This window comes from Clostridium sp. D53t1_180928_C8 (genome assembly GCF_015667795.1).
GTDB lineage: Bacteria > Bacillota > Clostridia > Clostridiales > Clostridiaceae > Clostridium.
Genome location: NZ_JADPEL010000016.1, coordinates 1 through 57,671 on the forward strand (window position 1 = coordinate 1; position 57,671 = coordinate 57,671).

Annotated in this window: 52 protein-coding genes, 1 riboswitch and 1 other annotated feature (1 of these 54 running past the window's edge); of the genes, 10 read left to right on the plus strand and 42 right to left on the minus strand. The window is 27.2% G+C overall.

Features of this window, described 5'->3' with window-relative positions; genetic code table 11:
* Window positions 1-429 precede the first annotated feature (429 nt).
* From I4V51_RS11400 to I4V51_RS11415, 4 genes are all read right to left on the minus strand, one after another.
* Window positions 430-1,665, minus strand: a complete 1,236-nt coding sequence (locus I4V51_RS11400; protein WP_195988559.1) for a hypothetical protein — start codon at window positions 1,663-1,665, stop codon at window positions 430-432.
* A gap of 103 nt (window positions 1,666-1,768) precedes the next feature.
* Window positions 1,769-2,275, minus strand: a complete 507-nt coding sequence (locus tag I4V51_RS11405) for a GNAT family N-acetyltransferase (RefSeq protein WP_195988560.1) — start codon at window positions 2,273-2,275, stop codon at window positions 1,769-1,771.
* A 210-nt stretch (window positions 2,276-2,485) separates the two neighbouring features.
* The gene (locus I4V51_RS11410) at window positions 2,486-3,517 is read right to left on the minus strand and encodes a hypothetical protein (RefSeq protein ID WP_195988561.1); all 1,032 of its coding nucleotides are present in this window, start codon (window positions 3,515-3,517) and stop codon (window positions 2,486-2,488) included.
* 205 nt (window positions 3,518-3,722) lie between these two features.
* Complete coding sequence (locus I4V51_RS11415; RefSeq protein ID WP_243281490.1) at window positions 3,723-3,974, minus strand: hypothetical protein; 252 nt, start codon at window positions 3,972-3,974, stop codon at window positions 3,723-3,725.
* Between the two features lie 273 nt (window positions 3,975-4,247).
* Here I4V51_RS11415 and I4V51_RS11420 point away from each other — a divergent pair, with 273 nt between their 5' ends.
* A complete protein-coding gene (locus tag I4V51_RS11420; protein WP_195988562.1) occupies window positions 4,248-5,186 on the plus strand; it encodes an L-lactate dehydrogenase in 939 nt (312 codons plus the stop codon).
* A 97-nt stretch (window positions 5,187-5,283) separates the two neighbouring features.
* Here I4V51_RS11420 and I4V51_RS11425 read toward each other — a convergent pair whose 3' ends face one another.
* The 9 genes from I4V51_RS11425 to I4V51_RS11465 all read right to left on the minus strand — a co-directional run bounded on the left by I4V51_RS11425 (window position 5,284) and on the right by I4V51_RS11465 (window position 15,371).
* Window positions 5,284-7,095, minus strand: coding sequence for an SH3 domain-containing protein (locus I4V51_RS11425; protein ID WP_195988563.1), 1,812 nt, complete (start codon window positions 7,093-7,095; stop codon window positions 5,284-5,286).
* A gap of 292 nt (window positions 7,096-7,387) precedes the next feature.
* On the minus strand, window positions 7,388-8,845 hold the full coding sequence (locus I4V51_RS11430) for a nicotinate phosphoribosyltransferase (RefSeq protein WP_195988564.1): 1,458 nt from the start codon (window positions 8,843-8,845) through the stop codon (window positions 7,388-7,390).
* A 194-nt stretch (window positions 8,846-9,039) separates the two neighbouring features.
* Window positions 9,040-9,591 carry a GNAT family N-acetyltransferase gene (locus I4V51_RS11435; protein ID WP_195988565.1) on the minus strand — a complete coding sequence of 184 codons (552 nt, stop codon included), beginning with the start codon at window positions 9,589-9,591 and terminating at the stop codon, window positions 9,040-9,042.
* A 69-nt stretch (window positions 9,592-9,660) separates the two neighbouring features.
* On the minus strand, window positions 9,661-10,140 hold the full coding sequence (locus I4V51_RS11440) for a hypothetical protein (protein WP_195988566.1): 480 nt from the start codon (window positions 10,138-10,140) through the stop codon (window positions 9,661-9,663).
* Window positions 10,141-10,221: 81 nt separating this feature from the next.
* Entirely contained in the window at window positions 10,222-11,166 is a 945-nt protein-coding gene (locus I4V51_RS11445) for a hypothetical protein (RefSeq protein WP_195988567.1), read from the minus strand.
* Between the two features lie 152 nt (window positions 11,167-11,318).
* The gene (locus tag I4V51_RS11450) at window positions 11,319-11,966 is read right to left on the minus strand and encodes a manganese efflux pump MntP family protein (RefSeq protein WP_195988568.1); all 648 of its coding nucleotides are present in this window, start codon (window positions 11,964-11,966) and stop codon (window positions 11,319-11,321) included.
* A gap of 330 nt (window positions 11,967-12,296) precedes the next feature.
* Window positions 12,297-12,548, minus strand: coding sequence for a hypothetical protein (locus I4V51_RS11455; RefSeq protein ID WP_195988569.1), 252 nt, complete (start codon window positions 12,546-12,548; stop codon window positions 12,297-12,299).
* Between the two features lie 163 nt (window positions 12,549-12,711).
* Window positions 12,712-14,721 carry an amylo-alpha-1,6-glucosidase gene (locus I4V51_RS11460; RefSeq protein ID WP_195988570.1) on the minus strand — a complete coding sequence of 670 codons (2,010 nt, stop codon included), beginning with the start codon at window positions 14,719-14,721 and terminating at the stop codon, window positions 12,712-12,714.
* Between the two features lie 221 nt (window positions 14,722-14,942).
* Complete coding sequence (locus I4V51_RS11465; protein ID WP_195988571.1) at window positions 14,943-15,371, minus strand: DUF3783 domain-containing protein; 429 nt, start codon at window positions 15,369-15,371, stop codon at window positions 14,943-14,945.
* Between the two features lie 200 nt (window positions 15,372-15,571).
* Here I4V51_RS11465 and I4V51_RS11470 point away from each other — a divergent pair, with 200 nt between their 5' ends.
* Together I4V51_RS11470 and I4V51_RS11475 are read left to right on the plus strand one after the other, a co-directional pair.
* On the plus strand, window positions 15,572-16,936 hold the full coding sequence (locus tag I4V51_RS11470; RefSeq protein WP_195988572.1) for a putative DNA modification/repair radical SAM protein: 1,365 nt from the start codon (window positions 15,572-15,574) through the stop codon (window positions 16,934-16,936).
* A gap of 2 nt (window positions 16,937-16,938) precedes the next feature.
* On the plus strand, window positions 16,939-17,676 hold the full coding sequence (locus I4V51_RS11475; protein WP_195988573.1) for a TIGR03915 family putative DNA repair protein: 738 nt from the start codon (window positions 16,939-16,941) through the stop codon (window positions 17,674-17,676).
* 21 nt (window positions 17,677-17,697) lie between these two features.
* Here I4V51_RS11475 and I4V51_RS11480 read toward each other — a convergent pair whose 3' ends face one another.
* Entirely contained in the window at window positions 17,698-18,735 is a 1,038-nt protein-coding gene (locus I4V51_RS11480) for a J domain-containing protein (protein ID WP_195988574.1), read from the minus strand.
* A gap of 165 nt (window positions 18,736-18,900) precedes the next feature.
* Here I4V51_RS11480 and I4V51_RS11485 point away from each other — a divergent pair, with 165 nt between their 5' ends.
* Window positions 18,901-19,362: a YopX family protein gene (locus I4V51_RS11485; protein WP_195988575.1), complete on the plus strand. Its 462-nt coding sequence runs from the start codon at window positions 18,901-18,903 to the stop codon at window positions 19,360-19,362.
* Window positions 19,363-19,439: 77 nt separating this feature from the next.
* Here the strand turns inward: I4V51_RS11485 and I4V51_RS11490 are convergent, their stop codons facing one another.
* From I4V51_RS11490 to thiD, 20 genes are all read right to left on the minus strand, one after another.
* Window positions 19,440-21,104 carry a ribonuclease J gene (locus I4V51_RS11490; RefSeq protein ID WP_195988576.1) on the minus strand — a complete coding sequence of 555 codons (1,665 nt, stop codon included), beginning with the start codon at window positions 21,102-21,104 and terminating at the stop codon, window positions 19,440-19,442.
* Window positions 21,105-21,615: 511 nt separating this feature from the next.
* A complete protein-coding gene (gshAB, locus tag I4V51_RS11495) occupies window positions 21,616-23,913 on the minus strand; it encodes a bifunctional glutamate--cysteine ligase GshA/glutathione synthetase GshB (RefSeq protein WP_195988577.1) in 2,298 nt (765 codons plus the stop codon).
* A complete protein-coding gene (locus I4V51_RS11500) occupies window positions 23,903-25,225 on the minus strand; it encodes an MATE family efflux transporter (RefSeq protein WP_195988578.1) in 1,323 nt (440 codons plus the stop codon). The genes gshAB and I4V51_RS11500 overlap by 11 nt, the downstream gene beginning before the upstream one ends.
* A 218-nt stretch (window positions 25,226-25,443) precedes the next feature.
* The gene (locus I4V51_RS11505; RefSeq protein ID WP_195988579.1) at window positions 25,444-25,764 is read right to left on the minus strand and encodes a metalloregulator ArsR/SmtB family transcription factor; all 321 of its coding nucleotides are present in this window, start codon (window positions 25,762-25,764) and stop codon (window positions 25,444-25,446) included.
* Window positions 25,765-25,793: 29 nt separating this feature from the next.
* Window positions 25,794-26,513: a lysophospholipid acyltransferase family protein gene (locus I4V51_RS11510; protein ID WP_195988580.1), complete on the minus strand. Its 720-nt coding sequence runs from the start codon at window positions 26,511-26,513 to the stop codon at window positions 25,794-25,796.
* A 270-nt stretch (window positions 26,514-26,783) separates the two neighbouring features.
* A complete protein-coding gene (locus I4V51_RS11515; RefSeq protein ID WP_195988581.1) occupies window positions 26,784-28,271 on the minus strand; it encodes an L-fucose/L-arabinose isomerase family protein in 1,488 nt (495 codons plus the stop codon).
* A 168-nt stretch (window positions 28,272-28,439) separates the two neighbouring features.
* A complete protein-coding gene (locus I4V51_RS11520) occupies window positions 28,440-29,063 on the minus strand; it encodes a DUF4867 family protein (RefSeq protein ID WP_195988582.1) in 624 nt (207 codons plus the stop codon).
* A gap of 149 nt (window positions 29,064-29,212) precedes the next feature.
* Window positions 29,213-31,198, minus strand: coding sequence for a transketolase (gene tkt, locus I4V51_RS11525; protein ID WP_195988583.1), 1,986 nt, complete (start codon window positions 31,196-31,198; stop codon window positions 29,213-29,215).
* Window positions 31,199-31,299: 101 nt separating this feature from the next.
* Window positions 31,300-31,947 (minus strand): fructose-6-phosphate aldolase, encoded by a 648-nt coding sequence (gene fsa / locus I4V51_RS11530; RefSeq protein ID WP_195988584.1) that lies wholly within the window; start codon window positions 31,945-31,947, stop codon window positions 31,300-31,302.
* Between the two features lie 145 nt (window positions 31,948-32,092).
* Window positions 32,093-33,235, minus strand: a complete 1,143-nt coding sequence (locus I4V51_RS11535; protein WP_195988585.1) for an ROK family transcriptional regulator — start codon at window positions 33,233-33,235, stop codon at window positions 32,093-32,095.
* A gap of 37 nt (window positions 33,236-33,272) precedes the next feature.
* The gene (gene xylB, locus I4V51_RS11540; protein ID WP_195988586.1) at window positions 33,273-34,775 is read right to left on the minus strand and encodes a xylulokinase; all 1,503 of its coding nucleotides are present in this window, start codon (window positions 34,773-34,775) and stop codon (window positions 33,273-33,275) included.
* Between the two features lie 267 nt (window positions 34,776-35,042).
* Window positions 35,043-38,534, minus strand: a complete 3,492-nt coding sequence (locus tag I4V51_RS11545; RefSeq protein ID WP_195988587.1) for an SbcC/MukB-like Walker B domain-containing protein — start codon at window positions 38,532-38,534, stop codon at window positions 35,043-35,045.
* Entirely contained in the window at window positions 38,521-39,744 is a 1,224-nt protein-coding gene (locus I4V51_RS11550; RefSeq protein WP_195988588.1) for an exonuclease SbcCD subunit D, read from the minus strand. The genes I4V51_RS11545 and I4V51_RS11550 overlap by 14 nt, the downstream gene beginning before the upstream one ends.
* Window positions 39,745-39,912: 168 nt before the next feature.
* Complete coding sequence (locus tag I4V51_RS11555; protein ID WP_195988589.1) at window positions 39,913-40,104, minus strand: hypothetical protein; 192 nt, start codon at window positions 40,102-40,104, stop codon at window positions 39,913-39,915.
* Window positions 40,105-40,296: 192 nt separating this feature from the next.
* Complete coding sequence (gene thiW / locus I4V51_RS11560; protein WP_195988590.1) at window positions 40,297-40,800, minus strand: energy coupling factor transporter S component ThiW; 504 nt, start codon at window positions 40,798-40,800, stop codon at window positions 40,297-40,299.
* A gap of 12 nt (window positions 40,801-40,812) precedes the next feature.
* Window positions 40,813-41,433 (minus strand): thiamine phosphate synthase, encoded by a 621-nt coding sequence (gene thiE, locus I4V51_RS11565; protein WP_195988591.1) that lies wholly within the window; start codon window positions 41,431-41,433, stop codon window positions 40,813-40,815.
* A gap of 10 nt (window positions 41,434-41,443) precedes the next feature.
* Complete coding sequence (gene thiT / locus I4V51_RS11570; protein ID WP_195988592.1) at window positions 41,444-42,049, minus strand: energy-coupled thiamine transporter ThiT; 606 nt, start codon at window positions 42,047-42,049, stop codon at window positions 41,444-41,446.
* 20 nt (window positions 42,050-42,069) lie between these two features.
* Window positions 42,070-42,723, minus strand: coding sequence for a thiaminase II (gene tenA, locus I4V51_RS11575; RefSeq protein WP_195988593.1), 654 nt, complete (start codon window positions 42,721-42,723; stop codon window positions 42,070-42,072).
* A gap of 1 nt (window position 42,724) precedes the next feature.
* On the minus strand, window positions 42,725-43,534 hold the full coding sequence (thiM, locus tag I4V51_RS11580; RefSeq protein ID WP_195988594.1) for a hydroxyethylthiazole kinase: 810 nt from the start codon (window positions 43,532-43,534) through the stop codon (window positions 42,725-42,727).
* A gap of 142 nt (window positions 43,535-43,676) precedes the next feature.
* Complete coding sequence (gene thiD / locus I4V51_RS11585; RefSeq protein WP_195988595.1) at window positions 43,677-44,474, minus strand: bifunctional hydroxymethylpyrimidine kinase/phosphomethylpyrimidine kinase; 798 nt, start codon at window positions 44,472-44,474, stop codon at window positions 43,677-43,679.
* A gap of 153 nt (window positions 44,475-44,627) precedes the next feature.
* A riboswitch (TPP riboswitch) is annotated at window positions 44,628-44,727 on the minus strand.
* A 159-nt stretch (window positions 44,728-44,886) separates the two neighbouring features.
* On the opposite strand from thiD, the gene I4V51_RS11590 reads away from it, so the two are divergent.
* A complete protein-coding gene (locus I4V51_RS11590) occupies window positions 44,887-45,615 on the plus strand; it encodes an HAD-IB family hydrolase (RefSeq protein ID WP_195988596.1) in 729 nt (242 codons plus the stop codon).
* Window positions 45,616-45,681: 66 nt separating this feature from the next.
* On the opposite strand, the gene I4V51_RS11595 is transcribed toward I4V51_RS11590, so the two are convergent.
* Entirely contained in the window at window positions 45,682-46,641 is a 960-nt protein-coding gene (locus tag I4V51_RS11595) for a DUF2232 domain-containing protein (RefSeq protein WP_195988597.1), read from the minus strand.
* A gap of 344 nt (window positions 46,642-46,985) precedes the next feature.
* Here I4V51_RS11595 and I4V51_RS11600 point away from each other — a divergent pair, with 344 nt between their 5' ends.
* Both I4V51_RS11600 and I4V51_RS11605 read left to right on the plus strand, forming a co-directional pair.
* Window positions 46,986-47,735, plus strand: coding sequence for a 3'-5' exonuclease (locus tag I4V51_RS11600; protein WP_195988598.1), 750 nt, complete (start codon window positions 46,986-46,988; stop codon window positions 47,733-47,735).
* Window positions 47,736-47,779: 44 nt separating this feature from the next.
* Complete coding sequence (locus tag I4V51_RS11605; RefSeq protein ID WP_195988599.1) at window positions 47,780-48,703, plus strand: NERD domain-containing protein; 924 nt, start codon at window positions 47,780-47,782, stop codon at window positions 48,701-48,703.
* 67 nt (window positions 48,704-48,770) lie between these two features.
* On the opposite strand, the gene I4V51_RS11610 is transcribed toward I4V51_RS11605, so the two are convergent.
* The 3 genes from I4V51_RS11610 to I4V51_RS11620 form a co-directional block, all read right to left on the minus strand.
* Window positions 48,771-48,923 carry a hypothetical protein gene (locus I4V51_RS11610; protein WP_195988600.1) on the minus strand — a complete coding sequence of 51 codons (153 nt, stop codon included), beginning with the start codon at window positions 48,921-48,923 and terminating at the stop codon, window positions 48,771-48,773.
* Window positions 48,924-48,946: 23 nt separating this feature from the next.
* Complete coding sequence (locus tag I4V51_RS11615) at window positions 48,947-50,719, minus strand: M3 family oligoendopeptidase (RefSeq protein ID WP_195988601.1); 1,773 nt, start codon at window positions 50,717-50,719, stop codon at window positions 48,947-48,949.
* A gap of 135 nt (window positions 50,720-50,854) precedes the next feature.
* A complete protein-coding gene (locus I4V51_RS11620; protein ID WP_195988602.1) occupies window positions 50,855-51,562 on the minus strand; it encodes a hypothetical protein in 708 nt (235 codons plus the stop codon).
* Window positions 51,563-51,781: 219 nt separating this feature from the next.
* Window positions 51,782-52,060 (plus strand) — a binding site (T-box leader).
* 51 nt (window positions 52,061-52,111) lie between these two features.
* On the opposite strand from I4V51_RS11620, the gene asnA reads away from it, so the two are divergent.
* The 3 genes from asnA (at window position 52,112) to speE (ending at window position 54,716) form a co-directional block, all read left to right on the plus strand.
* Window positions 52,112-53,137 carry an aspartate--ammonia ligase gene (gene asnA / locus I4V51_RS11625; RefSeq protein WP_195988603.1) on the plus strand — a complete coding sequence of 342 codons (1,026 nt, stop codon included), beginning with the start codon at window positions 52,112-52,114 and terminating at the stop codon, window positions 53,135-53,137.
* A 312-nt stretch (window positions 53,138-53,449) separates the two neighbouring features.
* Window positions 53,450-53,863, plus strand: coding sequence for an adenosylmethionine decarboxylase (gene speD / locus I4V51_RS11630; protein WP_347708661.1), 414 nt, complete (start codon window positions 53,450-53,452; stop codon window positions 53,861-53,863).
* A 10-nt stretch (window positions 53,864-53,873) separates the two neighbouring features.
* Window positions 53,874-54,716: a polyamine aminopropyltransferase gene (gene speE / locus I4V51_RS11635; protein ID WP_195988623.1), complete on the plus strand. Its 843-nt coding sequence runs from the start codon at window positions 53,874-53,876 to the stop codon at window positions 54,714-54,716.
* 95 nt (window positions 54,717-54,811) lie between these two features.
* Here speE and mnmA read toward each other — a convergent pair whose 3' ends face one another.
* The 4 genes in view from mnmA to I4V51_RS11655 are tightly spaced (at most 17 nt apart) and all read right to left on the minus strand, a layout consistent with a single transcriptional unit that may run on beyond the window.
* Window positions 54,812-55,900: a tRNA 2-thiouridine(34) synthase MnmA gene (gene mnmA, locus I4V51_RS11640; protein ID WP_195988605.1), complete on the minus strand. Its 1,089-nt coding sequence runs from the start codon at window positions 55,898-55,900 to the stop codon at window positions 54,812-54,814.
* Between the two features lie 17 nt (window positions 55,901-55,917).
* Window positions 55,918-56,361, minus strand: coding sequence for a Fe-S cluster assembly scaffold protein NifU (gene nifU / locus I4V51_RS11645; RefSeq protein WP_195988606.1), 444 nt, complete (start codon window positions 56,359-56,361; stop codon window positions 55,918-55,920).
* Between the two features lie 2 nt (window positions 56,362-56,363).
* Window positions 56,364-57,548, minus strand: coding sequence for a cysteine desulfurase NifS (gene nifS / locus I4V51_RS11650; protein ID WP_195988607.1), 1,185 nt, complete (start codon window positions 57,546-57,548; stop codon window positions 56,364-56,366).
* Window positions 57,549-57,551: 3 nt separating this feature from the next.
* Window positions 57,552-57,671, minus strand: the 3' end of a protein-coding gene (locus tag I4V51_RS11655) for an Rrf2 family transcriptional regulator (RefSeq protein WP_195988608.1). The gene runs 330 nt beyond the window's last position; 120 of the gene's 450 nt are visible here — the last part of the coding sequence; its start codon lies off the right edge, out of view — the gene reads right to left on this strand; it ends in the stop codon at window positions 57,552-57,554.

Sequence of the window (57,671 nt, forward strand, 5' to 3'; positions counted from 1 at the left end):
TATTCTTTAGCTACTACATATACTTCATTGATACTTAATAATTTTAATACTATATATAAATCTTTATTTAATTTCCCCATAAAATTTTGAACTAACTCAACATAATTTTTTTCATGATATGAATCTACAAACTGTAAATTTTTCTCCATACTAATCACCTCTATAAATATTATAATTCATTAATTTGTCAATTCTGTTACAACATCCTTAATTTACCCTTAAATTATTCTTAAATATTATTATTAAATATTATTATTATTTAATAATAATATTTTAATTGTATCTTGTCCTTATACTGTGTATAACATTGCATTAAAAAGTTTTCACAATTTTATTATACAGTATTAATTAACTTTTGTAAACATTTACTCATTTTTTTATACAAATATATTGCCTAATTAATATATTAATTAGGCAACTATTGTTTTATTATCTTTTTTTTAATCTTAATGTAAATTTTTCTTTAACTCTTGTCCAGATACTTAAATCATCTTCATCTATATCGTCATCTTCATCTATATAATCATTACCTTTCTCAGGAGTTTCTTTATAATCACTAAACACTCTCTTTTCTTCTTCCCTTATATTAAAATTTGTATGTTCATTTTTATAACAAATTTTATTCTCATGTTTTAAATTATTAATTTCTTCATCAGTAACCTTTTTAATATTAAGACCTAATACATATATAGAGCTTTCTAACATATATAGCTTTTCAGTAGTATTACAATATAAACCTTCAACTAACCTATACTCCATATTTTCTTTTTCTTTAACCCATGCCATTATTGTTATGTTCTCTTGTCCATATTTTAAATCTTTAACAGAATATACTTCTTCAAACGTCATATATGCAATATTAATAATTTTATCTATTATTCTTACTCTTATAATCGTATCTAAGCCTTTAAACAATTTATTATCACTTTTCATTTTATTTGCAATAGTTTCTTTTATGCCTTTATATATAGGATACTCTTTTTCTTTTATTAATCTTTTCAATAGCGCTACTTCACTATCTTCTGAATTATAGTATTCTTCTATTGATTCATATTTATTAAGTAATCCTTCTAATTTATTATAGAAATACCCTAAATATAATAATATTATTTTTTCTTCATTTGTAAAATTAACTTCTACATAGTTTTTATTATCTAATATTGAATTTAAAATATCTAAAACCTTATAATTATTATTTTCTATAAATGCACTCTTAAGATTTTCAATTAAAGTTATATCATCTTCAATTATTTTTTCACTTTCAACAATATCTATTGCTAACTCTTGATTTAAATTCTCATCTTTATTATCTTCATAATTTGTTACTTCTGCTATAAGTTTACTTATTGCTTTGTTTACAAACTCATCATCTTCTGCTTCAACAATCTCAATAGAAATACTACTTTCTTCTTTTTTTAAATTGACTTTATTTTCAGAATCAGAATCAATCTTTGTTTCAACTTTGCAATTATCTTCACTTTTAATAGAATTACTAATATTTTTTCTTAATTCATTTAAATCTAATTTTATCTTCTCTATTTCATCATTGGCTAATTTTAATTTTGCCTTTTGATTTTCTATTTCAATTTCCTTTTCTTCAATTATTTTCAATAATTCTCTTCCACTTGTTATTTTTTCATTTAATTTACTTTTCTCTCTCTCCATCTCTTATCCTACTATCTTTTAAAGTTTATATTTTTATAGTTATATTATACCACTAAATTCTACTATAAAGTTACAAAATAGTTACACATTCGCACATTTATTTCTATATAATTTTCTCAAAAGCTATTCTTTCATTTCCGTCCTCTAGATATATTATCCCACAATATTTAAATCCACTTTTTTCAAGTAATCTCTGCATTGAAATATTATCCTTATGAGTATCTATTTTTATACTATTTATATTCTTCTCTTTACATTTTTCTTCTACTAATTTAATTATATTAACTGCAGTTCCTTTCCCTTTAATTTTTTCACTAACTGCAATTCTATGTATAACGGCATATTCTCCTATATCCCTTAGCCATTTTCCATCATAAATATTTTTATAACTTTTATCTTCCTCAAAAGAAAGCATTGCTGTTGCTACTATTTTATTTTGCTCTTCTAATACATAGCTACTATTACTTTTTATATCATTATATATTGTATCACTATTTGGATATCCATTTTGCCATTGGTCTATTCCATTTCTTTTGAAGTATTCTTGTGCCTCATTTATTATTTCCATTACATCCTTTATGTCATTTATTGTTGTCTTTCTAAATATCATATTTACTCCCCAATCAAACTATTATTTTTTATGTGATAGTTAGTCACTGTAATACTCCCACCTATTTTTAGATATGAGATAAAAACTAGCATACCACTAGATAACGACTTCTAAGCTTAAAGTGTAGCTAAAGCTCTATGTGAAATTTTGAATTTAATTTATTTTATTATATAACAAAAGAGGGATAAAAGTATCCCCCTTAAAGTAATTTTAAAACACAAAATTTTTCAAACTATTATTGATTCCTTGTAATATATTAGGTACTATTTTAACTATATTAGGTAAAAACAATGAAACTACAAATCCTATTCCACAAGCAATAAATATATTATAATTAATTAATTCTTGACCTGTATAAATTTGATATCCATGAATAGCTGCAATAGCAATAACTCCAATTATTATAATTTTTGCTACTACCCATGATGATATGCTTATTATTCTACATATAAAAATCAGCATTGATAATATAGCTATTATTGGTAATGAAATTATCTTTAATGGAATTAACAGTATATTTAAAATCCCATTAGAAGCTTTTTTTTCTTTAACTATAACCCTTTTATTAGAATTTCTATTTGTTGTACGTCTGCTGTCTCTGTCTCTGTCTCTGTCTCTGTCTCTGTCTCTGTCTCTGTCTCTGTCATTATATTCTTTATCACTTTTGCTTACATTATTTTTTTTAGATGAATTGTTTTTTCTTTGATTACTGCTCTTCTTATTTTTAGAGTTATTTTTTTGTCTTATCTTTTTTATAATTTTTTCATCAAAATCTTCTTCATCATATTCTTCATTATCAAAAAGTCTATCGCAATCCTCAAAATCTTCTTTTGATTTAAATATAACTTTTTCCTCTTCCAATTTATTATATTGAATTAAAGATTCTCTTAATATTTCTTCCCTGCTCATTAAAACTGTAGCTGCATAACTGTCTTCTATGTTTTCAGAATCATATTTAATGACTTCTTCTGTTTCTGTAATATCGGCTGATTTCTCTTTAATTTTATTATTTTTAAATAAAGCACTTACTTCTTCATCAAATATTTCTTCTTGTTGGTCTTTTACTATAGCTTCTTTATAAATTAATGCATCATATGCTTCTTTAAACAAATCTAGGAATTTATCTAATCTTTTTTCATCTTTTACTTCTAATTTAAATAATTTAACTTGTTTTTCATATGCTTGTCTAATTTCTTCTTGTGTAGCATTTTCTTTAATGCCTAAAACTTTATAGTAATTCATCTATTAGCCTCCCATACTTGCTTATTTATGAGATTTTTATTATTTATTATATAAATCCCATATTTTTTGTATATTACTGATTATATCAATTTTATTCTCAAGCCACAAATAGTACATATATCCAAAATTTAAGGCACAAAAAAAGAAGTAGTCCCCCTACTCCTTTTTTTAGCATTCTATGACATATATTTTTTATAGTTTGCTATTAACTAAATACTACTATAAATAATACAACTGCTATAAGGTATAAAGCTAAGACTATACCACACATTATTAATTGTGCTTGAAAATATGTTTTCTTACTTCTATTTACATTTGATCCAAAGGCCCAAACAAACATTAATACTATATTAACTATTGGAATAAGCATTAATAAAAATGTTCCTATCCATTTTCCTACCGTCATATGCTCATCATCATATTTATTTATTCTTATATTATTATAATTATTTTCCAAACTGAATCCCCCTTTTGTATATCTTCATCGTCTTATGTCATATTATGTACTTCATTCTTATATATTAACATTTTATTTTTATTTTGTTAATGCTTTATTAACAATTTCCCGACATTATATGCAATTTTGTCATATTAAAGTAAAATATGGTTGATTTTCGTTTTTAGTAAGTCTATAATGTAATTATTAGTTAATAATAATTATTTCCTATGTATATAATATATTTTTTTAAAATAGAAAATACTATATATATTAATTAAACGAGGTGAAATTATGAGTAAAATATCAATAATTGGAGCAGGTGCAATAGGTGCTACAACTGCATTTGCATTATTACAAAAAGGAATAGCACGAGAAATTGTAATTAATGATATAAATCAAGAAAAGGCTCTAGGAGAAGTATTAGATTTAATGCACGGTAGCTCTTTATGCAGACCTTGTAATGTTACTTTAGGTACTTTAGAAGATACTAAAGATTCAGATATAATAATAATAACTGCTGGTTCACCACAAAAACCTGGTGAAACTAGATTAGATTTAGTAGATAAAAATTATGCTATATTTAAAAGTTTTATCCCAAAACTTGCTGAATTAAGTCCAAATTCAATTCTACTAGTAGTATCTAACCCTGTAGATGTTCTTTCATATATGACATATAAGCTTTCTGGATTCCCAAAAGAAAGAGTAATAGGTTCTGGTACAGTCTTAGATACAGCAAGACTTAGAAGCTTGCTTGGAAAATACTTTGGAATTGATGGAAGAAATGTAGAAGGATATGTTCTTGGTGAACATGGTGATAGTGAATTCGTAACATGGTCATCATTAATGATTGGAAGTATACCAGTAAAAAGCTTCTCTGAACAAAATTCTATATCTTGGGATAAAGAAACTGAAAATGTTATAGCTGAAGACGTTAAAAACTGTGCTTATGAAGTTATTAAGAGAAAAGGTGCTACTGCATTCGCCGTTGCTATAGCTCTTGAAAGAATTGTTGAAGCTATAATTAGAGATGAAAGAAGTATATTAACTGTTTCTACTTTATTAAATGACTACTATGGTGTTAATGATGCTTATTTAAGCGTTCCTACTATTCTCGGAAGAAATGGAGTAGAAAAAGTATTAAATATTCAATTATCTCCTAATGAAGAAGATAAATTTGTTTCATCAGCTAATTTAATGAAAGAATATATAGATAGAATTAATAATAAATAAAATCAATAAAAACTGTATCATAATTTTGATACAGTTTTTATTAATTTAAGCTTAATTATATATTAAAACAATTTATTTTAATCTACAAAAATAAATCCTATAAAACTCTTCTTGCTCTCCCAATAGAACCCCATGGAACATCCACTATTCTTATTGTTTTTCCTGAGTTTGGTGATTCAATCCATTGACCATTTCCTACATACATACCAACATGTCCTAAATTGCTATAGAATAATAAATCTCCTGGTTGTACACTGTCTAATGATACTTCTACCCCACTATTTATTTGATCATAAGTGGTTCTTCCGATACTTATATTAGCCTTACTAAATCCCCATTGCATAAATCCAGAACAGTCAAACATTCTTAAACCACTATCAACATATTGATATAAAGTGTCATACTTTCCAGCTGCAGCGTAATCTGGGAATCTATTTTTTAATGATTGTATTGATGAATTAGTAATTAACTCTCCAGATCCACCATATGCATATGGTGATCCAATATGTGATTTTAATTCTGAAAGTACAATATTATATGCATTAGAAACAGATTCACTACTATTATTATTGTTATTATTTCCATTATTAGTATCGTTCCCATTAGATATCCTTATATAATCTGAACTTACATATCCTGTTGATCCCTTAAAATTAATCTTATACCAATTTCCTTCTTTTCCTGTTATATTAACTTTTTCATTATTTAATAAATACCCTAATACTAATGAATTTGAAGAAGGCTGCTGTCTTACTCTTAAGTTAGAAGAAATATTTGTAACAATTCCTATTTCATTCATTGCTTCTGATGAACTATTATTATCATTTGATGTATTATTTCCACTATTTGATTCTGAAGATGGTTTATTGTCTGTTATATAATCCTTATGAACATAAGCATATGCTGAATTATATTTAATTTTATACCAACTTCCTGTTTCTCCAATTATATTTACAGAATTACCTGAATATAAGGTTCCTAAAATTGTAGAACTAGTAGACGCTTCCTGACGAACTCTAAGACCTCCACTACTCACATTATAAACATATCCTGTTTTATTAACTTCTGTTTCTGAAGAACTATTATTATCATTTGATGTATCATTTCCACTATTTGATTCTGAAGATGGTTTATTGTCTGTTATATAATCCTTATGAACATACGCATATGATGAATTATATTTAATTTTATACCAACTTCCTGTTTCTCCAATTATATTTACAGAATTACCTGAATATAAAGTTCCTAAAACTGTAGAACTAGTAGATGCTTCCTGACGAACTCTAAGACCTCCACTACTCACATTATAAACATATCCCATTTTATTAACTTCTGTTTCTGAAGAACTATTATTCTCTGAACTATTTCCATCATTACTCGAAGCGCCATTAACAGTTATATAATCTTTACTTACATACCCGTATCCATCATTGTATTGTATTTTATACCATGATCCTTCTGTTCCAACTATACTTACTTCAGTATTATTAGTAATGTAACCTAATATTGATGAGTTTGTAGAAGCTCCACTTCTTACCCTTAAATTTGTAGATACATTATATACCTTACCTTTTGTTGATACTGCTGAAGATGCCGTAACTTCCTTTACATAATCTCCATGAACATAACCAGTAATTCCATTGTACTTAATTTGATACCAGCTTCCGCTTTTAGAAATAATATCAAATGTACTTCCATTCCTAATAGTTCCTAATACAGATGAATTAGTATTTGCCTCTTCTCTAATTCTTAAAGTTGAAGTTACATTAATAACTTGTCCCTTGCTTATTGAAGCTACCGATATTCCGCTATTTAATTCTGTGGCATTAGCTGGAATAGATTTAATAGTTAAAATAGTTCCAACCACCCCAGAAATAGCAATTATTTTTTTTAGCTTTCTCTTCTGCATATTTTTTCACATCCCCACCTATTTAAATATATATTTTGACATAATAAATTATATATTTTTTTAGAATAATTTTCTATATTTTTCATTAATTTTTCATGTTTTTATCATTTTTTGATGCTTTTGTCATTATTTTTAATTTTTATATAAATTTTCCATACACTTTAAAACTTATATTTAAATTAAATAAAATTAAGAATAGCCCTTTTATTACAAATATTTTGTATTAGGCTATTCTTAATAATTTTTCAATATACTTTTCTGATATCTAAATAAATTTATTTACTAATTTCATTTATCCTCTAAATTCCTTTATCATATTATTTTTTAGTTTCCATAACTTTTCTGATAAATCTACATAATACCCTTGCGGATTCGTAAACCTTTTTACCTCATCCCATAATGAATCCACTTGCTCTAAAGAATATTTACGAATGTCCTCAAGATTAGGTGATTTATAAACACATTCCCCTTTAATAAAAATTGGAACCTGTATCTTTCTAGCATAATAATTTGTTAAAAGTTTTCGCTTCCATGTATATACAGGATCAAATATTTCATATTCCTTTGAATCATCTATTATTTCATCTCCTACTGTTAATACATCGGCTATAGCTTTATTACTTTCTTTATCAAATAGCCTCCAAACCGTTTTATATCCTGGATTAGTTACCTTTTCTATGTTTTCTGATAATTTAATCCTTGGGAATATTTTTCCTTTCTCTTCAACTGCGACTAATTTATATACTCCCCCGAATACCGGTTCTGACTTTGCAGTTATTAATCTTTCTCCAACACCAAAAACATCAATACAAGCCCCTTGTGTCATAAGGTCTGATATTATATATTCATCCAAACTATTTGAGGCTATTATTTTACATTTTTCTAATCCATTTATATTTAATATTTTTCTTACCTCTTTAGATAGATATGCTAAATCACCACTATCTAATCTAATTCCCTTTAGCTCTTTTCCCTGGGGCTCTAATATATCTTTAGATACTTTAATCGCATTAATTATTCCTGACTTTAAAACATTATATGTATCTATCAATAAAATACAATTATCTGGATAAGTTTTAGCATACGTTGCAAAAGCCTTATACTCATCTCCAAATAATTGAATCCATGAATGAGCCATAGTTCCAACAGCCTTTATCCCAAATATTTCATCAGCAATGGTATTTGCAGTTCCATCTATTCCTCCTATATATGCAGCTCTAGCTCCGTATATGGCCGCATCATACCCTTGACTTCTCCTTGCACCTAATTCTAATACTTCTTTTCCTTCTGCTGCCCTTTTTATTCTATTAGCTTTTGTAGCAATCAAACTTTGATGATTAATTGTTAAAAGTAACATTGTTTCTATTAACTGTGCCTCTATTACTTTTGCCCTAATAGTTAGTAATGGTTCATTTGGAAATACAGGCGTTCCTTCTTGTATAGCGTAAATATCACCTGTAAATTTAAAATTTAATAAGTAATCTAAAAATTCTTCATTAAAAAGTTTTCTACTTCTCAAATATTCAATATCTCTTTCATTAAAGCTTAATCCTTTTATATACTCTATTACTTGCTCTAGCCCTGCAGTAATTGCAAATCCTGCATTATCAGGATTTTTTCTAAAAAATATATCAAAATAAACTATTTTATCTTTTAAATCATTTTCAAAATATCCATTTGACATAGTGAATTCATAAAAGTCTACTAACATACTTAAATTTCTATCATCTTCTAAGTTTATTTTAGTCATCTTTAATGCTCCTTTTAATTTAAACACATTAATTAAAATTTATTTTTATAGTTATATTTATATTATTTTTTACTATATTATAATCTTTTACTCATATATAAATATAAACTATAAGTTTTATATAAAAAGACTACAGTAACATTGCTTATACAACATTACTGTAGCCTTTTAGTAAAATCTATATAGTATTTACTTTAAATTCTTTTTGCAAAAATATATCTTCTTACTCCACCATACTTTAATTTGTCGCCTTTAACTTCATATCCTAAATTTATAAATGTATTAACACTAAACTCATTATATGGTGATGCTGTTGCACATAGTATTTTAGTGTTGTTTTTAACAGCAATTTTTTCTAACTCATTACAAATTATCTTTTGAAGCTTATTTCCTCTATATTCATCTTTAACTACTGTAGATTCTATTTGACCTGTCTTTAATACTTCTTCATCATCTAAGCCAATATCATACCCATAGTTTGATTTATCACAACCCTTTTTAGCATACACTCCCATTGCAATAAGCTCATCCTTTTCTGTAACATATCCTATTATTTTCCCATTTTCTTTTATGTACTCTTCAAATTCTTCTCTTTCTGTGTCAGCATATAACTCCTTATTTTCAAGTCCATCTATTATTATTTTTTGTAAATCCATAATCTTATCTAAATAAGATAAATCTAACTCTTTTAACCTAACTTCAACCTCTACTCCATCTTTTCTTATTATTTTTAATATATTATTCAAATTCATATACCTCCAGCTAAAATTCTATACAATCAAAATTTTACTTTATTATATTATGAATTTACAATATTATTTTCTTATAAATTGTAATATTCCTTTAATTATTAATGAACCCCCTAAAAAAATCGCTCCGAATATTAATATTGCGTTTATAAGTGAAATTGGTAACAAGCTCATTCTCAAAGAAAAAAATATGGAAATTACTATACTTACTATCCCTAGAGCTACACATATAATCCCTAAAATAGCCCGCTTACGTAAAGCTAACATTACTATACCGATAAATAATATTATGGAACTAGTTTTAAAACTTACTCCTCCAGTTGTTGAATACATACCCCTAAATGGAGAATAAACAATTGTATTTTTAAATATACTTATAATACCTATACACATTATAAATAATCCTAACAATAAACAAACTCTGCTATTACTTGTTTTATGTTTTCTATAAGCCTTATGCTTTTCTAAATTTCCATAATCAAGTATTTTTCCTCTTATCATATAATTTTTTAATCCTGCAATATATTTAGCTTGTCTTTTTTTCAACTTAAAAATACCACCATTAGAATTAATTATATTTAATATATGCATTAGCTTTTAATTTGTAACTAGCTTATAAATAATTTACTATCTTATAATTGATTGAGCCATTCTTCTATAAGTATGTCTTATTCCTCTTACCGTTACTGATAACTTCATTATATTTTCAGGTAATGCCATTCCAAAGGTTCCACAATCACCAATGTGTTGAATATCAGCCCCTGCCATTTTAGACATTAAAGCTATTTTTTCAATTACACTTTCAGAAGATCCCTCTTGTGAAGTTCCTATAGTTGTCATTGCAACACCACCTTCTTCATGAATTGAGTCTATCATTTTTTTAGCAATCCCTTCTGTAATACCTGGAACAGTTCCTGGTGCAGGTATTAAAACAACATCAGCTCCACACTTAACAAATCTTCTAGTTACTTTTTCATCATATATGTTTCCACTACCTGCTCCGTGCATTTTTCCTGCAATTATTAATGTACTATCACCTAAAATATCTTTTGCAAGCTTTATTCCTTCACAAATAGTTTCTTCAGTAACTCCTGTACTTGGATTACCTGTTATTACTATATAATTAAATCCATATTCCTTTACTTTTTCTAGGTTTTCTTTATTTAATCTATATCCCTTTTCATAAGTACTTCCTTCTGGAACTGGCTCTAAATTTACTCCTATTAATCTTCCAACTAACCTTCTTATATTTCTTATATAATTTTTATCTTTAATATTATTTTTTATTTCTTCACCTACAATTCTAAAAGTATCCTCTAACCCCTTTGAAAGATTAGCTTCACCAAATCCAAAAATATAAGGTTTTTCAAAATTAAAAGTATTTAAAGTTATCATATCAGCTCCAAAGCTTGCAGCTAATTCTAAGTTAGATACTTCTTTTACATAAGGTGTATAACTTATTATAGTTTCTGCCATAACAGTTCTGCCCTCTGAATTTTTTATTATATCTTTTAATTCATTTTTACTTAACCTTTCTATATCTCCAGTTGTTAACTCAAATATTCTCTTCATATTACATACCTCTACTCTTCTGTTTTTTATTTATATTAATCTAATTATATAACATTATACAACCTTATGTAATTCTTTTCATTAATATTTAATAAAAAAAATAAACAGATAATAATTAAATTTTAACTATTATCTATCTATTTTCTAATCTTTTATTTAAATATGCTATGCATTAAATTCATTATAAATCCTGTATGTTCATTAAAAATATTTATTCCTATAATAATAAGAATAATTCCACCTACAAGTTCAGCATAATCTTTAAATATTCCACCAATCTTCTTTCCTGCAATAACACCAATAAAACAGACTACAAATGTTATTATTCCAATAATTAATGCTGAAGATACTATATTGACATTTAAAAATGCAAAGCTTACTCCAATAGCTAAAGCATCTATACTTGTAGCTATAGCAAGAGTAGTTAACTCTTTATTAGATAATTCACCTTTATTATTTTCTCCATCATCTAAAGTAGTACTTATCTCACTTGTTACTTCATTACTTTCATTAGCAGACTCTTTACGATTTTCATAAAACTCATAAATCATTTTTCCACCTAAAATAGTTAATAATACTAAAGCAATCCAATGGTCTATAGCTTTTATATAGCCTTGAAAGCTTATACCTAAAATCCAACCAATTAATGGCATAGCAGCTTGAAAGCCTCCAAAAAACAAAGCTATTTTTATAGCGGTTCCCTTAGTTAAACTCTTTAAAGCCATTCCTTTGCTAACTGACACAGCAAATGCATCCATGGCTAAAGCAAATGCTGTAAGTATAATTGTAATAATATTCATAGTAATTCTCCCCACATTTTATTTCTATCCTATTTGGAATTATAAACAAAAAAATAACGAGATTCATGGATGCTCAAAAAAGCATCCATGAGTCTCGTTATTTAAGATTAAGCCAGGTTTTATAAAACCATTATGTTGACCTAACCACATTTACATGCTAACTACTCCCTCACAGGACCTATTTATTATACTATCACCTTGTCCATATGTCAATTATTCGCTTACAACTTGAACAGTTTGATTACTTCAGTTAGAACTCTAAATAAAGTATTACTATTCCCATAAGCAATGAATTTTCGCTTTTAATTTCTATAAATTATATTATTTTTCTTATGAATCTATTTCTTCTTCATTTTTCTCTTTTCTTGCATTATTTATTGCTTCATTAACTTCATCTAAAACTTTATCTATTTCATCTATTTCATTTAATTCATCATTTTCTTCTTCATCTTTATTCATATAATTATTTCCATTATTATTACCACAGTAAATTCCCTTCTTAATTGGTGCTATTAAAAAACCTGCTACTGCACCTGCAAAAAAGCATGCAGCTCCTAATAAAATTTTTTCATTCTTATCCATTAATTTTACCTCCAATATAATTATTTACTTAAAAACTATACATTACTTATATGTTTAATAATTAAATTATATTATACACTTACAATTATTTAATAATATTTTAATATATTATAACCCTACTAAATAAATAAATCTAATATTTAGTAGGGTTAATATAATTTTATTACTTATTTAAATATGGCATTACATCTTGTGTATAAGCTCTTAATACTTCTGCAACACTCCATGCTTGTGAATAACATCCTCTTCCTGTTGATGCAAAATCTCCATCAAAAATTTCCGCTATTCCATTAATACATCCATCTCTCATAGTGTCTTCAAAGACTTTACACATATGCTCTGCTTTCTTTATGGCTTCATCAGAATAATTATTAACTTTACAATATGAAGTTATAAATCCACCTATTAAAAATCCCCATGTAGTTCCCATATGATAAGCACAATCTCTATCAAATAACTTTCCTATATATTTTCTTTTATAATCTTTATCCATAAATGAAAGAGAACGTAATCCATAAGTTGCATATAAGTGTTTATAAACAGTATTAACTATCTTAATTTCCTTTTCTCTATCTAAAACTGCAAATGGTAATGATACTGCCCAAATTTGATTTGGTCTTATTTTATCATCATCTTCATCTACAACATCATAAAGACATTGTTTTTCCTCATTCCAAAATCTATTATTAAATGATTTCTTAACCCTTTCTGAAAGCTTTGAGTATTGGCTCTTATCATCTCCAAATTTTTCTGATAAGTCTTCCATTATTTTTAATGCATTATACCATAAAGCATTAATTTCTACCGGCTTACCATGTCTTGGTGTTACAACATAATCTCCAACTCTCACATCCATCCAAGTAACTTGATCAAGACCACCTCCAGCATATATTAAGCCATCATTGTCCATACCAATAGAAAAATCTGTTTTAGTAGAGTAAGCCTTATATATTTCCTTTAATTTTGGATATATTTTTTCTTCTATAAACTTATAATCATTTAACTCTCCAGTATATTTTAAATATTTATATACTGCTTGGAAGTACCATAAAGAAGCATCTACAGTATTATATCCAGGTTCTGTATTAGCATCTGGGAATACATTTGGAACTAATCCATTTTTTATATACTTAGCAAATGATTCTAATATTTCTCTAGCATCATTAAATCTTTTAGTTACTAAAGTAAGACCTTCAAACGCTATCATTGTATCTCTTCCCCAGTCTGTAAACCATGGTAGTCCTGCTAATACTGTTTTTAATCCAGTACTTTCTCTATTTACAATAAAATGATCTCCAGCTTTAACTAAATTATTAGCAAATTCATCTCCTAATTCAGCATTTTTTACTAACTCTTCAGCTCTTTCTTTATATTCTCTTGCAATATCAAAACCTGATTTTTCATTTAAACCTTCTATAGTGCATTTAACATATATCTTTTTCTTTTCAAAAGGCTTTAATTCAACTTGTACTTCATATGGAGTATAATGATTATCAACCCCTAAAAAACCTGTTCTATGGTCAATCATATAAAAGTGATTTTCCTCAATTAAATAATTCGGAGTTGCCATACTTGTCGGAATTAATTTTCTATCATAAAAACTTCCTTCAGATATATAGAAATCTATTTTTATATCCTTATTTTTTTCTGGTATTAAAGTTAAAATCTTTTCTGATACATTAATATCAAATTTTAAGTCTCCTCTTTCACTTGTTTCTCCAGCTTCTCTATAATTAAATAATGGAAGTATATTTAACTTACTTTCTTCACTCCCATTTTCTATTTCATAACATACAGCAACTGTATTATGTCCATACTCAATTGCTATACTTTTCTTTACTGTAATATCTTCAACTCTATAATAATACTCTGGAATCGTATCCAAAATAAATTGCTCTAAATGTTCCTGTCCATTTTTTGAACTACCTATATATTGTTGAGATGTTAAATCATATTCTCTACCTCCAACAATTACTTGCTCTTGAGTTCTAGTAAGTATCATCATTCTATTTACAGGAGCATTTAATGAAGCTATTAAATATCCATGAAAGGCCTGTGCCCCACCCCCTGCAACAGTATGATTAGCATATCCACCAATACCATTACCTATTACCCATGATAATTCATTACCATCTTCTATTGTTTTCCACATTCCTCTTCCATACTTATACATATATAATTCCCCTCTTCTACTAAGTTGTATCTGATAATGAAATTATACCTAAGTTTTTTTTTATGAACAATAAAACATATATGCTAATTTTATACTAAAACTGCTATTACCAAAAATTACATACTACAGTTAACGACTCCTACTACAAACTTATATGAGGAGTCGTTAATTATAATAGTATTTGGCTTTTAAATTATAACATTAAACTTTAAATTTCAGTTCTATTTATGATGTATATCGTTAAAGTTTCCCTTGCTCATTGAAGCGCGTTCTGCAGCTAAGTTAGAAATTACTTCATTTACACTCCAATTTATAGAAGTTTCTGTAACAACTGCTTTTAAAACATTGTTTACTTTTACTTTTTTAAGATTCTCAATAAAAATATTCATTTTTGCTGGCGCTATTGAATTAAAAATTATAGCTCTTTCTTTTCTACCATCTTCACATTCTGAATTTATATTATTTTCTAATAAATCACTAATTATAGTATTTCCATTTTTAGAGTTTATGAATATTTGATCTCTAATTCCTAAAATCATTGCACAGTTTTTAACCTTTTGCAAATCCTTTCCTACTATATTAGAAACTATTATGCAAGCTCTTCCTTCTCTCGCTGAATTATCTTTTATATCTAATTTATCAAATGACATATGTAATCCTCCAATTTAATATACTAACATTTCTTAATTTAATTATATCATAAAATTCTTATAATTAATAATCATTATTATTTAATATAAAAACTTTCCATATATGAACACTTGTTCGCATAATATCTTTATTATATAATAATACTAATAATGAAAAAGTTAATCTTATTATTAATAAATATTAAAGTTGGTGAATTTATATGGAAATTTCAGATAAACTAAGAATTTTAAGTAGTGCCGCTAAGTATGATGTATCTTGTTCATCTTCCGGTTCAAATAGAAGCTCTAAAAAAGGTAGTATTGGTTCAGTTTCATCAAGTGGAATTTGCCATACCTTTACTCCTGATGGAAGATGCATATCACTTTTAAAGATTCTTTTAACTAATTATTGTATATATGATTGTGCATATTGTATAAATAGAATTTCAAATGATATAGAAAGAGCTTATTTTACTGTTGATGAAATAGTAGATTTAACTATAAATTTTTATAGAAGAAATTATATAGAAGGCTTATTTTTAAGTTCTGCAATAATAAAAAATGCTAATTTTACTATGGAACGCTTAACTCAAGTAGTTGAAAAATTAAGAAATGAATACAACTTTAGAGGGTATATTCACTTAAAAGCTATTCCAGGAGCTGATGAAGAGCTTATAAAAAAAGCTGGTTCTTTAGTGGATAGAATGAGTGTTAATCTTGAATTACCTTCTTCAAATTCATTAAAATTGCTTGCTCCACAAAAGAATAAGGATGAAATTTTTAAACCTATGAAATTTATAAAAAATAATATAATTACTACTAAGCATGAAGCTAAAACCTTTAAAAATTATTCCACTTTTGTTCCTGGTGGCCAAAGTACTCAACTTATAGTAGGTGCTACAAAAGAAAGTGATTTAAACATTCTTAATTTATCAGAAAACCTTTATAATAAATTTGACTTAAAAAGAGTTTATTACTCTGCCTATGTTCCAGTTAACCACGGTAAAAACTTACCTGATCTCAAAACTCCTCCTACGTTACGTGAACATAGACTTTATCAAGGTGATTGGTTATTAAGAGTTTATGGCTTTAAGGCTTCTGAATTATTATCTCAAGAAAATCCTAATTTAGATATTAATTTTGATCCTAAAACAAACTGGGCATTAAATAATATTCATTTATTTCCTGTAGAAATAAATAAAGCTCCCTATGAACTTTTAATAAGAGTTCCTGGAATAGGTATAAGAGGTGCTAGAAAAATAATTAGTGCTCGTAGAATTAGCAACTTAAACTTTTTAGATTTAAAGAAACTTGGCATTGTTATAAAAAGAGCGCAATATTTTATAACTTGTAATGGTAAATATTTCGGTTGTGTATCCTTTGATAATGAAAAAATTAAAAAGGCTCTTACTCCTAAAATAGATTTAAACTTAGTAGAAAAAGATTCTGAACAAATAAGCTTTTTTGATAATGAGATAAATAAAATTTTATTACCATATAATACTCATTTAGATAATGATTTATCTTCAGATAAAAAGCTACTTCTATTAAATGATAAAATAACTTCTTATACTGGAGAAATATAATTATGATTGAATTTTTATATGATGGTTCTTTAGAAGGATTATTTACAGCTATTTTTTATGCATATCAATCTAAGGATACTTGTACAATAAATAAATTAGAAAATCACATTCCTTCTCTATTAAATGAGATAAAGGAAATTACTACTGAACTCGATAAATTCAAAAGAGTATATAATAGCATTATCCAAAAATTAAATGGGAAAGTTTTGAATAATATATATTATCTATATCTTAGTGAAATTGAAGGTGCTGAAGATTTAATATTAAACTATTTAAAATTATGCTATAAATACGGTACTGATATAAATCTTGCTAAAAATAATGATACTATAATATCAGTAGATAAGTATTATAGAAAAGTGTCTGGAGAGGCTCATATGTTTACAGGCTTTGTACGTTTTAAAGAAATTGCCCCTTTAAGCTTTTATGCTCAAATTGAACCTGTTTATAATATTTTGCCTATAATAATTAATCATTTTACTCTAAGATTTTCTGATCAAAACTTTATTATTCACGATTTAAAAAGAGAGAAAGCCATTATGTATAATAAAAAAACTGCTATAATAACGGATTTATCTAAGGATGAAGGATACTTAATTTCTACCCTTAATAAGGATACAAATTTTGAAAGCTTATGGAAAACCTTTTATAAATCTGTAAATATTAAAGAGCGTGAAAATAGCAGACTTCAAAAACAACATATGCCTAAACGATATTGGAATCATCTTACTGAAATTTAAAACTAGATTGCATATTGCAATCTAGTTTCCTCCTAATTTCTTATATAAATCATCTTTATCTATATTAACTCCATTAATATTTTTCACCTCTATTCTACTAGATATATTATTCCAATTTATATATTCATCAAAGGGATTGTCACTAGAATTTTCTTCTAACCAAACCATTAGATTGTTAGGTATATTAATATCCATTGATAATAGTATTCCTTTTTTATCTCCTAAAAGTGTTTTCCCCAATAATCTAATTGCTTCTAAATCTAATTTAGATGTAGCTATTTTATTGTTCTTCATATCATAACTAATTAAGCTAGATATATCTTTAGGTACACCTAAAATATTTTTTCCCTCCTTAATTGCATACCACCAACCGCCTAATAATGCTCCATAACGCTTTTTTATGGATACAAAGTAACTATCTAATGTTATTCCATTATGAGTAAGCCCATTAAAACTTAAAAAACATGCAATATTATATAATGAATTTAAAATCCAACTTACCGTATTTATAGGTATCTTACCATTACAATATGTCATTAAATCTCTTAATAAAATTAAATCTTCATCCTTTTTAACTACTATCCCTACTTCTCCCCCTATTGTTCTAAAACTTTTCTTAATCTGTGGTAAATAGTTATCAAATTCCTTTTTCATCTCAATATTAGAATATTTTATATTATTTAATTTATTTATTGCATTAATAGCCATCTTTTCATTTTTATCATTAATTAAATATAATATTTCTTCATTACCTATATACATTCTTCCTATTTCAAATATATGACTTATTCTGAAGTTCATTGTATAATACTTTCCATCTATACATTTTAATCTTATAAAGCCTGGCTTCTCCCAAACTCCTTTAGCAATATTTTTTTCTGCTTGCTTATATAAATTATTTATTTTATTAGTAATTTCAATATACTCTTTCTTTTTCCCATTTAAATCTGGATGATATACTTTCATAAGTTCAACATACTTACTTTTTATATCTTCAATATCATCACTAAATAATTCATAAGGATATTTAATATTTCTTATTTCATCTATACTTAACATTATCCTCACCAACCTATAAATAATTTTAATAATTTATATTTATGATTCTATAAGAAATATTATGTAATTTTAATTAAATATATTTTCAAATATTTTCCAATTTGTTATAATATAATATATGTTATGTAAATAACTATTCCTATTTTAGAGATTGGAGTGTTTTTAATGGAAAAAGAATTAAAATTCAAAATATACAATAAAGTTTTAAATAAATGCTTTAAAGTAACTAGAATAGACTACATTGATGAAGTTATTTATTACTTTGATAAAGAAAAAAATGATGAAGATATAATTTCTTTTAATGATTCAGTTCTTTTAATGCCTACTGGAATTTATGATGCTTCAGGCAGAGAAATATTTGAGGGTGATGTTATAACCTATCAAGAAAATAGTTTTACTTACAAAAAGACTGCAGAAGTAATATATCAAGATGGCTGCTTTATGACAAAGCAATTATTTCCTAAAAATTTGGAGCTTAAAGCACAAAAGGAAAATATGATTATTGATGACTTTAAAGATTTATTATGTGTTGCTACATCTTCTATATCTAGACCTATTAAAATCATCGGTAATATTTTCACTTATAAATTAAGTAAAAATAATTGTAAAATAAAAATAGAGGTTTAAAAACCTTATATTTTTCAACAAGAAAAAAGATATCGTAATTATTTTACGATATCTTTTTTTTATTTATTGTGTTTTATTTATACTTCCATTATTATTGGTACAATTATAGGTTTTCTCTTAGTCTTACTATATATAAACGAACCAACATCATTTCTAATATTATTTTTTATTTCAGACCACTTAAATATATTCTTATCTATAGATGTTTGTATACTATCATAAGATATTTCTTTTATTTGATTTACTAATTCTTCTGACTCTCTAACATATATAAATCCTCTTGTTACTATATCTGGACCTGAAGCTATAGTTTTAGTTTCTTTTTCTATTGCAACTATAATATTTATAATACCGTCCTTTGATAAATTCTTTCTATCTCTTAAAACTATATTTCCTACATCTCCAACACCTATACCATCAACTAGTATATTTCCAGCTTGAACTTTTCCAGAGATAGTTGCTGATTTTCTATTTAAGCTTAATACATCACCATTTTCTAAAATAAATGATTTACTTTTTTCTAAACCTACTTCTTCAGCTATTAATATATGCTTTCTTAAATGCTTATACTCACCATGTACTGGTACAAAATACTTAGGCTTTAAAATTGATTGTAATAATTTTAATTCTTGTTCACAAGCATGACCTGATACGTGAATCTCCTCTATAGATTTATAAATAACATTAGCACCCTTTTGTGTTAATTCATTTATAACCTTTGATACAGCCTTTTCATTTCCTGGAATAGGATTAGCAGATATAATTATCGTATCATCTTTTTCTATTTGAATACTTTTATGAGTAGATGATGCCATTCTCGTAAGAGCTGACATAGGCTCTCCTTGACTTCCAGTAGTAACAATCGTTATTTGCTCACTATTATATAATTTTAAATCCTTTAAATCTATTAATAACCCTTCTGGCATATTTAAGTATCCAAGTTTTATGGCAACATCAGATATTTTTTCCATACTTCTTCCGCTAAATGCAATTTTTCTTCCATACTTAATTGATGAATTTATTATTTGCTGTAATCTATGAATATTAGAAGCAAATGTAGCTACAATTATTCTTCCTTTACCCTTACTAAATAAATTATCTAACGTTTCACCCACTGTTCTTTCTGACATTGTATAACCTGGATGACATGCATTAGTACTATCAGCCATAAGTAATAAAACCCCTTGTTTACCTAACTTAGCTAATCTTTGTAAATCTATTACTTTACCATCTACAGGAGTAAAATCTACCTTAATATCTCCAGTATGCACTACAATACCTAATGGAGTATGAATTGCTAGAGCACAACTATCTGCAATACTATGATTTGTTCTAATAAATTCTACCTTTACTTTTTCTAAAGCTATAGTATCTCCAGCATTTACAACATTTAAATCTACTATATCAAGCATTTTATGCTCTTCTAACTTACTTTTAATTAAACCTACTGTTAAGTTAGTAGCATAAATTGGTGCATTAACTTGCTTTAATATATATGGTATTGCTCCTATATGATCTTCATGTCCATGTGTTATGAAAAATCCTTTTACTCTTTCTTTATTATTAACTAAATATGTTACATCTGGAATTACTACATCTATTCCATACATCTCTGAATCTGGAAAAGTCATTCCACAATCTACAACTATTATTTCTTCTCCATATTCTATTACCGTTATGTTCTTTCCTACTTCTCCAAGTCCACCTAATGGTATAACTTTTATTTTTTTCTTGCTTTCCATTAAAATCCTCCATATTATTTTCTTTATCTATATTTCTCTATTTTTTTGCACAAAAACAAAAGTTGTTTTAAATCAACTGATTTATAATTAAATATTATTTTATAATTCAATCCGTTCAATTCTCTTAACTAAACTAACCACTATTATAAAGATCCCCACTTAACATTGCATTTACAATACTTAACATCTGATTATGTTAATTTTACTTATTGCTTAATGTTGCTAAGCTTATTTAAATATAATTTTTATATAATAATTATAAAACAACTTAAATAAATACATTTTAAATTTTATTACATATATTCATTTAACTTTTTTTATACCTTAAGTCATTATAAACAATTTCCCACTTTTTTTCAACTCTCACAGTTAATCAATGTAAAATTGATAATGGATAATGAACAATTAATATTGAAACTTCTATTTTCATTTCTTTAAATATATAATTTCAGAAATTCTCTAAGAAGTTTCATCCACTAATTGAACATTATCCATTAATAGATTATCTTTCTTAAATTAAGTCTAATAACCTTAAAACATGAGTTGCAATTTTTCTTTCTTTTCCTTTGTATGGATATGAATGAATATGAATAGCAGGATTAAAGTTTAATTCAATTATTGCATAATTAGTATTTTCATCTCTGTAATCCTCAAGCATCATATCAACCCCACAAATCATAGCTCCAGCTGCTTTTGATGCATTTACTGCTATATCCTTAAACTTTTGTGGAATATCATCTGTATAGTCTACACTATCTCCGCCTGTACTAATATTAGAATTTTCTCTTAAATACACTATTTCATCTTTTTTAGGAATATAATCAAAGTTTTTACCTTGTTGTTTTAAGAATAATTCTGCATTTTCCTCTAATCTTATCTTTTCAAGAGGAGTTACATATCCTTTACCACGTAATGGATCCTGATTTTTAACTTCAACTAATTCCTTTATTGACTTTTCCCCATCACCAATAATATTAGCAGGAACTCTATGTAATATTCCTACTACCTCATCATTTATTACTAAGAATCTATATTCTTTTCCTTTTATAAACTCTTCTATAAGTACTGTTGTATCATTTTTAAATGCTATTTCAAAAGCATGAATTATATCTTCTAAATTTGCACCTTCAGGGAAAATATTAATTCCAATCCCAAAGTTAGTACTCTTAGGTTTTATAACTATAGGTTTATTAATATATTTATGTGCTTTTATTTTAGCCTCTTCTATAGTATTAAACTCTTCTCCTCTTGGTACTTTAACTCCTTTTTCAGCTAAAACCTTTTTAGTTACAGTTTTATTTTCCATAATTAATACAGAAACATATGTATCTTTAGAAGTTTTTGTAGCTTGTTTTACATATTCTATTTTATCTCCCTTTTTAAGAGATATAAAATTCTCACCTCTATCTACTATATTTACAGTAATTCCTCTTTTAATAGACTCTTTCATTAAAATTTGAGTAGATAGCTCTAAATCCTCATAACCTTCTAACTTAAATCTATTGTTATACGCAGATTCTTTATATTCTTTAGCTAAATTTAAAAATGTATTAATATATCCTTCTTCCTTAATCTTTTCAGTTATTCTATATGAATAAGTTAGTTTACTATTTTCAACTTTATTAATCATATTCTTAATTATATCTTCAAATCCTAAACTTAACTCATTATTAATAAACATAACTTCTTTAAGTATTTCTAATCCAAAGTCTATTCTATTAATACTATTACCATCTTGCTTTAACTTTATATTATTAATTCCATGTACCGCAATTGACTGTTGATTTTCTAAAGCTTCTTCTTGCCAGCTTTCATAATTACTTTCTTCTTTAGTTAATAAATAAATATTAAATACTTGCAAGAACTTTAAATCATCTAAGCTTATTCCACCTTTTTCAAATGGATTAATATCAATTGTTCTATATTCCAAATATTTAATTCCATCATTAAGTAATGAAGTTTTAAAGTTTTTTATATCACTAGGCTTCAATCTTACCTGACTATATAGCTCTTTATGACTATCTATTACTCCATCATTTATATATTCATCAATACTTTCTAAATATGTTTCAACACTATCATAATTAGGGAATAAGTCTATTTTATTTTTATATCCACACTTTCCATTTCTATGTGATATTGCACCTAAACTACTATATTCATTATGATTAACTTCCTTCAATGGACATTTACAACTATCAATAAAGCTTTCATGTACTATTGGTGCTGCTCCTAAAAGATATACTATAAGCCATCTATATCTCAAGTAGTTTCTAGCAACCTTTAAATATATACTATTTTTAAATTCCTTATAACTTAATTTCTTTTCAGTATTTTCATATAACTTTTCAATTATATTTTCATCAAAAGAAAAATTATAATGAATTCCCGATATAAGCTGCTTTTTTCCACCATATTTAAGTAATAATTTTTCTCTATATTCTTGAGCTTCTTTACTATGGTTTTTAAATTTAGCTACTGGAATATCCTTATCTTCTGGTATTATACATGGCATTGACTCTGACCATAAGTATTCATCTCCAATCTCCATTGCAACTATATCATACAAGGCTCTAGTAAACTCATAACTTTTTTCAACATCTGAAAATGCAGGAGTTATAACTTCTATCTGACTTTCTGAAAAATCAGTTGTAATATATGGATTGCAAGCTTTATCTCCAAATTCTTCTGGATGTTCGCTCTTTGCTAAATATCCATTTTTGTCAACTCTTAATGTTTCTCTCTCAATTCCAAAATTACCACTTAAAATCTCTTTATTAGTAAATATATTTTTTATTTTATTTAACATCTTTATAACTTCTCCTTATTTTTATTAGATACATAAAATACGCTGCTATTCCCTTTAATATGCTTGAAATGGCTATGCTCCACCATATACCATTAATTCCAAGATATTTCATCAATACTAAAGCCATTGGAATCCTTAAAATTGTAAATATTATACTGATTGTAGCAGGTATATTTGGCATTCCTATACCTGTAAAAAATCCATTTGATACCATTTCTATTGTACTAAAGCTTTGTGAAAATGCAACTGCTTGTAAATATGCTCCAGCAATTATAATAGTATTTTTCTCTCTAATAAATAATCTTATAATAGGTTCTTTAAAAGCAATAAATATTATAGACATAATTACTGAATAAATAATTCCTAATAATAATGCTGTATAATACCCTTGTTTTATTCTTTTAAACTTATTAGCTCCAAAATTTTGTCCAGTGAAACTAGCTATAGCCCCATTTAATCCACCTATAACCATATATGTTATTGACTCTATTTGTAATCCTATCTTTTGAGCAGCAATTGAATTAGTTCCAAAAATAGCAATTATCTTAGCTAAAATTATATTTACTAATGTAAATAATATTCTTTGAAAGGCCATAGGAAATCCAAGCTTTGTAATTTCTAATATTTTTTCCTTATCAATGCCTACATATTTATTATAATTTAATATTCCATTAGACTTAATTTTATATAATATAAACATTATTATATTTGCTATTAAAGTTGCTACTGCAGCTCCTAAAACACCTAATTTAAATATATAAATAAATATTGGATCTAAAATTATATTTAATATCATTCCTATTGCATTTATTTTTAATGAATCTCCATTATTTCCAAAACTACTAAATATCCTAGTATACAAAAAATTAAAGAATGAAAAAAATAGTATTGGTGCATTTATAGCTAAATAATAATACGAACCCCTTTCTACAACCTCATTATTAAGATTTAAAAATGAAATAAAACTTTTTCCTAAAATAATTAATATTAATCCATATATTATAGCAATAACAAAATTTATTGCTATTCCCGAATTAATATACTTTCTCACTTCTTCATTATCTTTTTTTCCAATGGCATGTGAAACCTTTATTCCAGTTCCTATAACTACCAATGAATTAATTGAATATCCTAATCCTATAAAAAAGCTTGATGATCCTATACTTGCTACAGCATCACTACCTAAGCCTCCTACCCATAACATATCTATTAAATTATAGGTGAATTGCAATAGCGAGCTTCCCATAATAGGTAATGCTAATGCTGTAAGTACATTAATAACTTTTCCTTCTGTTAAGTCAATTTTTTTCATTTACTCTCCTTTAAATTATTTCTATCCCATATTTATAAACTATTATATTAAACATAGATAATTATCTATGTTTAATATAATTTTTTATTTTTTACTTGTCAATATTATATAGTACTTTTAAATTAATCCTTTAAATAATTAATGCTTTATTATTATTTTTTCCTAAAAACAATAGGTTTATCATAATATTTTAATTTATCACAATAAACCTTAATAAGTTAACAGTCACAATTATTACTTTCTTCTATTATTGATTTTTTATTATCTAACATCAATTCATTTAGAAATACTAATAAAGCCTTTGCATTCTCTTCATTTAAGCTATAATAATTCCATGTTCCTTCTTTTCTTGAGTTAACTAATCCACACTCAATTAATACCTTCATATGATGAGATAACGTTGGTTGTGTAATTTTAAAATGATCTAATAATCTACAAGCACATCTCTCACCTGAAGATAATATATTAATTATTTGTAATCTATTAGAATCACTCAATGCTTTAAATATTCTTGCATTAATATCATACTTATTATCCATAACTCCTCCAATAAACCTACCTTTAAATACTATTCTTCTCTAAATTCCTCTCTTAAATTATTAATTATTATTTTTCTGATATCTTCAGATAAATTCTTCTCTTCATCCCTTGTCAATTCTGCTGTTTCTATAGCCTTACAATATGTAACATTAATAGTAGATGGCTTAAACCTTCCAGTCTTTTCAAATGATGTAAATGCTGCATCTATTGTTACTGGAACTATTGGAACTTTTGCTTTAATTGCTAATTTTAAGCTTCCTTTTTTAAATGGAAGTGGTTTACCATCTAAACTTCTAGTTCCTTCTGGAAAAATCATCATTGAATATCCATCATTTAAGTTTTTTACACCTTCATTAATTACTCTTACTGCATCTCTAGGATTTTGTCTATCTAATGCAATACATTTTCCTTTTAATAACCAATAATTTAAAATTGGTACTTTTAATACTTCTTTTTTAGCAACAAATCCTACTTGTCTTCCTGCTGAATAAAATATAACAGGAACATCTAATATACTTGTATGGTTTCCTATAAAAACACAAGGTCCATTAGGTATATTCTCTTTACCATTAACAACTATTTTCATTCCTATAATATTTACAGTAAACTTCGCCCATGAATACATACATTTAGCTGCATACTCTGTTGCTTTATCTATACCTTCCATTTTCTTAATATACTCATATTTAAATCCTTTTAATCTAGTATAAAACATATAAAAAAGGTATCTTGTTCCTTTTATAATCATATATTTCCCCCTATATTTATAATTTCAATTTTACTCATTATAACATTACTTTACATAAGCTAACAAATATTTTAATTATAAAGGGGAAATTTAAATAAAAATTTTAATTTGACCATCTTAAATTTATATCTTAATTTATGACTTATAGTAGCTATATTATTCCAACCTATAAATATTAATCACTACTCCAGAATTTTATCTTGTTTTTAATAAAAAAACATCTAATAATTTTTTTACTTATTAGATGTTTTTCTATCTTACATTTATTTTTTATTTAAATGGATTTTCAGTTTTATAAAGCATTCCCTTAGGTTGATTAAATCCAACTTCCTTAACTCCTAAGTAGTTAAATACATTTATTATAGCTTTTCCAAAATGTCCAAATGCAACTGCTCCATGGTGTGGATATCTTCCTTCTATTAATACGTGTCTATAAAATCTTCCCATTTCAGGAATTGCAAATATACCAATTGATCCAAATGATCTTGTTGCAACTGGTAATACTTCTCCTTCTGCAACATAAGCAGTTAATTCAGCATCTGCATTACTTTGTAATCTAAAGAATGTAATTTCTCCTGGAACAATATCTCCTTCTAAAGTACCCCTAGTGATGTTTGGTTCTTGGTTTGGTTCTAAAGCTCTAGCCATAATCATTTGATTTTTCATATTTTTAAATGATAATTTGCAAGCAGGAGTATTTCCACAGTGGAATCCCATGAAAGTATCTTTTTGAGTATAGTTAAACTTATCTTTTATTTCGTCTTCATACATATCTCTTGGTACACTGTTATTAATATCTAATAACGTTACAGCATCTTTACTTACACAAGTTCCTATATATTCACTTAAGGCTCCATAAATATCAACTTCACATGATACTGGAATCCCTCTTGAAACTAATCTACTATTTACATAACATGGTACAAACCCAAATTGAGTTTGGAATGATGGCCAGCATTTATTAGCAAATACAACATATTCTCTAGATCCTTTGTGCGCTTCCATCCAATCTAATAATGTTAATTCATATTGAGCTAATTTAGGTAAGATACCTGGCATTTTATTACCTTCTCCAAGCTCTTTTTCCATATCAGCTATAACGTCTGGAATTCTTGGGTCATTTGCATGTTCATTAAATGCTGCAAATAAATCTAATTCTGAGTTTTCTTCTATTTCAACGCCTAAGTTGTATAATTGTTTAATTGGAGCATTACATGCTAAGAAATCTTGTGGTCTTGGTCCAAAAGATATAATCTTTAAGTTTTGTAAGCCCAAAAGAGTAGTAGCAATTGGTTCAAATTCATTAATCATTTCTGCAACTTCTTCATAAGTTCCTACTGGATATTCTGGAATATATGCTTTAATATTTCTTAATGCTAAATTGTAGCTAGCATTAAGCATTCCACAGTAAGCATCTCCTCTTCCTCCAACTAAGTTGTTTCCTGTTTCTTCAGCCGCAGCTACAAACATAACTGGTCCATCAAATTCTTTAGCAAGTAAAGTTTCTGCTGTTTCTGGTCCGAAGTTTCCAAGGTAAACAACTAAAGCATTTACTCTAGCTTCTTTAACTTCTGCTAAAGCTTGTCTCATATGAACTTCACTCTCAACAGTTGTTGGACATTCATATATATCTCCATAAGCTTCTTTATAAGCTCTTACTACAGCTTGTCTACGTCCTGTGGATAATTCCATTGGGAAACAGTCTCTACTAACTGCAACAATTCCTAATTTTACGTCTGGTATATTTTTAAAATTCATAATAATTCTCCTCAACTTTCCTTTTATTTTCTAATAATTTATTTTAAATTTGATTCTTTAACTTTTTAACTATGCCAAAGGCATCATAATTTCTTAATTTTATTTTTCCTAAAGTCAGCCCCGCTGACTTTATTCCTTAACTCTTCACTATTCATTTTTACTTCTTCATTATTTTATACAAATATTCTCTCCCTTAAGCCCAATAAAAGCGCCTTGTGGTCCAAGATTTGTTTCTGGATGTCCAATAAGCCATTTATTTTTTGCAAATAGAAGTGCATCTTCACCTTGTTTTTCTATATTTGCTTCCAATGCTGTATTAGTATTTTTATGTAGTATTACTACACATTTAAATCCATTATCATTAGCATTACATGGTGCATAATGTAATGTAGTTCCATAAACTTCTATAACAGTTCCTGCTGGTACAAAAATAGCTTCAATTTTTGAAGTATCATAACTGTAATCTTCCTCAATATCTTGTTCTAAACCCAATAATAAAATTAAATCAGTAACAGCTATATTAATTTCACTTGTTCTATGATATTCAACTGCATTTAACATGTAGTTCTTTCCATTACAATAACCTATTTGAATATCAAGACCACCAAACTCTCTATTTCTAAACTCTTTTGCTACTTCTAAATCCTCTAACTCCTCAATAGAAGGTTCATATATAACTTCATTTGGTAAAGGTGTTTCTTTCATTTTATTTAGTATCTCTTTAATATCATAATTATTAAGTACTCTACCGTACTTCTTAAAATCTATATCATTGACATTTTTTATAATCAATTAATTCATCTCCTTATATAATTACAAGCTTCTTTCTATATCCGGTAAATTCAATAATAAATTACTTTTAATACCTAAATCTAAATAGAATGAGTTGACAGGAAGTTTTTAAAGGAGCTTGTACATATTAAATTAACAATTAATCTTATTTATCTAAATAATTTCATTGTTTCATTAATAACATTTTCAACTGTAAATCCAAATTGCTTAAATAATTCTGTTGCATTTCCTGATGCACCAAATGTATCTAGTGAAACTATTTTTCCATCTAAGCCTACATATTGATACCAACCAAATGAAGTTAATGCTTCAACTGCAACTCTCTTTCTAACACCATTTGGAAGTACACTCTCTTTATATTCTTCATCTTGAGCATTAAATATTTCAAATGATGGAATACTTACTACTCTTGCATCTATTCCTTTAGTAAATAATTCATCTGAGGCTTTAAATATAAGTTCAACTTCCGAACCAGAGGCCATTAAGATTACATCTGGAGTTTCCTTCTTAGAATCTTTAAGAATATATCCTCCCTTTAATGCTCTTTTTGCACATCCTTCATATAGCGGTAACTTTTGTCTAGTTAATACTAATGAAGTTGGAGTTTTACCATTAGTTACTGCATAATACCAAGCTGCTGCAGTTTCTTTTGAATCCGCTGGTCTAAATACAGTCATATTAGGCATACTTCTAAGAGCTGCTAATTGTTCTATTGGTTGATGAGTTGGACCATCTTCCCCTACTCCAATACTATCGTGAGTTAATACATATGATACTGGTAAATTCATTAATGATGATAATCTCATTGCCCCCTTCATGTAATCACTAAATACAAAGAAGGTTGAACAGAATACCTTTAATCCACCATGAGCATACATCCCATTTGCTATAGCTGCCATTGCATGTTCTCTAACTCCAAAGTGAAGATTTCTTCCACTTCTATCTTCTGCTGAGAAATCACCTTTTCCAGCCATATAAGTTTTATTAGAAGGTGCTAAGTCAGCAGATCCTCCAATGAAGTTTGGAATTAATTCTGCTAATCTATTTATCATAATTCCTGAAGATTCTCTAGTTGCCATCTCTTTGTCAAAGTTCCATAAATCTTCATTATTTAATAATGCTTCACTATCAATTTCTCCATCCATCCACTTAGAATACTCTGATGCTAATTCTGGATATTCATTCTTATAAGCTTCAAATAAACTATTCCAAGAATTTTCTTTTTCTACTCCTACATTAATATAGTTATCCATATTAGAATATACTTCTGCTGGAACATAGAAATCTTCTTGCTTCCATCCTAAGTTTTCCTTCATTGCTTTTACATTATCAACTCCTAAAGGTTCACCATGAGCTGATGCCTTACCTTGTTTTGCAGGGCATCCAAATCCAATTTTGTTTTTAACTATTATCATTGAAGGTTTAGTAGTTTCATTTTTAGCTTCTTCAATTGCTTTTTCAATTGCTTCAATATCATTTCCATCTTCAACTTTAATTACTTGCCAGTTGTATGCTTCATATCTCTTTGCTACATCTTCTCTAAATGCAATATCAGTATCACCTTCGATAGAAATATTATTGGAATCATATAAAACTACTAATTTTCCTAATCCTAAAGTTCCTGCTAATGAAGAAGCCTCTCCTGAAATTCCTTCCATTAAACATCCATCACCAACTATAGAATAAGTATAGTGATTAACTACTTTATATTCTGGCTTATTAAATTTTTCTGCTAAATGACTTTCTGCAATTGCCATACCTACAGCATTACATATACCTTGTCCTAACGGTCCAGTTGTTATTTCAACACCTTTAGTATGCCCATACTCTGGATGTCCTGGCGTTAAACTACCCACTTGTCTAAAGCTCTTAATATCCTCAATAGTTATTCCATATCCAAATAAGTGTAATAATGCATATTCAAGCATTGATCCATGACCTGCTGATAATACGAATCTATCTCTGTTATCCCAATTAGGATTCTTACCATTATGATTCATTTTGCTCCATAATGTATATGCCATAGTAGCGGCTCCAAGGGGTAACCCTGGATGACCTGATTTTGATTTTTCTATTGCATCTGCTGAAAGCACTCTTATTGCATCTATGCTTAATTTATCTAGTTCTTTACTCATATTAAACCCCTTTTGATCTATTTAATTTTTCTAATTTATCGTTCCCCGGATATAACTCCGTTACGGGAATCTAACTACTTAAAAAAGTTTTTAAACTTATCTTATTTACCAAAAGCTGAGGCCCAGTCTGCTTTAAACTTTTCTAGACCGGCATCTGTTAATGGATGCTTAACCATTTGCATTACTAATGCATGCGGTATAGTTGCAATATGAGCACCAGCTCTAGCAGCTTCTGTAACATGAATTGGATGTCTTACACTTGCAGCTATTATTTCTGTTGTTATTCCATGAACATCAAATATTTCTGCAATTGTTCTAACAAGTTCCATACCATCCATTGATATATCATCAACTCTTCCTAAAAATGGACTAACATACGTAGCTCCTGCATTTGCAGCTAATAATGCTTGATTAGCTGAGAAAATTAATGTTACATTAGTTTTAATTCCTTCACTATCTAATATTTTAACAGCCTTAAGCCCTTCCACCGTCATTGGAATTTTAACTATCATATTTGGATGAATAGCAGCAATTTCTCTACCTTCTTTAATCATTCCAGCTGCATTTTCACTTACAACCTCACCGCTAATAGGTCCATTTACTATTTCTGTTATTTCTTTTATAACCTCATTAAAATCTCTGCCCTCTTTAGCAATTAATGATGGATTTGTAGTAACTCCACAAATAACTCCCATTTCATTTGCTTCTTTGATATGTTCTACGTTTGCTGTGTCTAAAAATAACTTCATTTAAAACTCCCCTTTATATTTTAATTATTTAATAACTTTTCAAAACTTATTTCAAAAGTCTTTTTATAAAAAGGCAGATATTTTCTGCCCCTTTATTGTAAAACTTACACTTAATAAAGTATAAATTAATTTTTAAAAAGTATTTTTAATTTAAAAATCCTTCTAATGGAACCATAGCTGCTCCTAATAAATATGATTCTTTAAACTCTGTGACATCTATTTTACAATTCTCTTCATTAGTAAATAAATTGTCTTTATATACAACACTTCTTAAAAAGTCTATATTCTCTTTTAATAATATATTTATATCTCCACCTAAAACTACGCACCTTGGATCTAATAACATTGTTAAATTAGCTATTCCTATAGCAAGCATCTTACAATAATTTTTTAAAACCTCTTTTGTAGTTTCATTTCCTTTTTCAAATAGTTCTATAAACTCTTCTATATCTTCTACTTGTTCACTACTTAAATTATTCATTTCTTCTAATAATGCATTAGTTGAAGTATATGATTCTAAACACCCCTTAGAACCACATTTACACTTCTTACCATCAATAGCAATTTTAATGTGTCCCATTTCTCCTGCTGCATTGTTACTTCCTCTATAAATCTTACCATCTATTACAATCCCTAATCCTAATCCTTCAGTAATTGAGACATATAAAAGATTACTTAATATATCTTTCTTATTTAAAAACTCATAATACGCAGAAAGATTAGCTTCATTATCTATATATATTGGAATATTAAGTTCTTCAAACCTTTCCTTTAAATTATAATTTTCAGCTCCTAACAAATAACAATTTTTTATTACACCTTCTTCTGAATCTACTGTACCTGGTATGGAAATACCAATTCCCAATAATTTATCAATTGAAATATTATTTCTATTTAATATTTCCTTAATATTACTTTTAGCAATAGCTACTATATTTTCAAACCCTTTATTATAATGTCTAATTCTAATATCTTCTATAACTTCTTTTTTTAAATTTATTACAGATAATTTTACATGACGAGGAGTCAACGCTATTCCTAAAGCAAATCTACAATTTTCATTTATTTTTAAAGCCATTGCTTTTCTTCCACCAGTAGATTCTAAAGATCTAACATCACTAACAATTCCCTCTTTTTTAAGCTCTGTTATATTAGTTGAAACAGTAGTAATACTTATATCTAAGGTTCTTGAAATATCTAATTTAGTTATTTCATTTTTTTCTAATAATAACTTAATTATTTTTTTTCTGTTTGTTTCTTTAATTTTACTATGATTTACTTCTATCAAATATGTCTTCCCCTCTCGAATTTCACCCTTCAAGCATTTAAATATCTTTTAATCTTGGATAAAGTGAATTATATACATTATATATCTTATCATAAAGGGCAATATTATCACAATTTGGATTTATAATCTCTTGACCTTTTATAATTTTTTCACATGCCTCTTCAACTGACTCATATATTCCAACACCTACACCAGCTAATATAGCAACGCCTAACGCTGGTCCTTCTGATGCTTTTATTGTGCTTAATTTATAATTAAATATGTCAGCTAAAATTTGTCTCCAAATTTCACTTTCTGCCCCTCCACCACTAACTCTTACATCAGTAATTTCTACTTTCATATCCTTTATAATATCTAAGCAATTTTTTAAACTGAAACTAACACCTTCTAATATACTTCTAACAAAATCACTATGATTATTTATTAATGATACGCCTACAAATCCACCCTTTACATTTGGGTCTATATGAGGAGTTCTTTCTCCCATAAGATATGGCATATAAATTACTCCATTTGCTCCAGGTTTTGAACCTTCAGCTTCTCGTGATAAATAATCATATATATTCATACTTTCTTCTTTAGCTTCATCAATTTCTTTTCTGCAGAAATTTTCTTTAAACCATTTTAAAGAAAGACCTGCCCCCTGAGTTACCCCCATAACATGCCACTTATTAGGAACTGCATGACATAAAGTATGAACTCTTCCTTCTTTATCAAATCTAGGTGTATCTGTTGAGGCAAATACAACCCCTGAAGACCCTATAACAGTTGAAATTATACCTTCCTTAACTATTCCACTTCCTACCGCACCAGCAGCCTGATCTCCAGCTCCACCAGCTACACCTGTTCCTACTTCTAATCCAGTAATCTGTGCAACTGTTTCTGTAACATATCCACTAATAAATACTGATTCATAAACATCTGCTAATATTTTTTTATCTATTTCTAATTTTTGAAGTAATTCATCACTCCAGTTTCGTTTATTTATATCTAACATTTGCATTCCACTTGCATCTGAAACTTCTGTAGCAAATACACCTGTTAATTTAAATCTTATATAATCTTTTGGTAAAAGAACTTTATATATATTATTGTAATTTTCTGGTTCATTATCTCTTACCCATAATAACTTTGAAAGAGTAAACCCCGTTAATGCCGGATTACCTGTTATTTCAATTAACTTTTCTTTTCCTAAAACTTCAGTCATATATTCACATTGCTTTTCAGTTCTTTGATCACACCAAATAATTGAATCTCTTATAACATTGTGATGCTTGTCTACTAATACAAGTCCATGCATTTGTCCACTTAATCCAATTCCTTTTATATCTACTCCATTAACTTTACTGTTCTTAATTACATCTTTAATTCCATTAATACAAGCTTCCCACCAATCTTCTGGATTTTGCTCTGCCCATCCTGCTTGTGGTTGAAATAAATCATATCCATAAGTTGCTGTTGCAACTGTATTACCTAATTCATCAAACAAAGCTGTCTTTGTTCCAGATGTACCAATATCCAAACCTAATAAGTATCTCATAATACCCTCCGAATTATCCATAAACTTTTTAACTGTATATTTTAAAAATTATTATTAAATTACTTTTTAAATGTCATTTCATAAGTTATTATAATACCAATTATATACTTTTGCAACTACTTTTAAAAAGTTTTGTATACATTTTCATTTAATAACAATTTAAGAATAAATATTAAATAGTGAAAGATATAGAAAAAAACTCTTTCAAAAGCTTCTAAATATAAAAAAAGCCATCTCAAGACGGCTTTTTTTCTTAAATATTTTAAGTTAACTTCTTTCAATTTTAACCTTACTTCCACCCATACCAGCTTCAGCAGGAGTAATTAACAACTTAACCGGAACCCTATTTTTTATAGATTCAACGTGACTTATAATACCAACCTTTAACTTATCATTATGGATTCTTTCAAGCGAACTCATAACAACTTCTAAAAGATTATCATCTAAAGTACCAAATCCCTCATCTAAGAAGAATAGTTCAAGTGGTGCTGTTCCTTTAAGCTGAATTTCTGATGATAAAGCAAGAGCTAAGGCTAATGATGCTAAAAAGGTTTCCCCTCCTGAAAGTGTAGATGCATCTCTTTCTGCTCCACCATTTTTATAATCTCTAATTATAAATCTTCCATCTTCATCAACTTCTAATCCATAATTACCATTAGTAATTTCCTTAAGCTTTCTACTTGCTTCTAAGGAAACATATTTAAGCCTTGTAGCTGCAACAAACTCAACAAACTTTTTACCTTTAAACAATTTATCTAAATCACTTAATAAGGCAAGCTTATGATCTAATTTTTCTTTTTGCTTTAATAAATCCTTAAGCTCTAGAATCTTTTCTTTTATTATTTTAAGCTCTTCTTCAACCTTAATTTTTATTTCATTTAATTCTTTAACCTTAAGTTCTTTTTCTTCTTTTTCTTTTTGTATCAGAATCCACTCTTCTTCAAGTAACTTTCTATCAGCAATCTTTTTAGTTATACTTTCTATTGCACCTTTAAGTTGTGATAGATTTTCCTTATACTTATCAATTGCAGTTTTTAATTCTTCTATTTTCTCTTTATCTAATAAATTTATTTTTACTTCATCAATACTTAAAAATTCTTCTTCTTTTAATATTATCTCTAGCTTTTCTTTCTCTTCTTCTTTTCTATTGTAAAGCTCCTTTATTTTTGAAGTAATACTAATTAGCTTAGAATTGTATTCTTCATAAATTTTATTAATCTCTTCTTTTTGTTTTTCAACTATAACATAGTTATCTTCAATCTCTTTTATTTCTTTTTGTATATTTAGTAAACTTGCTTCAATATTATCTATATCATCAACTTTACTTTTTAATCTATTTAAGTTTTCTTCTCTAATTTTATTTTTTTCTTTTAATGCAGTGCTAATTTTAGCTAATTCTTCATTAGTTTCTGATAAATTCTTATTGGCATTTTCCTTTTCTGCATTTAATACTTCCATTCTATCTCTATATTTTTTAATTGTTTTTTCTACTTCTTCTCTTTCTTTTTCAATTTTATTTATTTCCTCATTTTTAGAAATAAAATCTTGAACACTAGTCTTTTCCTTAAGAATATTTAAACATTCTTCAGTTTCTTTTAACTTATTATATTGATTTTTTCTTTCATAATCTAAAGTCTTTGTTTGACTTTCATAACCATTTATTTGAGTTTCTAATTGTGTAACCTTAAGATGTAAGTTATTACACTCTTCTTTTAAAACCTTTATTACATTTTCTAATTCTTCTTTTTTTGCATTATACTCATTAAGCTTTACTCTTAAATCATTAATTTTAAGCTGTAGATTTTTTACTATCTCTTCACTAAAATCTTCACCTAAAGCTTTAATTATTTCATTTTCTTCTTCTAATTTATTTTTTGAAAGCTCAAGCTTAGCTTCCATATCTTTTATATTATTAGTTAAAGCATCTAATAATCTTTCTTTTAACACTATGCTTTCTTCAAGACTAGTAATATCTTTCATTTCTATATGCTTTATATTTTCCTTATGATGTTCAGTACAACCACAAACTGGACAAACATCTCCATCCACCAGATCTTCTCTTAATTTGTGAGCTAAGTTTTCTCTTTCTATTTCAAGCACATCTATTTTTAGCTTTTTAATTTCATTGTCTAATTTATTAAACTCTTCTTTTTTAGGCTTTAATTCATTACTTAATGACTCTATTAAAATTATATTTCTTTTAATTTCTTCATTAGATCTATTGTATATATCTAACTGCCTTTTTAATTCAGAATATTTTTCTTGCATATCAAATAAATCATTTTGATTTCCTGGGCAATTTTTAATTAGATTATCTAAAATATCTTCATTTTCTTTTAATAAGTAATTTTTTTTATCTAATTCAACTTTTAATACATTCTTTTCTTCTAGAGACTTTTTCAATAATTCATTTATAATTTTTATTTTATTTTCACTATCTTCTAATAACTTTGAATAATTATTATAATCTCTAGTAAGTACTAATCCATCTTGAACATACTTTTTAAATTCACTATCTATATTTAAAGTATCTCTATATTCTTCTCTTTCTTTTAATAAATCACTACCTCTTTTTAATCTATCTTCAGAATCAACTAATTTATCTTCATTTTCTTTTTTCTTTTTATTTAATTCAATTACATTATTATTAATTTCTTTTATTTCATTATCTAAAATATCTAAAAATCTTTTATCATTAATTGCATCTTTTATTTTCTCTTCTTGAACCTTAAATTGTGGTAATTTGCTATCCTTTATTAATCTAGCATTATTCCATTGTTCTTCTACAATCTTCTTCTTACTATTAAGTTCTTCACATTTAACTTTTAATTCACTTAACTCTATTTCTGTAAAGTTAATATTCTTTAATGTATTTTCACATGCACTTATATAGGGTTTAACTTTATTAGCCGCTTCTCCAAGCTTAACTTTTTCTTTAAAAGTATCTATTTCTGTAGCCTTTTCCTTTAACGCATTTTCTTTTTCTTTATAATCTTTAACTTCAAGCTGCATATCCCAAAGCTCTTGATTTTCTTTAAAGTTTTTATCTATATCCTTAAGTTCTTTAGCTACTTTATTTAAATTATCTATACTTAACTTTAACTCTTCTTCTTTTTCAGCTTTCTTTTCTTCACTTATATCCTCATACCCCATAAGCTGGCCTAATAAAACACTATTTTCAGTTTTCTCATGATTAATTTCTCTAGATAGCTTTCTTGATAAATTATCACCATATTGTTCTAAGTTGAAAAGTCTCTCAAGCATTTCTCTTCTTGGCTTTCCTTCTAACTTTAGAAACTCTGAAAACTTTCCTTGTGGTAATACAACCGTTCTTGTAAAATCCTCTAAGCTTAATCCTATTACCTCTTTACACTTATCAGTAACTGCTTTAACCTTATCTGCTAAAACTTCTTCACAATTAGTTATATCAACTATTTTACACTTTCCCGATATTGGATTTCCTGATTTCTTATCTCTTTTAAATTCCCTTGTAACAAGATATCTTTTTATTTCTGCTCCTGATATTTGAAACTCAAAGCTAACATTTAACCTATCACAATTAGTATTTATATAATTTGAACTTTTTCTTGAAACATCTCCATATAGCGCTAATGTTATACCATCTAATATTGTAGACTTACCACTTCCTGTTGGACCAAATATACCAAATAGCCCACGGTCAGTTAGCTTTTCAAAATCTATAGTTTGTTCTTCTATAAAGCTATTTAATCCCTTTATCTTAAGCTTAATTGGTCTCATCTTCATCCCCCTCTTCATTCACTAATTTTAATAATAACTTTACAATTTCATCATCAGCCTCTACATTTCTTTCCTTCTTATAAAACTCTCTAAATATTTCTTCAAAGGATTTTTCCTGGATACTTATAGTATTCTCCTCATTATCTTCACTATTTTGAAGTCTTGGTGTTATTTCCAAAATATCCTTTTTTATTTCTTTCATCTTCTTTATTTCATCTTCTCTTATATATCTATCACACCTAATTTCTAAATAAACCCAACATTCTCTCTCTTTGTTTTCTTCACATCTTTCAATAGCATCATCAATACTTTCACATTTCCAAACTTCAATTGGTTTATAAACCTTTAATTCTACCTCTTGTATTTCACATTCTTCTTTAGGCTTTACATCAACAATAAAACATTTTTTATTAATATTTATTTCTTTTTTATTATAATGAAGTGGTGATCCTGAATATCTTGCTTTTTTATTTGTACCTGGTACAATCTGTGGTTTATGCACATGCCCTAAAGCTATATATTGAGCTTCTTCTGGAAAGCATGAGCCATTAACTATATAGCTTCCACCAAGCTGAATACTTCTTTCTGATCCACCTTCTTCACTTCCCATAGCAAATAAATGTGATACTGCTAGATTAATAGTATCTTCTCTATAATTTCTCTTAAGAGAATCAAATAGTGATTTTATTCTTTCTCCATAAGTTTTTAACCTATCTTCATCACTATCCATTTCACCATAAAGAACTTCATTTAATCTTTTTTCACTTGGATATGGTACTGTTAATATTATTGCCTTTTCATTATTAATTTCTATTTCAATAAACCCTTCACCTGAATTAATTACCTTATGTTGTCCATATTCACCACGCTGCACAACAGTTTTAGGAGTACCAACCATTATTATTCCATGTTCCATTGCAAGTGGCCCTGCTGCAACTAATCTTTCTGGATTATCATGATTCCCTGCAATAACTAAAATTATTCTCTCACCATTTTTAGAAATTTTTTTTAATGTATCATAAAACATTTTTTCAGCCCTTGCAGGTGGATTGCTTGAATCATAAACATCTCCTGCAATTACAACTAAATCAACATTATTTTCTTCAACTATATTTATAAAATCATTTAAAAACAATTCCTGTTCATCCATTCTACTAGCACCTTCTAAATTTTTACCTAAGTGCCAGTCTCCAGTATGTAGTATTCTCAAAATACAACCTCCTCTTAAACTTTAACTATTATTAATTATTCCTATTATTTAATTATACAATCAATCTTTACTACTAATCAAACTTACCTAAAACTCAAAAAAATAAAAAAAGTCTGTATGAGATTGAACTAAAAATTTCAATCTCATACAGACCTTTCTCACTATAAGCTATTTTACTTCTTTGCACCAGCTTGAAGAAATTCTTGAATTATTTATATATCCTAAGTAACTATGTCCAACTTGTACTTCTAAGCCATCATATCTGTCGATTTGATCAGCACTTAGCTTTTCTACTCTCTCATCACTTGCTAAATAAACATCCTTACTAAAAATATAATTCTTTCCTTTGCAAAATATCATAGCTATCACCTCATGTAAGTTATTGTCATGTCATATTATACACCTTTTTACTCTTATAGCCAGTTAAGTTGTAATTTTCAATTTTTTGAATAATTTTATTCATAAATTTCTCTATTATTCAATTTACAGAAAATAAAAAATAATTGAAATTAAACTAATTTAACTTCAATTATTTTAATAAATTATAATATGTTATTTTATTAAAAACTCTCTAATCACTTTTATTTTTAATAATATATAAGCCATTATACTCCCTAAAATAGAACTTATTGAAAATGGAATAATATACACAAATAATGCAACTTCCTTTCCTAATACAAAAGCTGCTAATGGATAAGCAAGTATAGCTCCTATTATTCCAGTACCTATTACTTCTCCTATTACTGCAAATTCTATCTTTTTAAATTTTTTATATAATATACCTGCAAAAAACACTCCTACCATACTTCCTGGAAAGGCTAATAAGCTTCCAGTTGCTAATATATTTCTTATAAGTGCTGAAACAAATGCACATGAAACACCATAAATTGGTCCTAAAGATACTCCAGCTATAACATTAATAAAATGTTGTATTGGTGATGCTTTTGCTCCTAATATCGGTATAGAAAATGTACCTAAAACTGTAGCTATAGCAATTAATATTCCACTTAATACTATCTTTTTTGTAGTATTTTCCCTTACTTTTGTTATTTGCATATTTTAATCCCCTTAAAAATTCCTTATCTTTTCAATCCATTTTTCACACTCTGATTTTATATCTACTGCTCCTAATATAGCAGATACGACCGCAAACCCATCAATATTACATTTCTTTAACTTTTCAATATTATTTAATGATAATCCCCCTATTGTAACTATCGGAAGTTTAACTTCTTCTTTTATATCTTTTAATTGATCTATAGTTACAGACTTTGCATCTAACTTAGTAGTAGTTGTAAACATAGCTCCAACACCAAGATAATCTGCTCCATTTTCCTTTGCATCCATTGCTTCCTTTATAGTCCTAGCAGATACTCCTATTATTTTATCTTCTCCTATAAGCTTTCTAACTTCATTTGCAGGTATATCACTTTGTCCAACATGAACTCCATCAGCATTACAAAGCATTGCAATATCAACCCTATCATTTATTATAAATTTAACATTGTACTTTTTAGTCAATTCTCTAAGTTTAATTGCCTTTTCTAAAAATTCTTTTCCGCTAGCTTCCTTTTCTCTTAATTGAAGCATAGTAACTCCACCCTTTAAGGCTTCTTCAATACATTCATAAAAATTTCTATCTTTTAAAATACCTGAATCAGTTACTAAATATAATTTTAAACTATCCATTTTCTCCTCCTTATGCTGCATTATTGTTAGATAAAGCTATCTTTCTAAACCTGTTTATCGGTAATAAACTCATTAATATTGTACTTAAAATCCCTTCTACTCCACCACTACTATAATTATATATAAATGAATATAAATACACGTTCATTCCTTTTGGTGCATACTGTCCGAAAAATACTACTCCTGATACAAATGAGGAAAAAACACATAACATAGTTGCAAATAAGCATCCTAAAATTATTTTATATTTTTTATCATTGCCAAAAATACCAGCTAACCCCAACGCCATAGGACCTAGTAAAAAATCTAATAAAAATTGAATTGGGTGTATTGGCGCTGCTCCTCCTAATAAAATTAAAAATCCTAATATTAATCCACCTGTAATCCCTGCAGTTCTCCCATATATAAGAGAAAGCATAATTATTGGAATCATATAAAATAATGTAATTCCTCCTCCCTGTGGATATCTTATAAATTTTATTAAGCTAAGCATAAAAGCTAAACCACTCATCATTGCAATTATCACCATTTGCTTAGTTGTAATTGGATTTCTTTTTAAATCTCTAAAATAAAACAAAAATATTATTACTGATATAATGCCACAAAAAATAATCATTATATTATTCTCCCTTGATGCTATTTATTAGCCATATTCCAAAAATCCATTTCATAAAGGCTTGATTTTATAAATATATCTATAAGATTTGCTTCTTCTTCTTTACTTAAATCTTTACAAATATCATCGATATATATTTTCCAATCCTCTACACATTTTTCAAAAGATTCTGCTGAATATTCTAATATCCAAGGAGCATAAAAATTATTATCTAAATTTTCTTTATAAGTGTTATAAAGATATTTTCCAATGTAATAATAACTCCATGTACATGGCATTGTAGCCATAGCAATCTCTTTACAATCTCCTTTTAAAGCAATACCCAACATAAAACTTGTATAACCTGCAGTTGTTAATTTACATTTTTGTTTCTCTGTTTCCTCTGGTGAAAGCCCAAAACCTTTTAAATAATCAATATGAACTGCTGTCTCATCATTTACAATTCCTGAAATAGCGTTGTGATAAAACTTCATTTCCTTCATAGTTTTAGCCTTAACTATTCCCATAGCAAATACTTTCCCATAATCCTTTAAATATAAATAATCCTGTATTAAATAATTTTTAAATTTTTCTTTATCTAAATTTCCTTCACCTATTCCTTTAACAAATGGATGCTCTAAATATTCATTCCATAATTCCTCAACTTCTTTAAATAAAACTTCTGAAAACTTCATCTTAATTTATCCTCGCATATTCCTCTAATTTTTCTTTATTCATTTCATATACATTGTTCATAAGCTTTTCCTTAAAACTTCCTATAGCAATATCATTTTCATCTGCTAACTCACCAGCTAATGCCATAGTAATAACCCCCATTGAAACAGCTTCTACCCTTTTAAATATATTCTTTTCATCTTGCTTTAAGCAGTTATATGCTCCTAAGTAACTTCCAATTAAACTCCCTGTCATACAGCCTGTACCTGTAACACTTTTTAACTTAGGTGTACCATTTGCTACTTTAATAACATTTTCTCCATCACTAACAAAATCAACTTTTCCAGTAGCTACAACTATACACCCTAATTTATTTGCTACTTTTTTCACTACTTCTGATATATCCTCTCCATCATCAAAGGAATCAACCCCTTGTCCTCTTACGTCTAATCCTCCAATAAACTTTATTTCTGATATATTCCCTTTTATAACATCAAACTTTATTTCATTTAAAAGCATATTTACAAAGTTTGTTCTTGTCTTAGTTGCAAATACACCTACTGGATCTAAAATAACAGGTTTATTAAACTTATTAGCAGCCTTTCCTGCCTTTACAAATAAATTTAATCTACTTGAATTCATAGTTCCAATATTAATTACAACAGAGCTTGCAACACTTACTATTTCTTCAACCTCCTCTTCAGAATAACTCATAAGTGGACTTGCCCCTAAAGCAAGAGTTATATTTGCACAATCATTTATTGTAACTTCATTTGTATAATGAAGAACTAATGGATTTATTTTTTTTACTTTATTAATTAATTCGAACATTTCTTTTTCCCTTCTCTTAATCTTAAAATTCATATGCTAGCTAGTTGTTATATCACTAAAACTTTTATCAAATTTATGCTACCAATCTCATTTGCTTAAACTAATTATTATAAATTTTATATAAAAATTAGACTCTATATAACTAAGAGTTAAATTTGTAAAAATGATTAACAGGTCCAACTCCATTTCCAATATCAAAACTGTGTCTTATTGCCTCTGTTATATACTCTTTACTTAACTTAACAGCTTCTTTAATATCATATCCTAAAGCTAAATGTGAAGTTATTGCTGAAGATAATGTACATCCTGTTCCATGAGTATTTTTTCTATCTAATCTTTCTTGTTTATAAATCTCAAAAGTATCTTTACCTATTAATACATCAACTGCATCCCCTTCAAGGTGACCACCTTTCATTAACACATATTTAGGTCCTAATTCTAATATTTTTTCTCCTACTTCTCTCATATCATCAACATTATTTATTTTTATTCCTGTAATTTCTTCCGCTTCTGGTGTATTAGGAGTAATTATATATGCCATAGGGATTAATTCTTCTATTAAACTCTTTTTTGCTTCTGACTTTAATAGTGAATATCCACTTTTCGATATCATAACAGGATCAACAACTAAATATTTAGGATTATATTTTCTTAATGTCTTAACAATTGAATTAATTATTTCTGGACTAGATACCATTCCTATTTTTACAGCCTTTGGTTCTATATCCTCAAACACAACTTCTATTTGCTTTTCTATTATTTCTTTACTTAAATCTTCTACAAGAAATACTCCTTGTGTGTTTTGTGCTGTTATAGCAGTTATTACACTCATTCCATAAGTACCAATTGCACTAAATGTTTTTAAATCTGCTTGTACACCTGCTCCACCTGAAGAATCTGATCCTGCTATTGTTAATGTTGGTATCTTATAATTTCTCATTTTATTTTCTCCTATTCTTAAACTCAAATATTTTATAAAATAAAAAAACAGCTATCCCCGACTGGAGTATAGCTGTATGATTACAAACAATATATATCTATTTTTTCATTTTAATAAATGTAAAATTTTAACTTTATTAATTTGGAATTATTTATATATATTAATAAGCTTTCCTACGCTGGTATTATCCAGATCAGGTATAAGGGTTAATAATAACTTATTTCTCAGCCTTATGGCACCCCTAGCATAATTTTATTTAATTTTTATATACTAATTATATTACTTTATAAATCTTTGTCAATATTCTTAATTCTTTCTTATTTATCATTTCTATTTGCACTTTTTTAACTTATTTATTATTATATATATTAATATCTACATATACTAATAAAAAAATAAGGAGGTTTTTTTAATGTCAAGAAGCGCTGCATTTTTTGATATAGACGGAACAATATATAGAGAAGGACTTATTACTGAAGTATTTAAAAAAATAATTAAATACGACTTAGTTGATGAAAATAAGTGGTTTAAAGAAGTAAAACCTGCTTATATTAATTGGGATAAAAGACAAGGTGATTATGATACTTACCTTTTAAAGATGGTGGATGTATATATAGAGGCTATTAAAGGACTAGATAAATATCATATAGACTATATTGCAAAAAAAGTGATAGAGCAAAAAGGGGATAGAGTTTATACATTTTCAAGAGAAAGAATTAAATGGCATAAAGATAATGGTGATATTGTAATTGCTATCTCTGGTTCACCTATAGAATTGGTTAGAGAAATGTCTTTAAAATACCATATGGATGACTATAGAGGTACAATATATGAATTAGATAAAGACAATAAATATAATGGATATATTACTCCTATGTGGGATTCTGAAAGTAAAGAAAAAGCCATTAAAGAATTATGTGAAAAGCATGATATAGACTTAAGTAAAAGCTATGCCTATGGTGATACTGCTGGCGATTTTACAATGTTTAAATCTGTTGGAATACCTTATGCTATGAATCCAACAAAAGAACTTATAACAAAAATTATGGACGATGAAGAACTAAAAAAGAAGATTAATATTATAGTTGAAAGAAAAGATGTAACTTATAAACTAGATGTAAACTCATTAAGTCTTTTATAAAAATTATTAGAAAAATTAATTAGGAACTCAATAATGAGTTCCTAATTAATTTTTATCATATAATATTTATCTTTTCACTAAAATTTTATCTAACATATTAATTTGAATTTCTCTAATCTTCATAAAATAATTAATAGCTAAACTAGCTATTACTAGGACTATAAATGTAAATTTGAAATTAACTAACAACATATAAACTAATAATAACCATATAATTGAGGTCATTCCTTGTGACTTACTTCTTAATGCTAATCCCTTTATAACAAAAGAAAAGGAATCTTTTAATATAAAGTATATTACTACTACTCTTATTGCCATTACTACATTTTTAAAATATACAAAATTAAATTCAAACCCAATTATATTTAACAATTCATATATAATCAAATATATTATACCTACAAAATATGTATTTTTACTACAGCATATATATGCTCCATATTTCTTAAAGTTCCTAACAATCATATATTTTTCTTTAGTATTTTCATTTAATATGTTAAGCTTTTTTCCGATAAATAATGCTCCTAAATACACAATCAATATAGTACTAATAGGTATTGTAGCAACAAATATACTAAATACAATAGACATATACTCTTCATTTAAAGGAAATAACCCTCTATAACTATCAAATTCTTTCATGAAACTATATCCTGTTAATTTAGAAAAATATATATCTATTAATATCATAACGAAACAGCCTAAAATTGCTGAATAAAAAAAGTCATCAAAGATTGTTCCTTTTTTTCTTATAAAATATCCACATATTAATCCCATTATTATTCCTTGACTCATCCAAATAGCAGAGGCTACATCTCCTAATGATAATGTAACAATAAGTAATGAAGTTACCGATGATAACAAAGTATATTTTCCATCTAACCTCATATATGTTAAGCAAATAAAAAGTGGAACAATCATATCTAGATATAATGTATATGCTATTCCTGTATAAATGGCCATCATGCTAGTTACAACAAACAACGCAGATAACATAGCTGCTTCCGTTAATTTTCTTGTGTTCAAATTTAATTCACCACACTTATCTTTTTCAATAACTTATAAATTAAAAAGTTATTTCATATCTTGAGTTCTTTAATCAATTATACACCTTTATTATAAAGTTAAAAGTAAATTTTTATTTTACTTTTCTTTTGTTAAAGCTTTTTCTTTATAATAATTATTTAATCCATGAAAAGTTGGCTCAATTCCTAATTGTAAACATTCTTCCACATAAGATTTTAAAACATAAATACTCATTATTTTTGCACCTCTTTTTAAGACTTTTTTATTTATTTATGTTTTAATATATGTAATAAGAGTTATGTAAATTACTAAAAATAATAAAAAATTTAATTTGTAGGTGAAAGATGAGTTATATAATTTTTGATTTAGAATATAATCAACAACATCCTGATGATATCAATACTTCTGAAACTAAGCCTCCATTATTATTTGAAATTATTCAAATTGGAGCAATAAAAATTACTAAAGATTTAAAAACAATTTCTACTTTTAATTCTTTAATAAAACCAAATATACATGAAAAACTTCATCCTTATGTAGAAAACTTAACTAAAATTAATATCGAAGATTTAAATACTTCAAAAAACTTTAAATCTGTTTATAGGGAATTTATAAAATTTATTGGTAAAGAAGAAAATATACTGGTTGTATGGGGAAATTCTGATATAAAAGAACTAATTAGAAATGTAGAGTTTTATAATCTTGATGCTTCTAAAATTTCAAATAAATATATAGATATTCAAAATTACACTAGTAAATTATTCAAACTACCTAAGGGACAAAAAGTCAGCTTAAAAAACGCTGTAGAAGCCCTTAATATACCTATTGAAGGTGATTTTCATGATGCCTTTTTTGATGCTCATTATACTGCTGAAATTTTTAAGTCAGTTTATTCAAAAAAGCTTTCTCCAAATATCTTTATTAAGAGCACTGAAAAGCGGCCTAAAGTAAAAAAGGAAAAACTTGATTCAGAAGCTTTAATAAACGAATTCGAAAAAATATATAAACGTAAAATGTCTAAAGAAGAAGTCAAAATGATTCGTTTAGCATATTTTATGGGAAAAACTAAACAATTTATTTTAAAAGATGAATAATTTCCCAGAAACTAGGTAATCTAATACTAAAGGAGGCTACGTCAATGTTGCTTGTTTTAGTAAATATTATATGGATAGTCATGAAACTAATCTGTTATGGACTATTTCTTTTAATAAATATAATAATAAAAATATTTATTTTTATTATTAAAAAAACATACTTAAGAGTTCCATTCTTAATTATTAGTATTGGTTACTTATTTCATATTAATTTTAATATTTTAGCAACTATATATTTTATTTATTTGATGCATATATGCGCAATAAAATTTAATATTTATAATAAAATTTATTTAGATTTAAACTACGTTTATAATAAAATTTATAACTCCCGTAAAGTGGCAAATTGTTTAAAATCACTAAAAAATGACGGTATTATATTAAATAATATCTATTTAGAAAATGATGAGGATAATTCTTGCTCTATAGACGAATTAGTAATTACTACTGGTGGAATTTTTGCTATTAAAACTTTAAATTTTTCTTATGATGATTATTATCAATTTGATATACCTAAATCACTTTCTTTAGATAGCTTTAATTCCTCAAATGATACAATAATAGATTTTAAAATAATAAATTCACTTTCTGAAGAATGTTTAAAATGCTATAGCATTTTACAAGATATTTTATCTTGTGATATACCAATTACTAATATTATTGCTATTCCACAGAAAAACTGTGTTATAAAAGAAGATTCTTCATTAGAAACTCCAATTGTAATTGCTGATGATTTACCTTATTACATAAAAAATAGAATTAATAAAAATATTAATTTTTCACCATTATTAATAAAAGAAGACTTACTTGAAAATAAAACTTGGTTTTTTGATATATTTTTTTCTAATTTTCAAAGCTTTCTTACTCATAATAAATTAGTAATATTATTTTTTTCTATATTCTTAGCTATATATTATATCTATATCACTTTTCTATCTTATATATTTTTCAAAATAATTACGTTATAGATAATATAAAAAAGTAACTAACTTTATTATCATTAAGATATTTAAGTTAGTTACTTTTTTATTTAAACTATCCTATCATTTCATATTCATCCATGTTAGTTTGCTTCACTATTTTATTATATACTTCCTTAATATCATCTGCATTATTATCAAATGCTAATGTTTCTACTAGTGCATCTAAAACTAACACTACTTCTTTTTTATCCAACTTTATCTCCATAAAAATATAATCCTCCTTTATGTTTATTTACTAAGTTCAATAAATTTCTCTATATCATCTTGTATCGTTTTTAATGAATTTTTCCAAAATTCTTTATTATGAATATCTATACCAACTTCTTTTGTTATATCTGCAATTTTATTTTTTCCTGTTATTGATAAAAGTTTTTCATACTCACTTGTAAAACTAGTACCCTTCTTTAAATATTCAGCATACAAACCCTTTGCAAATAATAATCCAAAAGCATATGGGAAGTTATAGTAATTATAATTTGCATCATAATAATGTGGCTTCCATGCCCACATATATGGATGTAAATATTCTGGATCTAATCCATCTCCATAAGATTCTCTTTGTGCTTCTAACATTAATTCCTTAATTTTCTCTACTGTTAACGCACTTTCTTTTCTTGCTTCAAATACTGATTTTTCAAATAAAAATCTTGAATATATATCCACTATTACTTGTGTACAATCACAAATTTCTGCTTCTAATATAGCTAATGCTTCATCTTTATTAGCTTCTTTTATAGCAGCCTTTTTTATTATAGTTTCGCAGAATGTAGATGCTGTTTCTGCGATAGGCATTGGATACTCTGAATTTAATATTGCTTCTTTTTTTAAGCATTCTCCATGGAATCCATGTCCAAGCTCATGTGCCATAGTTACTACATCACCAAAGCTACCACCATAATTTAATAAAACTCTGCTTTCTCCTATGAAGTGAAGTCCAGCACAAAATGCTCCTCCTACCTTTCCTTCTCTAGGTTCAACATCTATCCAGTCATTATCTATAGCTTTTTGAGCAAAATCACCTAAATTATCACTAAATGTTCTAAAGTTTTTAACAACAAATCTTGCTCCTTCGTCATATGTAAATTTCATATCAGCGCTTGATATTGGAGCGTATAAATCATAGAAAGGTAACCCATTTGTATGACCTAACATTTCTGCCTTTCTTCTTAAATATTTTCTAAAAGCAGGTAGACTCTCCTTCATAGCATCTAACATTGCATTAAGTGATTCTTCATCCATTCTTGAATCTAAAAGAGTTTTTTCTAAAGGTGATTTATACCCTCTAAAATCGCAAACTGTTATTACTTCTCCCTTTATTCCATTAAGAGCCGCAGCAACACCTTCTTCAACTTTTTTGTATGATGCTATTTCAGCTTCATAAGCCCTTTTTCTTACTTCTTCAGATTTATCTTCAGCCATATTTAATACTACTGTTAAAGGGTATTCTTTTACTTCACCATCTTCATTAATTTCAACTTTTAATGATGATATCAAGTTATCCTTAAGCTTACTCCATGCATTAGAACCAGTATTTTTCATATTTGCAATAATACTTTCTTCCTTATCACTTAATAAGTACTTACTTTGTTCCACAATATTTTTTAATACAAATTCATGAGCCTTAAGTAATTCTGATTTTTCAATTATAGAGTCAATATTACTTATTTTACTTATATATCTTTCTAACTTAGTTGAAGCTTCCACAATATAAGTTAATTTTTTTTCAAAAATATCAGAGTACCTTAATGCTTCAGAATCTTTTGTATTTACGCTAATACTTAATTCTATAAAAGCACCTATTTTACTAATCAACTCAGTTAATTTCGAATATTTCTTTATATAGTCCTCTAGCTTTAATAATATATTGCAATCATCTTTTACAATTTCATTTGCCCATTCATTAATTTCTTGAATTTTCGTTGTAAGTTTTTCCATATCTAATTTAAATTCATCGCTTTCAAAAGATGGATATAACTCTTTTAAGCTCCAATTTAAACTCATAGTCTACTCCTCCTCTTATCTTGTTTATAAATTCTTATTATAATTATATACTGTTGAAGAAAATAATTCCAACTAAATATAAAAAAGTAAAATAAATTGCAAAATCTACAATTTATTTTACTTTTATTTTAGACTTTATTTTTTTATTCTAACTTGAAGTTTTTCTATCCAACCTTTATTATACCTTAATGAAATGTAACCTATTATACTCATAATTAGCGCTCCAACAGCATCTACAAATAAATCTACCATAGTATCTGTTAAAGCTTCTCTTCCGATTAATTGTGTACCATTTTCTAATGCAAATTTTTGCATATTAAGACCTAATAAACCATCAAAAGTAAATTCATAAAACTCCCAAACTACTCCTAATGTTACTGCAAAGCAAAATGAAAATAATGCTACAAATATAGGACTTAAATTCATCGGAACTTCTTCAGTCTTATTTAATAGCGTTACAATAGAAAATCCTAATGCTCCGATCATAGCACCGCTAAATGTATGTAATATATTATCCCAATTTGGAACATTATAATAAAAGCTTTTTACCTCTCCTAAATATATAGCGGAATATAAAAATATAGTATATAAAATTAGCATATTTGATGGTATTTGAATTTTCAACTTATGTTCAAGCATTCCTGGTAATAGCATTGCCACTACGCCTAAAATACACTGTGATAGCATTAATGCATAATCACTTTTTATACGAATAAACGGCTCATTAGGATCTGCTATTGTAGGTGCTTTATTAATTGCAAAAACTAAAAATGCAATTGTAGAAATTAATGTTATTATTACAAAATAACTTAGGATTTTCTGCCAATTAATTTTTCTCTTCATCCTATCTCCTCCTTATTTTAAAATTAATAAATTTAATTGTATTAGTTCAAATTCTAATTTTATAATAAATATGCTTAAAAGTAAAACAATATGTGAAGTTTATATCAAATATATTTTATTTCTTCATATTTTTTTTACAATTAATTAATTTTTTCTCTTTACAACGATATTTTTTTAGTTTATTATTAACACTAAGAAATATGTTAATAACAAATTATTTAATCAGCTTTGACGGAAAGAGTAGTTTTAATGATATCTTTAAGCGAGTAAGGGATGGTGTAAGCCTTATAAGATTAGTTTTAATGAAAAACATTCCTGAGCTTCTAACTGAACGAGTAATAAATTTATATTTATGAAATTTTACACTTTATTAGGCTTAGACGGGACCCTACCGTTATAATGGGACAGTCTTAAATTTTATTTTAAATTTAGCACTGATTAAGTTGGCATTTTAATGCAAATTAGGTGGTACCGCGGAATTTACCTTTCGTCCTATATTTTTTAGGATGAAGGGTTTTTTTATTTTATTTTATTTAGGGGGTTATTATTATGACAAAAGAATTAAAATCTAAAGTTTTCGTACCAGAAAACTACAAATCAAACTTATCACTAATAGAAACTGAAATAGCAATCAAAAAAGTTAAAGATTTTTTTGAAACTAGGCTAGCTAAAACTTTAAACTTGACAAGAGTTTCTGCTCCATTATTTTTAGAAAACTCTTCAGGATTAAATGATAATTTAAATGGCACAGAAAGACCTGTAAGCTTTGATATGTTAGCAATTGATAATAGCAATATAGAAATTGTTCATTCATTAGCAAAATGGAAAAGATTCGCTCTACATAGATATAAATTTGAATCTGGAACTGGCTTATACACTGATATGAATGCTATAAGAAGAGATGAAGAATTAGATAATCTTCATTCAATTTATGTAGATCAGTGGGATTGGGAAAAGGTTATTAGTAAAGAAGAAAGAAATGTAAACACATTAAAAGATACTGTTAGAAAAATCTTCTCAGTATTTAAAGCTACTGAAGATTTTGTTGCAACTGAATATCCAGATATAGAAAAAATTCTACCTGATGATATTACTTTTATTACTTCTCAAGAATTAGAAAATATGTATCCTTCCCTTTCATCTAAAGAAAGAGAAAATGCTATATGTAAAGAACATAAGGCTGTATTTATAATAGGTATTGGTGATACATTAAAGTCTGGTGAAAAACATGATGGAAGAAGTCCTGATTATGATGATTGGTCTTTAAATGGTGATATTTTATTCTATGATCCATTATTTGATTCAGCTATAGAGCTTTCATCTATGGGAATTAGAGTTGACAAAACTGCTTTAGAATATCAGTTAAAAAAATCTGGATGTGAAGATAGATGTACTCTACCATTCCACAAAGCATTATTAGAAGAAAAACTTCCACTTACTATGGGTGGTGGAATCGGACAATCAAGAATTTGTATGTTCTTCTTAAGAAAGGCTCATATAGGAGAAGTTCAAGCTTCTATCTGGGATCAATATACTCATGAAAAATGTGAAGAAGCAAATATTGAATTATTATAAAATAATATAAATTATTAATATTTTAAAACCACAATAATTTAAGATAATTATTGTGGTTTTATTTATTTTTATTATATTAAAAATAAATTTTGCTATGAAGCTCTATAAAAATTCACCAAAGAAAATATTGACATTTAGCTGTAAAAACTGTAAAATATCCTTGTATTAGTAATAGTTAATTATAAATTTAGTATTACTAAACTTTTTTTATTATTTTTTATAGGAGGTTTTATGAACACCGCATTTTTATTAAGAAAATACTTATCCGTTGGATGGATGTAAATTAAATTTTTGGAGGTTTTTATTATGAATATTGAACAATTAGGAAGACATATTTTAGTGGAATATTATAACTGTGACAAGGAATTACTAAAAGATCATGAGGCTATTGAAAAACATATGAATCAAGCTGCTTTAGAAGCTAATGCAACTATAGTAACAAGCTGCTTTCATAAGTTTAACCCATGGGGAGTAAGTGGCGCAGTTATAATACAAGAATCACATCTTACAATACACACATGGCCAGAGTATGGTTATGCATCAGTAGATTTATTTACTTGTGGTGATAGCGTTAATCCTTGGAGAGGATTTAAGTATCTTGAAAAAGCATTAAGTGCAGATAGAAGTGAATCTACAGAGGTCTCTAGAGGACTAGTCGATAAAATTAGGACCTTTGGTGATGGTGAATATAATAATTTAACAATAACTCATAAGATGGAGGTTTAAATAGATGAATATAGAATTATGGTATACTGAAAATCAAACAGACAATGTTAACTTTTCAATGAAAGTAAAAAATCATCTTTATTCTGCTCAAAGTGATTTTCAAAAAATAGACATAATAGATACCTATGAATTTGGTAGAGTATTAATTATTGATAATTGGACTATGGTTACTGAAAAAGATGAGTTCATTTATCATGAAATGATAACACATGTGGCTTTAGCAACAAATCCTAATATAAAAAACGTTCTAGTAATTGGTGCTGGTGATGGTGGTACTGTTAGAGAACTTACTAGATATAATAATATTACAAAAATAGATATGGTGGAAATAGACAAGCTAGTTGTTGATGCTTCTATTGAATACTTACCATTTACATCATGTAAATTAAATGATCCTAGAGTTAACTTATACTTTGAAGACGGAATTAAATTTGTTAAAGATAAAAAAAACTTATATGATTTAATTATAGTTGATTCTACCGATCCTATTGGTCCTGGAGAAGGTTTATTTACAACTGAGTTTTATACTGATTGTTATAATGCATTAACTGATAAAGGTATATTGATTAATCAATGTGAAAGCCCTTACTATCCTAATAATGCATATGAAATGAAAAGATCTTATAAAAAGCTTAATAGTTTATTTGATATTTGCAAAGCATATCAATACCATATGCCAACATATCCATCAGGTCATATGATATTCTCTTTTGCTTCAAAAACATTAGATCCAATTAAAGATTTAAATAGTGATGCTTGGAATTCCTTAGGACTTTCTACAAAATATTATAATACAGACATACATAAAGGTTCATTTGCATTACCTAATTATGTTATAGAAATGCTTAAATAGGTAAAAGTGAAGGTTGAAACTATTATGTTCTTCAACCTTCACTCTTACCCAAACAAAAAAAGCCATAGTTACCTCTAACTATGACTTCTTATTTCTTATATTATACCAGCAATAATTCCTCCACCAACAACTTTGTTTCCTTGGTAGAAAACAACTGATTGGCCTTTTGTTATTGCTCTTTGTTTCTCTTTAAAACTTACTTTAACTTTCCCATCCCTTAAAGGTGAAATAACCGCTTCAGCAGGTCTTCCTGAATATCTAACCTTAGCTTCCACTGTTATTGGCTCCTCTAACTTATCAAATGGTATAAAGTTAAGATCTTTAGCAACTAAATCTGTCTTAAATATATCCTCTTCTGGTCCTAATACAACTTCATTCGTTCTAGGATTAATATCTGTTACAAATACTGGTCTTCCAAGAGCTATTCCTAATCCCTTTCTTTGACCTATTGTATAGTATACTATTCCCTTATGCTGACCTAGTACATTTCCATTCTTATCAACAAAGTTTCCTGGAACAACTTCTAATGGTCTAGCTTCACTTATGTATCTACCATGATTATTATCAGGTATAAAGCAAATTTCTTCACTATCTTTTTTATTATATACTGTTAACCCTATTTCCTTAGCTATTTCTCTTATTCTATCCTTAGTATATTCTCCACAAGGCATAAGAGTATGTGCTAATTGTTCTTGCGTAAAGTTATATAATGCATATGTTTGGTCTTTTCTATCATCATCTGAACGTATTAAAGAATATCTTCCATTTTCATCTTGTTCAATTTTAGCATAATGACCAGTTGCAACATAATCAGCACCTATTCCTTGAGCTTTTCTTAATAATTCATCAAATTTTAAATGCTTATTACATGCTATACATGGATTTGGTGTTTTACCATCTATGTATTCCTGAACAAAATAATCAATAACTTTTTCTTTAAAGCTATCTCTAAAGTTCATTACATAAAAAGGAATTCCAATTCTATTAGCAACTCTTCTTGCATCATCTACAGCTGAAAGTGAACAACATCCACCTTCTCTTTCTGTATAATCCTTATCTTCTTGCCATATTTGCATTGTAACACCAATTACATCGTAACCTTGCTCTTTCAAAAGGTAAGCAGCAACGGAGCTATCAACTCCGCCACTCATACCTATAACTACTTTTTTCTTCTTTTCCATCAAATCACACCTTAAGTTTTTTATTCGTGTCCGTGTACTGCATCATGTAATTCATCATGATCTGTTTCTTCGAATTCCCATCCGTCAGTGCTTAATCCAGCATTCTTTCTGTAGTCATTAATTGCTTTGTGTATAGCTTCTTCAGCTAATACTGAACAGTGCATTTTTACTGGTGGAAGTCCATCTAAAGCTTCAGCAACAGCTTTATTTGATAATTCCCAAGCTTCTTCTAAAGTTTTTCCTTTAATCATTTCTGTAGCCATTGAAGATGAAGCTATAGCTGATCCACATCCAAAAGTTTGGAATTTAACATCTTTAACTATGTTATCTTCAACTTTTAAATAAACTCTCATTATATCTCCGCACTTAGCATTTCCAACTTCTCCAACACCGTTTGCGTCTTCAATTTCTCCTACATTTCTTGGATTTCTAAAATGGTCCATAACTTTATCTGTATATATCATAATTATTTTTCTCCCTTCTTAACAAAGTCACTCCATAATGGTGACATATTTCTTATTCTTTGTATAATTGCAGGTAATACTTCTAAAACATAATCAACATCTTCTTCTGTTGATCCATCACCTAAAGTTAATCTTAATGATCCATGAGCTAATTCATGTGGTAAACCTATTGCTAAAAGTACATGAGATGGGTCTAATGATCCTGATGTACATGCACTACCACTTGAAGCACAGATTCCTTCAAAATCTAATGATAATAAGATTGATTCACCCTCTATATAAGTAAATCTTACATTTGCATTACCAGGTAATCTCTTCTCACCTCTTGGTCCATTTAAATATGAGTAAGGAACTTTTTCTAATATTCCATCTATAAGTTTATCCCTTAAAGCTGAAAGTCTTTCCATATGACCTTCAATATCTTTAGTAGCTAACTCTATAGCTTTACCTAATCCAACAACAGCAGCAATATTTTCTGTTCCTGCTCTTCTAGATCTTTCTTGTCCTCCACCATGGATCAAGTTGTCTATTCTTACACCTTTTCTTATGTATAAAACACCTATTCCTTTAGGTCCATATATTTTATGACCTGCTAAAGATAAAAGGTCAATATTCATTTCTTTTACATCTACCGGAACATTTCCTACTGCTTGAACTGCATCTGTATGGAATAAAACTTTTCTTTCTCTACAAATTGCACCGATTTCTTTTATAGGTTGAATAGTTCCAATTTCATTATTAGCAAACATAATTGATACTAAAATAGTTTTATCTGTTATAGCATTTTTTAATTCTTCTAAATCAATAAATCCTTCTTCATTAACATCTAAGTATGTTACTTCGAATCCGTTCTTTTCTAAATACTCACAAGTATGAAGAACTGCATGGTGTTCTATTTTAGTAGTAATTATATGATTACCTTTTTTTCTATGAGCTGAAGCAATACCTTTTATTGCCCAGTTATCAGCTTCAGATCCACCTCCCGTGAAGTAAACCTCACTCATATCACAATTTAAAGCTGTAGCAACTTGCCCTCTTGCTTTATCTATTGCCATCTTTGTTTCTCTTGATATTCCATAGAAAGATGATGGATTTCCAAACTTTTCTGTAAAATACGGCATCATTTCATTTAAAACCTCTGGTTTTACATAAGTAGTAGCCGCGTAATCCATATATACTGTTTTCATATATTATTCACTCCTCTGTAACGTTAATGCTTCATTCTTTTCTTTAATTTTATTGTAGTCATCTACTATATCTTGTAACGTTATGCCTTCCATAACCTCATCTATACTATTCTTTATTTTTGT

What these genes read in the sequence shown, in the direction of transcription:
- tkt (WP_195988583.1), bottom strand. Translation starts at nt 31,198, where the DNA reads ATGAGTAAAGAACTAGATAAATTAAGCATAGATGCAATAAGAGTGCTT.
- I4V51_RS11430 (WP_195988564.1), bottom strand. Translation starts at nt 8,845, where the DNA reads ATGACTAAAATAAACTTAGAAGATGATAGAAATTTAAGTATGTTAGTA.
- I4V51_RS11615 (WP_195988601.1), bottom strand. Translation starts at nt 50,719, where the DNA reads ATGAGTTTAAATTGGAGCTTAAAAGAGTTATATCCATCTTTTGAAAGC.
- I4V51_RS11490 (WP_195988576.1), bottom strand. Translation starts at nt 21,104, where the DNA reads ATGGAAAGCAAGAAAAAAATAAAAGTTATACCATTAGGTGGACTTGGA.
- I4V51_RS11410 (WP_195988561.1), bottom strand. Translation starts at nt 3,517, where the DNA reads ATGAATTACTATAAAGTTTTAGGCATTAAAGAAAATGCTACACAAGAA.
- I4V51_RS11620 (WP_195988602.1), bottom strand. Translation starts at nt 51,562, where the DNA reads ATGAAGAGAAAAATTAATTGGCAGAAAATCCTAAGTTATTTTGTAATA.
- I4V51_RS11425 (WP_195988563.1), bottom strand. Translation starts at nt 7,095, where the DNA reads ATGCAGAAGAGAAAGCTAAAAAAAATAATTGCTATTTCTGGGGTGGTT.
- thiD (WP_195988595.1), bottom strand. Translation starts at nt 44,474, where the DNA reads ATGAGAAATTATAAGATACCAACATTAACAATAGCAGGATCAGATTCT.
- nifS (WP_195988607.1), bottom strand. Translation starts at nt 57,548, where the DNA reads ATGAAAACAGTATATATGGATTACGCGGCTACTACTTATGTAAAACCA.
- I4V51_RS11405 (WP_195988560.1), bottom strand. Translation starts at nt 2,275, where the DNA reads ATGATATTTAGAAAGACAACAATAAATGACATAAAGGATGTAATGGAA.
- I4V51_RS11605 (WP_195988599.1), top strand. Translation starts at nt 47,780, where the DNA reads ATGTTGCTTGTTTTAGTAAATATTATATGGATAGTCATGAAACTAATC.
- I4V51_RS11485 (WP_195988575.1), top strand. Translation starts at nt 18,901, where the DNA reads ATGGAAAAAGAATTAAAATTCAAAATATACAATAAAGTTTTAAATAAA.
- thiE (WP_195988591.1), bottom strand. Translation starts at nt 41,433, where the DNA reads ATGGATAGTTTAAAATTATATTTAGTAACTGATTCAGGTATTTTAAAA.
- I4V51_RS11420 (WP_195988562.1), top strand. Translation starts at nt 4,248, where the DNA reads ATGAGTAAAATATCAATAATTGGAGCAGGTGCAATAGGTGCTACAACT.
- gshAB (WP_195988577.1), bottom strand. Translation starts at nt 23,913, where the DNA reads ATGTTAAATAAAATAAAAAATATATTTACTAATAAAGAGATTTTAAGT.
- I4V51_RS11450 (WP_195988568.1), bottom strand. Translation starts at nt 11,966, where the DNA reads ATGAATATTATTACAATTATACTTACAGCATTTGCTTTAGCCATGGAT.
- I4V51_RS11455 (WP_195988569.1), bottom strand. Translation starts at nt 12,548, where the DNA reads ATGGATAAGAATGAAAAAATTTTATTAGGAGCTGCATGCTTTTTTGCA.
- I4V51_RS11445 (WP_195988567.1), bottom strand. Translation starts at nt 11,166, where the DNA reads ATGAAGAGAATATTTGAGTTAACAACTGGAGATATAGAAAGGTTAAGT.
- I4V51_RS11465 (WP_195988571.1), bottom strand. Translation starts at nt 15,371, where the DNA reads ATGTCATTTGATAAATTAGATATAAAAGATAATTCAGCGAGAGAAGGA.
- I4V51_RS11510 (WP_195988580.1), bottom strand. Translation starts at nt 26,513, where the DNA reads ATGATTATAAAAGGAACAAGATACCTTTTTTATATGTTTTATACTAGA.
- thiT (WP_195988592.1), bottom strand. Translation starts at nt 42,049, where the DNA reads ATGATTATTTTTTGTGGCATTATATCAGTAATAATATTTTTGTTTTAT.
- I4V51_RS11460 (WP_195988570.1), bottom strand. Translation starts at nt 14,721, where the DNA reads ATGTATAAGTATGGAAGAGGAATGTGGAAAACAATAGAAGATGGTAAT.
- I4V51_RS11505 (WP_195988579.1), bottom strand. Translation starts at nt 25,764, where the DNA reads ATGGATAATAAGTATGATATTAATGCAAGAATATTTAAAGCATTGAGT.
- xylB (WP_195988586.1), bottom strand. Translation starts at nt 34,775, where the DNA reads ATGAGATACTTATTAGGTTTGGATATTGGTACATCTGGAACAAAGACA.
- I4V51_RS11400 (WP_195988559.1), bottom strand. Translation starts at nt 1,665, where the DNA reads ATGGAGAGAGAGAAAAGTAAATTAAATGAAAAAATAACAAGTGGAAGA.
- tenA (WP_195988593.1), bottom strand. Translation starts at nt 42,723, where the DNA reads ATGAAGTTTTCAGAAGTTTTATTTAAAGAAGTTGAGGAATTATGGAAT.
- I4V51_RS11470 (WP_195988572.1), top strand. Translation starts at nt 15,572, where the DNA reads ATGGAAATTTCAGATAAACTAAGAATTTTAAGTAGTGCCGCTAAGTAT.
- I4V51_RS11590 (WP_195988596.1), top strand. Translation starts at nt 44,887, where the DNA reads ATGTCAAGAAGCGCTGCATTTTTTGATATAGACGGAACAATATATAGA.
- asnA (WP_195988603.1), top strand. Translation starts at nt 52,112, where the DNA reads ATGACAAAAGAATTAAAATCTAAAGTTTTCGTACCAGAAAACTACAAA.
- I4V51_RS11600 (WP_195988598.1), top strand. Translation starts at nt 46,986, where the DNA reads ATGAGTTATATAATTTTTGATTTAGAATATAATCAACAACATCCTGAT.
- thiM (WP_195988594.1), bottom strand. Translation starts at nt 43,534, where the DNA reads ATGTTCGAATTAATTAATAAAGTAAAAAAAATAAATCCATTAGTTCTT.
- I4V51_RS11545 (WP_195988587.1), bottom strand. Translation starts at nt 38,534, where the DNA reads ATGAGACCAATTAAGCTTAAGATAAAGGGATTAAATAGCTTTATAGAA.
- I4V51_RS11515 (WP_195988581.1), bottom strand. Translation starts at nt 28,271, where the DNA reads ATGAATTTTAAAAATATACCAGACGTAAAATTAGGAATTGTTGCAGTT.
- I4V51_RS11475 (WP_195988573.1), top strand. Translation starts at nt 16,939, where the DNA reads ATGATTGAATTTTTATATGATGGTTCTTTAGAAGGATTATTTACAGCT.
- I4V51_RS11480 (WP_195988574.1), bottom strand. Translation starts at nt 18,735, where the DNA reads ATGTTAAGTATAGATGAAATAAGAAATATTAAATATCCTTATGAATTA.
- fsa (WP_195988584.1), bottom strand. Translation starts at nt 31,947, where the DNA reads ATGAAGTTATTTTTAGACACAGCAAACGTAGAACATATCAAAGAAGCA.
- I4V51_RS11555 (WP_195988589.1), bottom strand. Translation starts at nt 40,104, where the DNA reads ATGATATTTTGCAAAGGAAAGAATTATATTTTTAGTAAGGATGTTTAT.
- thiW (WP_195988590.1), bottom strand. Translation starts at nt 40,800, where the DNA reads ATGCAAATAACAAAAGTAAGGGAAAATACTACAAAAAAGATAGTATTA.
- nifU (WP_195988606.1), bottom strand. Translation starts at nt 56,361, where the DNA reads ATGATATATACAGATAAAGTTATGGACCATTTTAGAAATCCAAGAAAT.
- I4V51_RS11610 (WP_195988600.1), bottom strand. Translation starts at nt 48,923, where the DNA reads ATGGAGATAAAGTTGGATAAAAAAGAAGTAGTGTTAGTTTTAGATGCA.
- I4V51_RS11500 (WP_195988578.1), bottom strand. Translation starts at nt 25,225, where the DNA reads ATGAAAAAAATTGACTTAACAGAAGGAAAAGTTATTAATGTACTTACA.